50 protein-coding genes and 1 tRNA gene (1 of these 51 cut by a window edge) are annotated in these 57,671 nt (G+C 46.1%); 26 read left to right on the top strand and 25 right to left on the bottom strand.

What is annotated here, in order from left to right; genetic code table 11:
* Nucleotides 1-25: 25 nt before the first annotated feature.
* The 5 genes from AC0KUT_RS11185 to AC0KUT_RS11165 all read left to right on the top strand — a co-directional run bounded on the left by AC0KUT_RS11185 (nucleotide 26) and on the right by AC0KUT_RS11165 (nucleotide 5,053).
* Nucleotides 26-111, top strand: a tRNA-Leu gene (locus AC0KUT_RS11185).
* Nucleotides 112-703: 592 nt separating this feature from the next.
* Nucleotides 704-2,089 (top strand): HD-GYP domain-containing protein, encoded by a 1,386-nt coding sequence (locus tag AC0KUT_RS11180; protein ID WP_488829968.1) that lies wholly within the window; start codon nucleotides 704-706, stop codon nucleotides 2,087-2,089.
* 383 nt (nucleotides 2,090-2,472) lie between these two features.
* The gene (locus tag AC0KUT_RS11175; RefSeq protein WP_488829967.1) at nucleotides 2,473-3,606 is read left to right on the top strand and encodes a methyl-accepting chemotaxis protein; all 1,134 of its coding nucleotides are present in this window, start codon (nucleotides 2,473-2,475) and stop codon (nucleotides 3,604-3,606) included.
* 4 nt (nucleotides 3,607-3,610) lie between these two features.
* Complete coding sequence (locus AC0KUT_RS11170; RefSeq protein ID WP_488829966.1) at nucleotides 3,611-4,414, top strand: nitrate- and nitrite sensing domain-containing protein; 804 nt, start codon at nucleotides 3,611-3,613, stop codon at nucleotides 4,412-4,414.
* A 195-nt stretch (nucleotides 4,415-4,609) separates the two neighbouring features.
* On the top strand, nucleotides 4,610-5,053 hold the full coding sequence (locus tag AC0KUT_RS11165) for a hypothetical protein (RefSeq protein ID WP_488829965.1): 444 nt from the start codon (nucleotides 4,610-4,612) through the stop codon (nucleotides 5,051-5,053).
* 77 nt (nucleotides 5,054-5,130) lie between these two features.
* On the opposite strand, the gene AC0KUT_RS11160 is transcribed toward AC0KUT_RS11165, so the two are convergent.
* The 6 genes from AC0KUT_RS11160 to AC0KUT_RS11135 are packed head-to-tail and all read right to left on the bottom strand — an operon-like array spanning nucleotide 5,131 to nucleotide 12,511.
* Nucleotides 5,131-6,867: a BatD family protein gene (locus AC0KUT_RS11160; RefSeq protein WP_488829964.1), complete on the bottom strand. Its 1,737-nt coding sequence runs from the start codon at nucleotides 6,865-6,867 to the stop codon at nucleotides 5,131-5,133.
* 50 nt (nucleotides 6,868-6,917) lie between these two features.
* Complete coding sequence (locus AC0KUT_RS11155; protein ID WP_488829963.1) at nucleotides 6,918-8,975, bottom strand: vWA domain-containing protein; 2,058 nt, start codon at nucleotides 8,973-8,975, stop codon at nucleotides 6,918-6,920.
* Nucleotides 8,975-9,934, bottom strand: a complete 960-nt coding sequence (locus AC0KUT_RS11150) for a VWA domain-containing protein (protein WP_488829962.1) — start codon at nucleotides 9,932-9,934, stop codon at nucleotides 8,975-8,977. The genes AC0KUT_RS11155 and AC0KUT_RS11150 overlap by 1 nt, the downstream gene beginning before the upstream one ends.
* Nucleotides 9,927-10,502: a DUF4381 domain-containing protein gene (locus AC0KUT_RS11145; protein ID WP_488829961.1), complete on the bottom strand. Its 576-nt coding sequence runs from the start codon at nucleotides 10,500-10,502 to the stop codon at nucleotides 9,927-9,929. Before AC0KUT_RS11145 ends, AC0KUT_RS11150 begins: the two co-directional genes overlap by 8 nt.
* 38 nt (nucleotides 10,503-10,540) lie before the next feature.
* Nucleotides 10,541-11,494 carry a DUF58 domain-containing protein gene (locus AC0KUT_RS11140; protein WP_488829960.1) on the bottom strand — a complete coding sequence of 318 codons (954 nt, stop codon included), beginning with the start codon at nucleotides 11,492-11,494 and terminating at the stop codon, nucleotides 10,541-10,543.
* Nucleotides 11,495-11,551: 57 nt separating this feature from the next.
* Nucleotides 11,552-12,511 (bottom strand): AAA family ATPase, encoded by a 960-nt coding sequence (locus AC0KUT_RS11135; protein ID WP_488829959.1) that lies wholly within the window; start codon nucleotides 12,509-12,511, stop codon nucleotides 11,552-11,554.
* Between the two features lie 230 nt (nucleotides 12,512-12,741).
* Between AC0KUT_RS11135 and AC0KUT_RS11130 the strand changes: the two genes are divergently transcribed.
* The 3 genes from AC0KUT_RS11130 (at nucleotide 12,742) to AC0KUT_RS11120 (ending at nucleotide 18,230) form a co-directional block, all read left to right on the top strand.
* Nucleotides 12,742-17,622, top strand: a complete 4,881-nt coding sequence (locus AC0KUT_RS11130; RefSeq protein ID WP_488829958.1) for an NAD-glutamate dehydrogenase — start codon at nucleotides 12,742-12,744, stop codon at nucleotides 17,620-17,622.
* Nucleotides 17,623-17,660: 38 nt separating this feature from the next.
* Nucleotides 17,661-17,882 carry a DUF2835 domain-containing protein gene (locus tag AC0KUT_RS11125; protein WP_488829957.1) on the top strand — a complete coding sequence of 74 codons (222 nt, stop codon included), beginning with the start codon at nucleotides 17,661-17,663 and terminating at the stop codon, nucleotides 17,880-17,882.
* A gap of 207 nt (nucleotides 17,883-18,089) precedes the next feature.
* A complete protein-coding gene (locus AC0KUT_RS11120) occupies nucleotides 18,090-18,230 on the top strand; it encodes a hypothetical protein (protein WP_488829956.1) in 141 nt (46 codons plus the stop codon).
* A gap of 31 nt (nucleotides 18,231-18,261) precedes the next feature.
* On the opposite strand, the gene AC0KUT_RS11115 is transcribed toward AC0KUT_RS11120, so the two are convergent.
* On the bottom strand, nucleotides 18,262-19,005 hold the full coding sequence (locus AC0KUT_RS11115; protein WP_488829955.1) for a UDP-2,3-diacylglucosamine diphosphatase: 744 nt from the start codon (nucleotides 19,003-19,005) through the stop codon (nucleotides 18,262-18,264).
* 5 nt (nucleotides 19,006-19,010) lie between these two features.
* Complete coding sequence (locus AC0KUT_RS11110; RefSeq protein ID WP_488829954.1) at nucleotides 19,011-19,502, bottom strand: peptidylprolyl isomerase; 492 nt, start codon at nucleotides 19,500-19,502, stop codon at nucleotides 19,011-19,013.
* Between the two features lie 98 nt (nucleotides 19,503-19,600).
* On the opposite strand from AC0KUT_RS11110, the gene tmk reads away from it, so the two are divergent.
* Nucleotides 19,601-20,239 (top strand): dTMP kinase, encoded by a 639-nt coding sequence (gene tmk / locus AC0KUT_RS11105; RefSeq protein WP_488835716.1) that lies wholly within the window; start codon nucleotides 19,601-19,603, stop codon nucleotides 20,237-20,239.
* Nucleotides 20,240-20,290: 51 nt separating this feature from the next.
* Here tmk and AC0KUT_RS11100 read toward each other — a convergent pair whose 3' ends face one another.
* The gene (locus AC0KUT_RS11100; RefSeq protein WP_488829953.1) at nucleotides 20,291-20,929 is read right to left on the bottom strand and encodes a pseudouridine synthase; all 639 of its coding nucleotides are present in this window, start codon (nucleotides 20,927-20,929) and stop codon (nucleotides 20,291-20,293) included.
* 97 nt (nucleotides 20,930-21,026) lie between these two features.
* On the opposite strand from AC0KUT_RS11100, the gene AC0KUT_RS11095 reads away from it, so the two are divergent.
* From AC0KUT_RS11095 to AC0KUT_RS11075, 5 genes are all read left to right on the top strand, one after another.
* Nucleotides 21,027-22,070 (top strand): DNA polymerase III subunit delta', encoded by a 1,044-nt coding sequence (locus AC0KUT_RS11095; RefSeq protein ID WP_488829952.1) that lies wholly within the window; start codon nucleotides 21,027-21,029, stop codon nucleotides 22,068-22,070.
* A gap of 145 nt (nucleotides 22,071-22,215) precedes the next feature.
* Nucleotides 22,216-25,281, top strand: a complete 3,066-nt coding sequence (locus tag AC0KUT_RS11090; RefSeq protein WP_488829951.1) for a TonB-dependent receptor — start codon at nucleotides 22,216-22,218, stop codon at nucleotides 25,279-25,281.
* 348 nt (nucleotides 25,282-25,629) lie between these two features.
* Nucleotides 25,630-25,983: a PilZ domain-containing protein gene (locus tag AC0KUT_RS11085; RefSeq protein ID WP_488829950.1), complete on the top strand. Its 354-nt coding sequence runs from the start codon at nucleotides 25,630-25,632 to the stop codon at nucleotides 25,981-25,983.
* Nucleotides 25,984-26,103: 120 nt separating this feature from the next.
* On the top strand, nucleotides 26,104-26,895 hold the full coding sequence (locus AC0KUT_RS11080) for a TatD family hydrolase (protein ID WP_488829949.1): 792 nt from the start codon (nucleotides 26,104-26,106) through the stop codon (nucleotides 26,893-26,895).
* A gap of 50 nt (nucleotides 26,896-26,945) precedes the next feature.
* Nucleotides 26,946-27,569, top strand: a complete 624-nt coding sequence (locus AC0KUT_RS11075) for a dUTP diphosphatase (protein ID WP_488829948.1) — start codon at nucleotides 26,946-26,948, stop codon at nucleotides 27,567-27,569.
* A 27-nt stretch (nucleotides 27,570-27,596) separates the two neighbouring features.
* Here the strand turns inward: AC0KUT_RS11075 and AC0KUT_RS11070 are convergent, their stop codons facing one another.
* Nucleotides 27,597-27,980: a YkgJ family cysteine cluster protein gene (locus tag AC0KUT_RS11070; RefSeq protein ID WP_488829947.1), complete on the bottom strand. Its 384-nt coding sequence runs from the start codon at nucleotides 27,978-27,980 to the stop codon at nucleotides 27,597-27,599.
* 359 nt (nucleotides 27,981-28,339) lie between these two features.
* Here AC0KUT_RS11070 and AC0KUT_RS11065 point away from each other — a divergent pair, with 359 nt between their 5' ends.
* Nucleotides 28,340-29,323: a malate dehydrogenase gene (locus tag AC0KUT_RS11065; RefSeq protein ID WP_488829946.1), complete on the top strand. Its 984-nt coding sequence runs from the start codon at nucleotides 28,340-28,342 to the stop codon at nucleotides 29,321-29,323.
* A gap of 120 nt (nucleotides 29,324-29,443) precedes the next feature.
* On the opposite strand, the gene AC0KUT_RS11060 is transcribed toward AC0KUT_RS11065, so the two are convergent.
* Both AC0KUT_RS11060 and gloB read right to left on the bottom strand, forming a co-directional pair.
* Complete coding sequence (locus tag AC0KUT_RS11060; RefSeq protein WP_488829945.1) at nucleotides 29,444-30,973, bottom strand: LysM peptidoglycan-binding domain-containing protein; 1,530 nt, start codon at nucleotides 30,971-30,973, stop codon at nucleotides 29,444-29,446.
* A 210-nt stretch (nucleotides 30,974-31,183) separates the two neighbouring features.
* Nucleotides 31,184-32,002: a hydroxyacylglutathione hydrolase gene (gloB, locus tag AC0KUT_RS11055; protein ID WP_488829944.1), complete on the bottom strand. Its 819-nt coding sequence runs from the start codon at nucleotides 32,000-32,002 to the stop codon at nucleotides 31,184-31,186.
* 153 nt (nucleotides 32,003-32,155) lie between these two features.
* Here gloB and AC0KUT_RS11050 point away from each other — a divergent pair, with 153 nt between their 5' ends.
* The 7 genes from AC0KUT_RS11050 to sohB all read left to right on the top strand — a co-directional run bounded on the left by AC0KUT_RS11050 (nucleotide 32,156) and on the right by sohB (nucleotide 38,787).
* On the top strand, nucleotides 32,156-33,016 hold the full coding sequence (locus AC0KUT_RS11050) for a methyltransferase domain-containing protein (protein ID WP_488829943.1): 861 nt from the start codon (nucleotides 32,156-32,158) through the stop codon (nucleotides 33,014-33,016).
* Nucleotides 33,017-33,029: 13 nt separating this feature from the next.
* Entirely contained in the window at nucleotides 33,030-33,470 is a 441-nt protein-coding gene (gene rnhA, locus AC0KUT_RS11045; RefSeq protein WP_488829942.1) for a ribonuclease HI, read from the top strand.
* A gap of 40 nt (nucleotides 33,471-33,510) precedes the next feature.
* On the top strand, nucleotides 33,511-34,224 hold the full coding sequence (dnaQ, locus tag AC0KUT_RS11040) for a DNA polymerase III subunit epsilon (protein ID WP_488829941.1): 714 nt from the start codon (nucleotides 33,511-33,513) through the stop codon (nucleotides 34,222-34,224).
* 189 nt (nucleotides 34,225-34,413) lie between these two features.
* Entirely contained in the window at nucleotides 34,414-36,126 is a 1,713-nt protein-coding gene (locus AC0KUT_RS11035; RefSeq protein ID WP_488829940.1) for a FimL-related protein, read from the top strand.
* Nucleotides 36,126-36,992, top strand: coding sequence for an NAD(+) diphosphatase (gene nudC, locus AC0KUT_RS11030; protein ID WP_488829939.1), 867 nt, complete (start codon nucleotides 36,126-36,128; stop codon nucleotides 36,990-36,992). The genes AC0KUT_RS11035 and nudC overlap by 1 nt, the downstream gene beginning before the upstream one ends.
* A 33-nt stretch (nucleotides 36,993-37,025) precedes the next feature.
* Complete coding sequence (locus tag AC0KUT_RS11025) at nucleotides 37,026-37,679, top strand: cation/multidrug efflux pump (RefSeq protein ID WP_488829938.1); 654 nt, start codon at nucleotides 37,026-37,028, stop codon at nucleotides 37,677-37,679.
* Nucleotides 37,680-37,704: 25 nt separating this feature from the next.
* Entirely contained in the window at nucleotides 37,705-38,787 is a 1,083-nt protein-coding gene (gene sohB, locus AC0KUT_RS11020; RefSeq protein WP_488829937.1) for a protease SohB, read from the top strand.
* Between the two features lie 68 nt (nucleotides 38,788-38,855).
* On the opposite strand, the gene AC0KUT_RS11015 is transcribed toward sohB, so the two are convergent.
* Nucleotides 38,856-39,188 carry a hypothetical protein gene (locus AC0KUT_RS11015; RefSeq protein WP_488829936.1) on the bottom strand — a complete coding sequence of 111 codons (333 nt, stop codon included), beginning with the start codon at nucleotides 39,186-39,188 and terminating at the stop codon, nucleotides 38,856-38,858.
* A 139-nt stretch (nucleotides 39,189-39,327) separates the two neighbouring features.
* A complete protein-coding gene (locus AC0KUT_RS11010) occupies nucleotides 39,328-40,116 on the bottom strand; it encodes a vWA domain-containing protein (RefSeq protein WP_488829935.1) in 789 nt (262 codons plus the stop codon).
* 291 nt (nucleotides 40,117-40,407) lie between these two features.
* Here AC0KUT_RS11010 and msrA point away from each other — a divergent pair, with 291 nt between their 5' ends.
* Nucleotides 40,408-41,040, top strand: coding sequence for a peptide-methionine (S)-S-oxide reductase MsrA (gene msrA, locus AC0KUT_RS11005; RefSeq protein WP_488829934.1), 633 nt, complete (start codon nucleotides 40,408-40,410; stop codon nucleotides 41,038-41,040).
* A 63-nt stretch (nucleotides 41,041-41,103) separates the two neighbouring features.
* Here msrA and AC0KUT_RS11000 read toward each other — a convergent pair whose 3' ends face one another.
* Entirely contained in the window at nucleotides 41,104-41,829 is a 726-nt protein-coding gene (locus AC0KUT_RS11000) for a phosphoadenylyl-sulfate reductase (protein WP_488829933.1), read from the bottom strand.
* A gap of 192 nt (nucleotides 41,830-42,021) precedes the next feature.
* Here AC0KUT_RS11000 and thrH point away from each other — a divergent pair, with 192 nt between their 5' ends.
* A complete protein-coding gene (gene thrH, locus AC0KUT_RS10995; protein WP_488829932.1) occupies nucleotides 42,022-42,639 on the top strand; it encodes a bifunctional phosphoserine phosphatase/homoserine phosphotransferase ThrH in 618 nt (205 codons plus the stop codon).
* A gap of 75 nt (nucleotides 42,640-42,714) precedes the next feature.
* On the opposite strand, the gene AC0KUT_RS10990 is transcribed toward thrH, so the two are convergent.
* The 10 genes from AC0KUT_RS10990 to pabB all read right to left on the bottom strand — a co-directional run bounded on the left by AC0KUT_RS10990 (nucleotide 42,715) and on the right by pabB (nucleotide 56,118).
* A complete protein-coding gene (locus AC0KUT_RS10990) occupies nucleotides 42,715-42,885 on the bottom strand; it encodes a hypothetical protein (RefSeq protein ID WP_488829931.1) in 171 nt (56 codons plus the stop codon).
* A gap of 145 nt (nucleotides 42,886-43,030) precedes the next feature.
* Nucleotides 43,031-44,506 (bottom strand): sensor histidine kinase, encoded by a 1,476-nt coding sequence (locus AC0KUT_RS10985; protein ID WP_488829930.1) that lies wholly within the window; start codon nucleotides 44,504-44,506, stop codon nucleotides 43,031-43,033.
* Nucleotides 44,506-45,273 (bottom strand): winged helix-turn-helix domain-containing protein, encoded by a 768-nt coding sequence (locus AC0KUT_RS10980; RefSeq protein ID WP_488829929.1) that lies wholly within the window; start codon nucleotides 45,271-45,273, stop codon nucleotides 44,506-44,508. Before AC0KUT_RS10980 ends, AC0KUT_RS10985 begins: the two co-directional genes overlap by 1 nt.
* Nucleotides 45,274-45,432: 159 nt before the next feature.
* Nucleotides 45,433-46,260 carry a spondin domain-containing protein gene (locus AC0KUT_RS10975; RefSeq protein WP_488829928.1) on the bottom strand — a complete coding sequence of 276 codons (828 nt, stop codon included), beginning with the start codon at nucleotides 46,258-46,260 and terminating at the stop codon, nucleotides 45,433-45,435.
* Between the two features lie 10 nt (nucleotides 46,261-46,270).
* Nucleotides 46,271-46,969 carry a spondin domain-containing protein gene (locus AC0KUT_RS10970; protein ID WP_488829927.1) on the bottom strand — a complete coding sequence of 233 codons (699 nt, stop codon included), beginning with the start codon at nucleotides 46,967-46,969 and terminating at the stop codon, nucleotides 46,271-46,273.
* A 693-nt stretch (nucleotides 46,970-47,662) separates the two neighbouring features.
* Entirely contained in the window at nucleotides 47,663-49,732 is a 2,070-nt protein-coding gene (locus AC0KUT_RS10965; RefSeq protein WP_488829926.1) for a M13 family metallopeptidase, read from the bottom strand.
* A gap of 45 nt (nucleotides 49,733-49,777) precedes the next feature.
* Nucleotides 49,778-50,530 carry a dienelactone hydrolase family protein gene (locus AC0KUT_RS10960; RefSeq protein ID WP_488829925.1) on the bottom strand — a complete coding sequence of 251 codons (753 nt, stop codon included), beginning with the start codon at nucleotides 50,528-50,530 and terminating at the stop codon, nucleotides 49,778-49,780.
* A gap of 72 nt (nucleotides 50,531-50,602) precedes the next feature.
* Nucleotides 50,603-51,397 carry a mechanosensitive ion channel family protein gene (locus AC0KUT_RS10955; RefSeq protein ID WP_488829924.1) on the bottom strand — a complete coding sequence of 265 codons (795 nt, stop codon included), beginning with the start codon at nucleotides 51,395-51,397 and terminating at the stop codon, nucleotides 50,603-50,605.
* A complete protein-coding gene (locus AC0KUT_RS10950; protein ID WP_488829923.1) occupies nucleotides 51,394-54,624 on the bottom strand; it encodes a hypothetical protein in 3,231 nt (1,076 codons plus the stop codon). The genes AC0KUT_RS10955 and AC0KUT_RS10950 overlap by 4 nt, the downstream gene beginning before the upstream one ends.
* A 72-nt stretch (nucleotides 54,625-54,696) precedes the next feature.
* Nucleotides 54,697-56,118 carry an aminodeoxychorismate synthase component I gene (gene pabB / locus AC0KUT_RS10945; protein ID WP_488829922.1) on the bottom strand — a complete coding sequence of 474 codons (1,422 nt, stop codon included), beginning with the start codon at nucleotides 56,116-56,118 and terminating at the stop codon, nucleotides 54,697-54,699.
* Nucleotides 56,119-56,282: 164 nt separating this feature from the next.
* On the opposite strand from pabB, the gene AC0KUT_RS10940 reads away from it, so the two are divergent.
* Nucleotides 56,283-56,912, top strand: a complete 630-nt coding sequence (locus tag AC0KUT_RS10940; protein WP_488829921.1) for a DUF4230 domain-containing protein — start codon at nucleotides 56,283-56,285, stop codon at nucleotides 56,910-56,912.
* A gap of 59 nt (nucleotides 56,913-56,971) precedes the next feature.
* Nucleotides 56,972-57,671, top strand: partial view of a DUF2339 domain-containing protein gene (locus AC0KUT_RS10935; protein WP_488829920.1) — the 5' portion only. It continues 2,255 nt past the right edge of the window; the window shows 700 of its 2,955 coding nt (coding positions 1-700); the start codon lies at nucleotides 56,972-56,974; its stop codon lies off the right edge, out of view.

The following is a 57,671-nucleotide window of genomic DNA, read 5'->3' as shown; positions in this document are numbered from 1 at the left end:
TTTATATCAAGCCGTAGCACTCTTAGCCCGAGTGGTGAAATCGGTAGACACAACAGATTTAAAATCTGTCGACCACTGGTCGTGCCGGTTCAAGTCCGGCCTCGGGCACCATATGCAAGTTCTGGGAAATCCCAGAATCCCTAAAAACCCGCCCTGAACCATAAATCAGAGCGGGTTTTTTTATGTCTTCTTCTCCTGAATGTTTGCCTCCTTCTTATTTCTTATTATCTCGTTGCAAGGCTCCTTGTGGGTATATCGCAGCTATTCTTGTGTCAACAGTTGATGTTGGGGGTTTTTTAGGGAGCCATCTCATAAAAAGGAATATGTAAAACGGAATGTTATGGTTTATTAAAAAGAGAGATTTTAGGTGCTTTTGCTGCCAAGTGTAAAAACTCAACTACACTTTAAATTGTGTGGTTAGGTCATTGCGTCTTTTAATTTGCTAAGAATAATAATCTGTTTAAGCACTGATTTTGTCTGTATTTACATTGAAATAGCTCCACATGTGCCAATCGATCATGTCTGTAATCCACTCCTTTGGCTTTTATTGGGCCCGATTGTTTGTGGTGATAAGCTCGTGGTGCTTTTGTTGTGATTGCTTCAAAAAAATGAGAGAGGCCTGCGCTAAGAATAATTTGCAGTGCGCCATAGATGCCTGCAACTTAATACATTGTGCTTTAATTCACTAAAGTGTGGACCAGGAATGACTAAAGATTCATTTGATTCAGTCTTTATTGATAATTTTTGTGTAAATCAAGGTGATAAATTTATAACTTCACGGGCCTATATTAACTATTTGGTAGGGAATGGTGCTCGTCATAAAGTTATAGCAACTGTCGATATTTCCGATATTTCGCACAATATACTCTTGTCAAAAAATGCGGAGTTGACTGCTACAGCAGCTGACGATATTGACACTGGGTTATTGTCGCAACCGCTGGAGATGAGTATTCATTTATCTCAGCCATTAGATTCATCCGGGCTGATGCGAGATCTACAATCTTGTATTGAGCAAGACCCATTTTTCTTTTCTCTTTATGATCGCCATGACTCTAATGAGTTATTTGGTGGTTTGTGCTCAGTTTTTGCTGAATTACCGCTGCTACAGCAAAAAATTACGATTATGGCGGATCAACTCCCTGAGCTTTACCGGCGCAGCTTGAGTTGTTGTTTATTAATGCAATTGCTTGCTATGGAGATGCGATTGCCTAAGGAGCAGAAGCAGAATTTATTGTTAGCTGCGTTAAGTCACGATGTGGCAATGCTCGATGTTGATCCCAGTGTGCTAAATAAACGCACAGTACTCCTGGCGAATGAATGGGAGCAGATACAGTCGCATGTGGAAAGAGGTTGTAGGTTACTATCGTTAATTGAGGGAATTAATCAGGAGGTGGTTTTAGCTGTCGCGGAGCATCATGAGCGTTGCGATGGTACCGGTTATCCATTGGGGCAGGTTGAGAGTGAGCTGTCGATTGATGGGCAGTTATTGGCCCTGGTCGATAGTGTTACGGCTATTTATTTTAATCATTTTAATAATCCATCCCACAGTTGGCGCGATACTCTGCCTATTATTAAGCTTAATGAGCAGGGTTATTTTAATCGCAGTTTGGAGCTATTAAATGGATTGATACGGCGCTCCGTATTGCCTTTGCGCTCCATTGTGAATCAGCAGTGGATTCCAGCTTTTGCTGAAGCTTTGTTGGAGCAGAATTTACGTATGAACAGCTGTTTTAGCCAGCTTAAAAAAGCGTTGACCTCAATCGGTTTTAGGCATGGAGATCGACGCCTTCATGCGTTACAAAATCTTATGCTGCATATTGCGACATCCTTTAAGGGGTCTATGTTGTCGGATGAGGGGTTTCGGAAAAAATTAGAAGCCCTATCAACAAGTTCCAGTAATGATTTGTCTAGCTCAATTGAAGATGCAAGTTTACTTCAACAAGAAATGGATTATCATTTGCGTCGTCTTAGCCATATGTTAAATAGTTATTTAGCAGTAGATAATCCGCTTTATCTTGAAGTGAATCTAAAGTTGAAAGCTTGCCTAGAAACAGTCCATGAGTATACAGGGCAAGATTCACCCAACTAAGACCGAAAAAATCAAAATTATTTTTTCAGTTTCCCCTTTCCGTTCATTACCCCTACGAATAAATCTACTTTTTGCGTGACAACTATTCGATTTAGATTGAGTTGTTAGTAGAGCTGTGTGCCTTAAAAACTGAATCTCAAGTCATCTTATTTTTTTGGGTAGTCTTCGGTTGCTGATATGAATGCTGAAGATATGGCATGAATGTTGATCAGTTAGAGATATGTTCTTCTAATATGTCTTTTAGGTTATGTAATTTGGGTTGTCTGGAGTAGATGAAATAGATGTGTGCACTAATTTGTAGCTATAAAAAATATATCCACTAAAAAAGTGCCAAAATTGGGCGCTTGTAGTGTTCTCACATGTTCTCTATAGAGGTGTATTAAATGGTTCGCTTGCTTGGGCAAATGTTAGCTGCAATAAAGTTGTCGGCTTTGCTCTTGGTGATTTTTTTAAGCCTGATCGTTGCCGCAGGCGCTCTTTTGTTCGGATATGGTGGTGTTTGGTTGTTGATCCCGCTGGGTTTGGTTGCAATATTAACCTTGGGCATGGTGGCTGGGGTTAATAATGATATTGAAGGGTTGATATGCTATTTGGAGCTTCATAAAAAGCAGAAGCCTGCCCACTGGAATGATTTGGTTAAAGGGTCTCTGCATAGTTTGGAAAATAACTTTATAGAGGCTTTTAAAGCTCAGGCGCGTATTAATGCGGAATATAAAGACGCAGTAAAAGAAATGAGCCACTCTTCTTCAGAACTTGCACGTAATGCAAGAGATGTATCTAAAGGTGCTGCGCATCAATCCTCCGCCATGACGTCGAGTGCCGCTGCAGTGACAGAAATTAGCCATAGTGTGGAGGATATTAGCAGTCGCATTGTTGCCGCGCGATCTGCTGCCACTAAAGCCTATGATTTAAGTAAGTATGGCAGCCAGGCATTAGTGCTTGCTACTCAGGAAGTTACTCAAGTAGCGCACTTGGCGAAAGATACTGAGCAGCGTATTGCTGAGTTGGATATACAGATGAAAAATGTAAGCGGCATGTCGCAGGTCATTCGCGAAATTGCTGCGCAAACAAATTTGTTGGCATTAAATGCTGCGATTGAGGCTGCGCGCGCGGGAGAGCAGGGGCGCGGTTTTGCGGTGGTTGCTGATGAGGTAAGAAGCTTGTCTATTCGAAGCCAAGGCTCCGCAACAGATATCGCCGATAATGTTGCTCAAGTGCAAGAGAATATGCTCAGCTTATTAGTTAGTATGAAGCAAGTGGTTGAGAAGACGGATAGGTCAATGGAGGAGGTGACAAAAGCAGATGGTTCATTAACAGCAATATTAACAACAACAGAGACGGTATTTGGATTGGTGGATGAGATTGCTGTAGCAACAGGTCAGCAAGCAATTGCTGCGCGTGAAATTTCGCTGCATATAGAATCTGTAGCTGAACTCGCTAATAAAAATAGTTATCGCGCTAGTCAGGCGGTAGAGATAGCTGAACATTTACATCAACTGACTCATAAGGTGGAGTAGTGTCATGGCAACTCCGATTTCCCTGTTAGCAATTGTTTTTGCAATTCCTTTAGGTTTCTTAATTTTTCTTGTTATATCTATTAGGCGTAACAAGAAAATCGCAGAGCGATTATTTGGTGAGGGTGTTATTTATATTAAAGCATTGCGTGGCCTGCTAACTTTTATTCAGCAGCATCGTGGGCTTACTACTGGTTATCTCAATGGCAATCGTGCAAGCAAAGCGGATATAGATTTATTAGACAATAAAATTAAACAGTTGATGTTTGAAATTCCTGTAATTAGTTTGTGGATGCAGGGAAATCCAAAGTGGAATAGTTTGGCCGATCACTGGCGACGTTTGAGTCAGGCTTACCTCCAGGGAGAAGCAGAGAATAACTTTAAACAGCACAATATATTGATTGCTAATTTATTGTACTTGATAGAGGACGTGGCGGATTTCCATCATCTGTCTAAATTAGGTGGTGGCAGTATGGATACGGATTGGCGCTATTTGTTGTCGGTGGCTGAATATATTGGCCAAGCACGCGCGTTGGGGACCGGGGTTGCCGCTAAAGGAGAGTGCTCTAGTGTACTGCGGATTCAACTGAATCATTTACACAATAAGATTAAATCTTGCATTGACTCGTCATGGTCAGATCAATCTCAAGTAGAAATACGCCGATTGTTACAATGCATTGAAACACAGTTAATTGTTAGTACCCCCTCAATTGAGCCGGGGGAGTATTTTAAGTTGGCGACACGCTGTATCGATCATGTTCTCATTCAATTTGACAAACAAATCGATAAACTACAGTTTTTTCGCAACTAGCATCGGGGGAGATCCGAAATCAGTTGACCCTGGGAGCATTTAGGCTATGTTGTAGAGGTGGTGTATGAGGGGCTTTTCTATAGCGTTGATACATGGCTGCTTTCCTTTGTTGGGAGCATAGCTGAACTGCTGCAGAATATTTTGAAGCATTCAGATTTTTAAACTTGAGTAATACGAGCAAAAGGCAGATATTTTATGAAAGCGATAATAACTAAAGCGATTGTCTTATGTGTTTCCGCAGGTATGGTGACTCAGTTGGTGGGCTGCGGGACGATTCTTCATCCCGAGCGAAAAGGTCAAGTAAGTGGGCAAATAGATCCAAAAATTGCGATATTTGATGCAATTGGCCTCTTGTTCTTTTTTATTCCGGGCGTTATAGCCTTTGCGGTAGATTTTAGTAATGGCACTATTTATTTGCCAGGTGGCCGCCATGCTAGTCTCTCGCCTGAAGAGCTGGAAAGGGTAAGTCCTAAGGGTAAAGTTAATCAAGCCGAACTCGCACGTCTAATGCATGAAAGAAATATGATTTCTACGGTTATTAATTTGGATAATATGGCCGCTAAGGCTATCGCATCAGTTACTGAGGTGGAGGCGCAACTAGCCACATACAACCTTAGCTATGCAAGTTTGAGTAAATAATTCTACTAGGGGATACCAAATAAGTTAGAAGTAAGCTCACGAAAATATTAAGTAAGCTTACTTCAGTAGCTATTATGTTAGCTTTTATAAAGAGGCTGCAATTCATTCTGAGTTGTGGCCTTTTTGGTTTTATCGCGACGTAAATTGCTTAGCAATTGTAGAAGCTCGCTGGTGTTGAGCGCTTGAACATTATTGCTGTAAATTGTTTGATCGAGCTGGAGTAGTAGATTGTTAAAGTTACTGTCGCCAATATATGAGCCAAGGCACTGTAGGTTTATTAGCTGAGGATTGTGCCAGTGAATTTGTGCCCAGTTTAAGAGGTCGGTGCGAATTTTTATGGCGTTGTGTTCGGATAAACTATGTTTTAGTTTTTGCCAAGCTTGAGCTTCGGTGTGTGTTTGTTGTGTTTTAAGTTGCTCATTTGTGTGATGAATAACACTCAGTTTTTTTTGTAGTTGCCAGACCTTCCAGCCAAACCAAGCCAAGCCAATAAGGCTTAGTAGATTTGATACGTATAGCCACAAAGGTGCTTCCTTAATGATTTGTGGCGCAGTTGTGGGTAGGCTGTTTAGGTCGGTATTAAGTGGCAGCGGCTCCATAGGCTCGGTTGCATCTATTGCGCCTGTAGCTTGCAAATTGTTGGTTGACATGGCGCCGCTCGCTACTGTGAGAGTTACAGCAGCTAGGCTGGCCACTTCAAACTGTTGCGTGTCAGTATTCCACCACTTCACTTTAACTTCTGGCAATACATATTTGCCTGGTTGCGTTGGTACTATTGCCATAGTTTCTATGCGGCTGCCTGTAATGCTTTTATCCGACTTTTGATCCTCGCTTTGCGCTTGGTCTTTGTAAAAAGTAAGGTGATTTATTTGTGGTGAATCTAACGGTGGAATTTGTGCTGCTGTTAATCCTTCTGCTTTGATCGTAATGCTGCGCGATACTGGCTCACCTACCTTCAAATTGTCTAGGTCCATGTTCCAGTGTTCGCTAAGAGTTAGGCCTTTAGCTGGCAACCAAGGTTCGCCTGCGGCTGAAATAGCAGGGTCAACCTGTACATTAACTTCATCGGTACGGTAGCGAAGCACTTTGCTATTGCCTCGCCCAAAAATATCGCGAGTGCCATTATCTATAGCAGCTTGGTAGAGTAAGCTGGGTATATTTAACTCACCACTTTCTTGCGGATAAATGATAAAGCGTGACTCCAGAACCAAACCCGTTTTACCGCGAATTTGCGTTTGATATTGTTTGTCATCAAGCTTTACGACTATCGCATTTTTAAGTTCTAAAGGTTGTAACTCTGCTCCGTTTAGTGAAACAGTGGAGTAGAGGCGTACAGTGAGAAGCAGTTGTTGTTGCACATGAGTGGTGTCATGACTGATTTCGGTAACGACAGTTATGTCATTGTTGCCTAGGTTTGGATTATTGCTCTTTCCTTCAATAGTTATCTCGATTGCATCGCTCACTGCGCCGTCAATATTAAAGGAGGGGATTAAAGCCTTGCCAATCTTCTTGGGTGCTAGCGAAATATTCCATTGAGTAGATGCTTCCATGCTGCCATTTATTATGCTCATTTGCGTACCGCTTTGAACATTCAGAATGTCAAAGTCCTTTCGTAGAAGCTCATAGTCTGGTGTCGCATTGATCTGTTTGTCATAGCGTAAGTTGAGAACAAAAGTTTCCTCAAGCCCAAGGGTGTCTCTATCTACGCTTGCAGTAAGGTTGTCTGCCATCGAGGGTAGGGCACCAATGAGACAGACAAGAATAATCCAGAATTTAATTAAAGGGGTAATGCGTAGGGTTTTTTCTGTATTCATGTTCAAGCTCTTACCAAATGTATTTAAATATGGGGTATGAAAATAAAAAATTACCAGCGTTTGTCGGCATCGTTTTCTGGCCCCTGCCAATCGCCATTCATTTTTTGTTGGCGTTGTTGATAGTGCTGATAGCGAAATTTATTCTTTAAAAACTCGCTTGGCTCATCAGGCACCCGGCGCAACCACTGCTCAACTGCTTGGCGTTCTTCATCACTCAAGCCATCATCTTGGCTAGGTTGATTCATGATCATTTCTTCAGCTTTTTTCTGTTCTGTTGATTTCTGCTCTTCACTTTTAGATTTTTCGGTTGTGTTTGTTTCGGGCTGGTTAGCTTCGGCTTCTTCTGCCTGTTGTTGCTCTGCCTCTTTGGCTTGGGCTTTTGCTAAATCCTCCTCCGCCTTTTTTTGCTCATCTGGTGTTAACTCTCGCTCTCCTGCTTTTGAATTCTGGTTTTGTGAATCCTGTTCTTGGGGGGCAGTATTTTTGTCACTCGTTTGTGATGGGTCGTTTTGTTGGTCTTTATTGTTGGCGTCGTTTTGAGGCTCCTGATTCTGACCTTTTTCCCCATTTTGCTGTTGATTGTTTTTTTGGTCAGATTGTTGTTGACTCGAACTATCTTCGCTAGTGCTTTGATCCTTTTTGTTTTGCGAGTCGCTCTTGTCGTTCTCGTTGTTCTTGTCTTTAGAATCCTGCTGTTTATCACTCTGCTGTTGCTGTTGTTCTTGCTGCTTTATGAGTTCTTCCACTAATTGGCGATTTTTCTTTGCATCTTCAAAATTTGGGTCACGCTTTAGGCTTTCATCATAGGCTTTTAGAGATTCTTTTAATCTGTTGCCTTTAGCAAGGGCATTGCCGCGGTTAAAATGTGCTTCTGCACTATCCTCTAATGCAAAATTCTTTGCTGCTTCTGCGTAATCGCCATTGCGATATTGAGCTGCTGCTTTCCATGTTGGGTCTTTAAATTGTTCTGCAGCTATTTTGTTTTCACCTGAGCGTAAGTGCGCTTGTGCTTGTTGATTTTCGTTTTGCCATAGATCATTCCAGCTGAATGCATAACTTTTACTGGGACTTAACCCTATCAGTGGTACCAAGAGTAGTGAAAGTAAAACACCACGTCTAAAGCAATAAATGATGATAGGGAGTAGTAAATATATGAGCCAGTAGCCTTGGTCAAACCATTGGTCGAAATTGCGATCTATGGCTTGTGTTTCATTCTCTGAGGCGTTGCTAGCTGCTAGTAAGTAGCTTAAGTCGCGTGCTGTATCGCTTAGGCTTGCATAGCGCCCACGATTGAATTGAGCAAAGCGTTGTAATTCTCCAGAATTTAATTGGGTAGTGACTATGTTGTTGTGGTTGTCGCGGATAAAACCGCCTTTTCCGCTAGGGATGGGAGCCGGTGACTTGCCTCCTACTCCTAGTACTGAAAGTCGATAATTAGGCTCCTGCGAGAGTAAATGACTGATGGTGTCTTGCGCGCCTTGATCTACTCCATCTGTTATTAATAATAAATCGCCCTGCACAATGCCCGCATCTTTTAACAGTTGCAGTGAGCGGCTTACGGCGGCTTCTGTATTGCTACCCTGCAGTGGCATTACATAGGGGCTGGTGATGGGCAAAAGATTATTGATGGTGTCTACATCATCGGTAAGAGGTGTAACGACATGGGCATCACCTGCGTAGACCACCAAAGCTGTTTGGCCATCTTTACGCAGGTGTAAAATGTCAGCAATTTTTAATCGCGCGCGAATTAATCGAGATGGCTTGATGTCTTCGGTGAGCATAGAGGGAGATAGGTCTAATATTATTACCAGTGCCTGTTGGTTCTTTTCTACCTGTACGGGGCGTTTTTCCCAGCTTGGCCCCGCTAGCGCCAAGGTGGCGAGAAGCCAGCCAAATAAGATGATGCTCAGGTGCCATGGTTTAATACGTGCTCCTGTTCCATCTAATAAAAAGGGTAGTAGTTCAGGAGAAATTAATTGTTGCCACTGTTGGCTTTGTGTTTTTTTGCGCCAGAGTAAAATTACTAGGGTTACCGTGGGTATAAGTGCCAAGAGCCAAAGTGGGCGTAAAAAATGAAATTGGCTGGAGATTAATGCCAAGTTGTCCATTATTTTTCCTCCCGTGAAAATCTACTACTTAAATTGAATTGTAATAGGGCTAAAAGCATGCTGAGTATAAGGGCTAGGCCTAATGTCCAATGGTAGAGCATGACGCGTGGGCGAAACATTTCAGGATCGCTCTCGCTTGGCTCTAAGCGGTCGAGCTCTTCGTGAATAAGCGCGAGCTCTTGGGTGGAGCGCGCGCGAAAAAACTCACCACCTGTTTGCTCAGCTAATTTTTTCATGCTGTAGGCATCTACCTCTCGATCATTGGGTCCGAAGGCTATGGTGTAAACTTTAGTGTGTGCTTTGATAGCTAACTCAGCTGCTTTCTCTGGGGATAATTCACCCGCTGTATTTTCGCCATCGGTTAATAAAATAATAACTCTCTTTGAGTCAGGGTATTTGCGTAGGCGTTTTATGCTTAATGCGATGGCGTCGCCTATTGCGGTGGCTTCACCAGCAAAACCGGCCTCTGCTTCGCTTAGCATTTGGTTAACTGTTTTTACATCGAATGTTAGGGGAGTTTGTAAAAAAGCTTGGCTGCCGAAAAGGACCAATCCAAGTCGGTCCGAGGTGCGGCGCTCAACGAAATCTCCGATTACTTTTTTTACTGCGGTTAAGCGTGTTACTCGGTAGTTTCCGTAGGTGACGTCAGGGCTTCTCATGCTGCCAGAAATATCTACTGCGAGTAACAGGTCTCGGCCGCTGGCTGGCATACTTGTGGGTTCGCCTACCCATTGAGGATTGCTAAGTGAAAAAATGCAGCAAAGCCAAATAAGCCAGAGTAGGCTTAATTTGGATATGTTCCCTTTGTAAGTAGTGTGTTGCTCACCACTAAGCTGGCTTGCACTTTGGTAGAAAGGTACACGTAATGCTGCTTCTACTTTTTTAGTGGGTGTCACCCAGTGCATAAATAAGGGTAGCGGCGCAAGTAACAATAACCAAGGCCATTCTAATTCAAACATTTTTGGCCTCCTCTTGTATGACGGCACGTGTTGCGAGGGATTTATTTTTTTGCCATTGATTTTTATGTGTGGCCAACCAGTCGAGGCAGAGTTTATGAAGTCTGTCTGCATCTATGTCGGGGGATTTTTGATAAAGGCCTATAAGTAGCACGCGACCAACACCCTGACTAAAATTATTTGCGTCGCTATTTTGCTGTGGCGACTTGGTGGCACTAGGGTAGATGCTGTCTAGCCAGTTTAGCCATTCCTCTCCTTTGATCGCGGCAGAAAATGTTTTCGACTGTGCGGTTAGTGCCGTACGTTTCAATATGATGTTGACGGCCTGTAAATACTGAGCTGTAGCTGCTGGTGTCGATTGCAGATTGGCATAGGCTTCTTCTAGTTGCGCTTTAGCGGTTTCTCGGTAGCTGTTGCGCTTTTTATGCTTTAAAACACGCAGTGCGATGATCAAAGTGAGAATGAATAAACCCATAAGAGCCCACCAGCCCGGTGCAAGTGGCCACCAGCTGACGCTATTGGGGAGATGTATATCGATAAGTTGATCGAGAGGTGAGGCGTTAGTAGGCATAGAGATCAATTCATTTCATTTAGGTATCAACCTACAGTTTATTTTTTACTGTAGGCTTGACGTAATTGTTGGTGAATATCGTCTTGGGTTGAATAGCTCAAGAGTGCAATACGCAGGCGTTTACAGCTTTGCTGAAGTTTTTCCACGCGCTGATTAAACGCATCACTAAAGGCCGTTTGAAATCTTTTGTCCTGTGTAGGCAGTTGCAGGCGATGTATGCCATTGCTAATGCTTAAAGGAGCATTGTTGCGCAGTTGCCGTTCGAGTGGATCATAAAGATGAATGAGCGTTACATCGGTATGGCGCGCGAGCTCAAATAATTGTTGCTCAGTGGCGTCGTCACTGTCGTGAAAGTCGCTGATAATAAACAGTGCACAGCCGGGTTTTGCAATACGGCGGGTATCTGTCAATATTTGCGTAAGACTTACCGGCTTCTGCTCTGCCTGTGGGCGTATCGGTGCTTGTAGTTTGTGGTTGTAGTCTTGGAGTTGATGCAATAGCTCAAGAACAGCATGTTTGCTGCGTCTCGGGCGTATATCGCGCTGTTCGTAATCCCCGAATACTAAACCACCCAATCGGTCGCCATTGTGTAGAGCAGCCCAGCCGAGCAGGGCTGCAATATGGGCACCTAGGACTGATTTAAAGCAGCGCTGGCTACCAAAAAATAGAGGTGAGCGTTGATCTACGACCATAAAAACTGGGCGTTCGCGCTCTTCTCGAAAAATTTTAGTATGCGGTACTTGTGTGCGTGCGGTTACCCGCCAATCGATAGAGCGAATATCATCGCCCGCTTGATAGAGTCGAACTTCTTCAAAGTCCATGCCGCGACCTCGAAAGCGAGTGCGTTCACTCCCAGCTAACAAACTGCGCGCAGGCTGATGAGCGAAGAGCTTCAAGTCCTGCGCGGCAAAGCGGCAACGGAGTAAATCTGCGAGGCTTGTGTAGGCGCCGCGTGGATTCATGTCTTCTAGTAGAGTATTGATTGAATTCATGGTCAAAACATCACCGCGATTAACTCAAACGAATGAGTGGAGCATAAGAAGATTTTATTAAGCAACGGGTACAGCTGCTAATAATTTATCAATCGCATGCTGGCTGGTGGTGCCTGTTGCTTCTGCTTCAAAGCTTAGAATCAATCGGTGACGCAATACATCGTGAATAATCGCTTGCACGTCATCGGGGCTCACAAAATCCCTGCCTTGAAGCCAAGCATGAGCGCGTGCACAGCGATCTAGTGCAATAGTGGCTCGTGGGCTTGCGCCATATTCGATGAGGCCGGCTAGTTCAGCAGAGTAGTTGCCAGGACGGCGTGTCGCATTGATAAGCTGCACAATATATTCCTCCACGCTTTCTGCCATGTGAATGGCCAATACTTCTTGGCGCGCTTGTTCTAAGCTGGCTTGAGTAATGGGCGCTGGAGGCGTCACAGCAATCGAAGCTGCTTCATTGCGAGCTAATTTAAGAATGCGACGTTCAGCATCAATGCTGGGGTAGTCCACTACCACATGCAGTAAAAAACGATCCAATTGTGCTTCGGGTAGTGGGTAGGTACCTTCTTGCTCTATAGGATTTTGTGTTGCCATCACCATAAATAAATTGGGTAGGGGATAGGTTTTGCTGCCCACACTGACTTGGCGCTCAGCCATGGCTTCAAGCAATGCTGATTGAACCTTAGCGGGTGCGCGGTTAATTTCATCGGCCAATACAAGGTTATGAAATATGGGGCCTGGCTGAAATTCAAAGGTTCCTTCTTGTGGGCGATATATATCCGTACCCGTTACATCGGAAGGCAAAAGGTCCGGTGTAAATTGTATGCGGTGGAAGTTGCCTTCAATGGCCTGCGATAGGGTTTTAATGGCTTTAGTTTTGGCCAAGCCAGGAGCACCTTCGACTAATAAATGACCATCGGCAAGGAGCGCGATCAAAAGGCGCTGTACCAAATGTTCTTGACCAATAATTTGATCGTTGAGCCATGTACTGAGAACCTGAAGTTGTTGATGTGCCTGCATGGATTAAAGACCTTTAACCGGAAGAAAAATTTATTTAAAGAACCTGATTCGAAAAACCCTGTCTATTAACATAGATTCTGGCGCGAGGGAGACCTGCCAGCGCGCTCGATAGACTACGAGATTTGGTGACAGTTCCCTATGATTTCAAGTGTTTATGGAGATTTTTCGGAGGTTTCGGCTTTTTCAGCTAGGCTTAATAGGTGACACTTCTTTTCAGCAGGAGCCTGAGCGTGAATAGTCCCATCATAAACCAGCTAGACCTTCCCGAATTTCTTACAGAATTTGAAGCCTATGGCGCGCAGCGCTTATCGCCAGAGCAATTAGCACCGCTGCTCCTGTTGGCAGAAAAGTTTTTTTTACATTACCCCTTGGAGGAGCTGGCTGGGCGAAAATTGAGCGACCTTTTTGGTAGTCTTTATCAATCTTGGCAGTTTTTGCAAACGTATGATGACGATCAGCCCAAGATAAAGCTCTTTAACCCCAATTTAGCTGAAGACGGATGGGTTTGCCCGCATACCGCACTGATAGTACTGCAGCGCGACATGCCATTTTTGGTGGATTCTATACGTATAGAGTTGAATCGCCGCAATATCACCATTCACGCTATAAAAAGTACACTCTTACAAATACAGCGCAATCAACAGCATGAATTTGTTGCCTTTGTAGCAGCAGGAGAGCCGTTAATTGCCGAAGGTAATAATTCAAAAGAAGCGCTTATTTTTTTAGAAATTAGCATGCATACCGCGCATAAAGATTTAATCGATATTGCAGAGAGCTTGGAGTCTGTCTTACAAGAAGTTAGCTTGGTGGTGGGCGATTATGCTGCGATGAAGGCCAGTGCGTTTGATGCCGCGCAAAATTTACCCGCAAGCAAAGAGTCAATTGCCGCAATAAATGTAGAGGAAACACGTGAGTTTCTGCATTGGTTGGCTGCAGATCATTTCACCTTTTTGGGTGTCGCGGAGTATGAATTCTTTCAAGATGGCGATAAAAAGTATCTGCGTGAATGTCCAGCGGCGCGGCGCGGTGTTTTTGCGGCACGCAATCAACCGGGTGATGAGCTTGCTTTAGAAGATTTCAATGAGGGCATGGCGCGCTTCCATTTGGTTCCACAGATCATTAGCTTTTCTAAATCTGCTATACGGGCACGTGTGCACCGCTATGCTTATGCAGATTATGTTGTGGTTAAGCGTTTTAATGAGGTTGGTGAGGTTTGTGGAGAGTTGCGTTTTCTGGGTTTATATACATCTAATGTTTATTGGTTGAGCCCGCAATCTATACCTTTGATCCGCACTAAAATTGCTAAGGTGATTGCGCGTACAGAATTAAATGACGCCAGCCATGATGGTAAAAACTTCCGGCAAATTTTAGAAACCTTTCCGCGCAATGAGATTTTTTTAAGTAGCAGTTCAGAGCTTTATGACACCCTAATGGGCGTGGCTAAAATAAAAGAGCGGGCCATGGTTCGCTTGTTTATGCGCGCGGATCCCTATGGAAAATTTGTTAGCTTTGTTATTTATGTTCCCCGTGATTACTTTTCAACACGCGTACGCTTAGCGATACAAGCATTAATCGGGTCTGCCATAGGGTCTGATGAGTCTGAATTTACAACGTACTTTTCTGAGTCTATTTTAGCTCGGGTCTATCTTGTTTTTAAGCTGAATGAGCCACTCACAAAGCCTATTGATGTTGAAAGCTTGCAAGCGGGTATTGTTAATATTACTCGGTCTTGGAATGATTACTTACAGGCCGCACTCTTGGAAGCGCATGGTGAAGAACAATCTGCTGATTTATTGCGTGAATATCGCCAAGCCTTTTCGCTTAATTACCAAGAGAATTTCGATGCGCGCACTGCAGTTGCAGATATGCAGCGTATAGCTGAGTTAAATGAGCAGCAGCATATAGCTTTAAATTTATACCAACCTATAACAGCGCAGCAGCATTACTTGCAGTTTAAGATTTTCCATCGTGCTACGACTTTAGCGCTTTCAGATGTGATTCCAGTATTGGAGAATTTGGGTTTTCGTGTGGTTAGTGAAAGCGCTTATGAAATTACTCCTCTAGGTAAAATGGCTACATGGCTGCATGATTTTAAGCTGGAGCACAGGCTAGCGCATAATATTGATCTGCATCTTATCAAAGATAGCTTTATGGAGGCGTTTTCTGCTATTTGGTATGGACATGCAAATAGTGATGCGTTCAACGGTTTGGTGTCGAGCTTGGGTATGACCTGGCGTCAGGTTAGATTGCTGCGTGCTTATGCGGGTTATATGCATCAAACCTTATTTCCTTTTAGTGAGGTTTATATCGCCAATACGCTTGTCAATCAAAATGAATTGGCGCAAATGTTAATCAATTATTTTGAAATTAAATTTGATCCTGACCGGCAGTGTGTGGATACACAGCAGGATCTGGAAGCACTTAAGAATAGAATAGTGTTGCAGTTGGATAAGGTCAGCAACCTAAACGAGGACCGGATCATTCGTCGCTATCTCACGCTGCTGGAAAACACCTTGCGTACAAATTTTTTCCAGGAAGATAAAAATGGGAGTTGTAAACAGTATCTTTCGTTGAAATTTAGCCCTCGGAATATGGCTGAAATTCCTGAGCCTCGCCCATTGTTTGAAATATTTGTATTTTCCGCGCGAGTGGAGGGTGTGCATTTGCGTACGAGCAAGGTGGCGCGCGGAGGCTTGCGCTGGTCAGATCGTCTGCAAGATTATCGCACAGAGGTCTTGGGCTTGGTAAAAGCTCAGCAAGTGAAAAATGCAGTCATAGTGCCAAGTGGTGCAAAAGGTGGTTTTGTCTGCAAGCAGGCACCACAAGGAGGGAGCCGAGAGATTTTACTCGCAGAGGCTATAGCCTGCTATAAAATATTTATTTGTGGATTGTTGGATCTCACGGATAATTTGCGTGATGGAAAACTTATTCCGCCGCCACAATTGGTGCGCTACGATCAAGATGACCCCTATTTAGTGGTGGCTGCAGATAAAGGTACTGCTAGTTTCTCTGATATAGCAAATAGTATTTCAGCGGATTATGGTCACTGGTTGGGCGATGCCTTTGCTTCAGGCGGTAGTCAAGGCTATGACCATAAAGGCATGGGTATTACCGCTCGCGGCGCTTGGATTTCTGTTCAGCGCCTGTTTATGGAGAAGGGCATAAACGTTCAAACAGATGCTGTGTCTGTTATTGGTATAGGCGATATGGCTGGTGATGTGTTCGGTAACGGTGTGTTGTTGTCTGAAACGATTTGTTTGGTGGCAGCATTTAATCATCAGCATATTTTCATCGATCCTAATCCAAATTCGGCGGCGAGCTTTGAGGAGCGCAAGCGTTTATTTGTTACTCCTAAAACAACTTGGGCTGATTATGAGAAGGCGTTTATGAGTGAAGGTGGCGGCATATTTGATCGCGCTGCTAAGTCCATCACTATCTCGCCACAAATGGCGGAGCGTTTTGCCATCGCTGAAGCCAGTCTTACGCCTAATGAGCTAATTAATGCTTTATTAAAAGCGCCCGTTGATTTGATTTGGAATGGTGGCATAGGTACCTATGTAAAAGCATCTACTGAAACTCACGCCGAGGTTGGTGATAAAGCAAATGATAACTTGCGGGTTAATGGCAGTGAATTACGCGCGCAAGTTTTTGGAGAAGGAGGTAATTTGGGTATGACCCAACGCGGCCGCATCGAATATTGCTTAAATGGCGGTAGTTGTAATACGGATTTTATTGATAATGCGGGTGGAGTGGATTGCTCTGATCATGAGGTAAATATCAAAATCTTATTAAATGAAGTTGTTGCAAACGGTGATTTGACTGCAAAACAACGCAATCAGTTATTGGTTGATATGACTGAGAATGTTGCGCAATTGGTATTGCATAATAATTACCGTCAAGTCCAAGCGATTAGTGTTGCTCAATCCGAGTCACTTTTGCGCAGTGCAGAGTATCGCCGCTTTATGAGTTCACTGCAGACTCAGGGTAGGCTGGATCGCAAACTTGAATTTTTGCCTGATGATGAGGCGCTGGTAGAGCGACAATTGCGTGGAAAAGGTTTGACTCGACCTGAGCTGTCGGTATTAATTTCCTACGCCAAGGCCGTCTTAAAAGAAGACTTGGCCAAAGCTCATTTAGAGCGTGATGATTACATAGCGAAATTTGTAGAGTCAGCATTCCCCGTACAAATTGCCCAACAGTTCCCTGAGCCGTTACGCGCCCATAGGCTGCGGGCTGAGATTGTTGCAACTCAGATTGCCAATGATATGGTTAACCTGATGGGGATTAGTTTTGCGCAGCGCCTAAGTGAATCTACGGGCGCCAGCTCAGGCGATATAGCCAAGGCTTATGTGGTGGCGCGCAATATTTATGCTGCAGATGACTTTTTAACGGCATTAGCTACTTTAGATCATCAGTTGCCGGCTGCATTACAATTGCAGCTTATCAATAATTTGATGCGTAAGGTACGTAGGGCAACACGCTGGTTTTTGCGTAATCGTCGCAGCCAACTTAATGCGGCGCTTGAGGTCGAGTTGTTTGCGGAAGGTATGCGCTATATTGAAGGTAATCTTGCGAGCCTATTATTAGGTGATGCGTTACAGGCTTGGCAATCTAAAATAGACAAGTTAGTTAAGGCTGGCGTGCCGGAGGCTTTGGCCTTGGCGGCTGCAACGCCTGTAGATCTTTACTCTGGCTTAAGTGTTATAGAAGCTGCGCGCTTAACAGATAAGCCCTTGGAAGGTATGGCCCAACTTTATTTCTCGTTGGGCGAATATTTAAGTTTGCCTTGGTTTGCGCAACAAATTTCAGATTTAACGGTTGAGAATTTTTGGCAAGCAATGGCTCGTGAAACTCATATTAATGATTTGGAATCACAGCTGCGAAGTCTAAGTATTTCCTTGATCGGCTATGTGAGTGAAACCTGCTCAATAGTGCAAGTAATTGAGCGCTGGAGCGCAAAGCATCAGACGCTAATAAGTCGCTGGAACACCATGGTGAATGAGTTGCAGGCCGGTAATGGCAACGATTTTGCGATGTTTTCGGTGGCATTGCGTGATCTATTGGACTTGGCTCAAGCGAGTCAGCATGGCACTAACCTAGATGCTGACTGAATTTATTAGGCATTTTTTAATATCGAGTGGAACGACAATTGAGATCTCTCATCATTAATCTTGCTATTTCAAGTGAGGAATTTCAGCGGCTTTATGTCGGTAGCGCGCAACATGTTGTTGCGCGCAGCTTGGATGGACGTAGCGTGCGCTTTCCCGCAAATATATTACGTCCATTTGTTTTGCATAACGGTATACGTGGTCAATTCGAAATTGTGTTTGATGAGGATAATCGCTTTCAATCTATATCCCGTAGATCTTAAAGGATGGCGCCATTAAATAGCCTTACAGCTCTGTTGGGCAATTCGGGTGTCCAGAGGGCTGGCATTTGAAAGGAATAGCAGGGCTATAGTGGGCCTAAACCGCTGGCATAACTTTCAAACTGGTGGGCAATCTTTATTTTGGTGGCGGCTTTTGGCCCCTAACAGCGCGCCTATGGCGTTTATGCCAAGCAGGGTTGGAGTGGTGAAGTGGCTAACTCATTGGTATCCGCCGTCGCTATTATTATTCTCGGATTGCTGTATTTGTTGAATTTACCCTTAAGTGTTTGGTGGTCAGTCTTTATTATCATTGGCGGTCTTTACATGTTAACCAATCGCGACCGACATTAAGCATTTATGCAGAAAGCGCTCAAATAGGGCGCTATTGAGTTTCAATAGCCCAGCTTATAAGTTCTAGCGTTGGCCTGCCTGCGTCATCGTTTGCCTCAAGGCACCAAGCGAGATGATGCCAATCCCCTAAGACGATACGCTCTGCCGCTGCGCCTTCAACATGAAGGGGGTGGCGGGCAGGGCGATGGGTGTGGCCGTGAATTAAGCGCTTCACGCCCGCTTCCTTCATGATGCGCTCTACTTCTGCGGGGGTTACGTCCATGATGTCTTCCGCTTTTAAACTGTTCATGCTTTGGCTTTTTTTGCGCAGTTGGGCGGCGAGAGCGCGGCGTGCAGTAAGTGGTTGTGCCAGTATCTGTTGCTGCCATTCTGGGCTGCGCACCATCTGACGAAATTGTTGATATTCCGTATCGCCTGTGCAGAGGCTATCACCGTGAAGCAGCAATGTGGGTTCATCCTGCAGGTTAATCACTGTGCCTTCAGCAATTAGCTCCGCGCCGCAGTCACTGGCAAAGTCTGGCCCCATTAAAAAATCGCGGTTGCCATGCATTAAGAAAATACGCGTGCCGTTTTGGCTGAGGTTTTTTAAGGCTTGCACCACCTCGCGTACCAGAGGTTGATCGTCGTCATCGCCAATCCATGCATCAAAAAAATCACCGAGGATATAGAGTTCATCTGCGTCTTTTGCGTGGTCGTGCAAAAAGCTAAAAAACGCCCGCGTGAGCAGCGGGCGTGATTCATGCAAATGCAAATCTGAAATAAACAGTTTGCGCATCAGGCTTAGGCTACGGTGACTTTTTCAATCAAAACAGCTTCTTTGGGTACATCTTGATGATGGCCTTTGCTGCCCGTTTTCACCGCCTTGATCTTTTCAACGACATCCATGCCCGCCGTTACCTTGCCGAACACACAGTAGCCCCAGCCAGAGTTGCTTTTGCTGCTGTGGTTGAGGAAGTCATTGTCTTTAACATTGATAAAGAACTGCGAGCTGGCGCTGTGTGGATCGTTGGTGCGCGCCATAGCAAGGGTGCCGGTCACGTTTTTCAAGCCGTTGTCGGCTTCGTTTTCAATAGACGCGCGGCCTTCTTTTTGGGTCATGTCTGGGTTCATGCCGCCGCCTTGCACCATGAAGCCGTCAATTACGCGGTGAAAGATGGTGCCATTGTAAAAGCCATCTTCGGCGTACTGCTTGAAGTTGGCGGCAGTTTTTGGCGCCTTGTCAAAATCCAATTCAATGGTGATATCGCCGTGGTTGGTGTGCAGTGTGATCATGAAAGTCTCCTAAGTAAAAAAGCGGGTATGATACGCGTTGATTCGGGGTGATGGAAATAATCACTCAGGTAAAACTCAGCAAAAGGCAGATTGTTTGGATGGATAAGGCGACTCAGCATGGCAAATTCCTCACCCTTGAAGGTACTGAGGGGGTAGGTAAAAGCACTAATTTAACCTTCGTGAAGGATTGGCTGGTCAATAAAGGCATAGAGGTAGTGGTAACCCGCGAGCCCGGCGGCACGCCCTTGGCGGAAGAAATTCGCGGCTTATTGCTCACCAAACGCACTGAAGCGGTGGATGAAACGGCTGAATTGCTGCTGGTGTTCGCCGCTCGCGCCCAGCATCTCGCTCAGGTGATTAAACCTGCTTTAGCGCGCGGCGCCTGGGTGCTGAGCGACAGATTCACCGATGCCACCTTCGCTTACCAAGGTGGCGGGCGCGGGCTGAGCACCACCACAATTAACCAGCTAGAAACCCTCGTACAGGGCGATTTGCGCCCAGATTTAACTCTTATTCTCGATATAGACGTAGCGCTAGGCTTAGCGCGCGCCAGCCAGCGCGGCGAGTTGGATCGCTTTGAAAGTGAGGCTGTCAGTTTTTTTGAGCGAGTGCGCAGCGCCTACCGCGCCCGCGCTGAGCAAGCGCCCGAACGCTATGCGTTGGTGGACGCAGGCCAAACGCTAGCGCAGGTGCAGCATGATATAGATATTCAATTACAGCACTTACTGGATAAATAGATTGTTTTGAACGCTCAATCCAAATACCCAGATGAGTAGATTTTGGCATCGTTAAAACTGCGCTTTGCATTCCACATCAATTGCCACGCCGCTAATGGGGTGATTGAGTTGAATGTGCTGGGCATGCAGCAATAGTCGCGACGCCAGGGCTTGTATCTCTGGTGGTGAGTAGAGTTGATCGCCGAGCATAGGATGGCCGAGGTTGAGCATGTGTACCCGCAATTGGTGGGTGCGGCCGCTGATGGGTTCTAGCCAAACGCGAGTGGAGTTGTTGGCGGGGTAGCGCTCTAGCACCGTGTAGCGGGTGTGGGCGGCTTTTCCCGATTCAAAACACACTTTTTGCAAGGGACGATTTGGCCAATCGCAGATTAGGGGCAGTTTTACTTCGCCTTCATCGTCAGCCATTAAACCTGCCACTACAGCCATGTAGCGCTTGTGAATCGAACGCTCTTCAAACTGCTTGGTAAGGTTGCGCAGGCTGAGATAATTTAGCGGGAACATGACAATGCCTGAGGTGCCTTGATCCAGCCGGTGCACCACGCGCGCATTGGGGTTGAACTTGAGCACGCGATTGATCATGCAGTCTTGCTTCTCCGGCCCTTTGCCCGGTACGGTTAATAGCCCCGCTGGTTTATTGACGATCATGAGGTCGTCATCGAGATGCAAAATATCCAGCGGGGTGTCAATCATGAGCGGTAAGCCTTTTTCAAAATAAGCGGGCGCAGATTATCGCAAATTTGGTAAGCTGCGCCTAAGACTTTGTTTTATCCGCATATTTGGCCAGATCATGAGTGAAACCCCGCAGCACAATTTCCCCCTCCATCCTTACCCTTGGCAGCTCGGCGAATGGCAGCAATTGTTGCAGCTGCAGCAGGCTGGCAAATTGCCTCATGCTCTTATGTTGGCGGGCGCTAAAGGTATAGGTAAGCGCCATTTGGCGGCGGCTCTGGCGCAATTACTTTTGTGTCATTCACCCGTAGAAGGCGCTGTTTGCGGCAAATGCCGTGGCTGTGAATTAAATAAAGCAGAGACCCATCCAGATTTGATTTGGCTTGAGCCGGAAGAAGCAGGCAAGGCTATTAAAGTTGATCAGGTGCGTGAGCTGACGGAATCCTTGAGTAAAACGGCGCAGCAGGGCGGCTATAAAGTTGTAGTAATAGAACCCGCAGAGGCCATGAATGGCAATGCAGCCAACGCATTACTTAAATCCTTAGAAGAGCCAGCAGCGAATACGTTGCTGCTGCTGGTGTGCCATAGCCCCAGCAGTGTGCTGCCTACTATTCGCAGCCGCTGCCAGTTGCGCAAACTGCCGATGCCGCGCTCGGAGCAGGTATTGCGCTGGCTGTTACCGCTGGTGTCGGGCAGCGCCGAAAAAGCAGATGAGCTATTGGTTGCAGCACGCGGTGCGCCCTTGTTAGCGCTGAGCTTGCTGCAGGGTGATGCGCTCGAGCAGCGCGCCGCGCGCATGCAGCAATTGGTACGCCTCTCTCTTGGCCAAATTTCGGCAATTGAGTTGGCCGCGCAGTGGCAAAAAGGCGATGTGCCGGAATTGATGGAGTGGTTTTTGGGGTTGCTGCACAGTATGGCGCGCTGGCGTGTCGGTGTGGAAGATCCACAAATGGCGCAATCTCCAGTCGAGTGGCGCCATCGGCTTGCCAATCTTGATGTGTCTTTGTTGCATCGTTATTTAGAGAAAATTCTACTGTCTAAAAAGCAGCTTTTGGGGGGCGCCAACCCCAATAAGCAGCTGTTATTGGAGGAGATGCTGCTCGACTGGGGTGCTTTGTTGCGCGCTAGCGCCAGTCGTGCACTGACTGCTGGGCAACATTAAAATTGCCAAATTAAATTACCGAATTTCATAAAATTACAAAATAATGTTTACCAATTAATTTAATATTGGTTACCAGATTGTTTGACATGAAGAATGTGATTGGGTAGGGTGAAAACGCTACGACAATAATTCTGAGGAGAATAAGATGGTAAAGTCAATATTCAGTAAGAAGCCTATTGCCGAATTGGTAAGTAAAAATACACATAAAAAATTACGCTTTAGTATGCACTGCGGAGCTGTAGCGGCCTCCTGTATTTTCAGTGCAGGCGCTTGGGCCCAAGCCGATAAGGTTGCCTCGGTAGAAGAGGTTTTGGTAACGGGAACGCGCGCAACAATTCAATCGTCTATCAATGTAAAGCGAACTTCAGATGTCATTGTGGAGGCGCTCTCAGCCAACGATATTGGCGATATCCCTGCGCTCTCTATCGGTGAGGCGATTGAAACCTTGACCAGTGCTGCATCGCACCGAGAGCAGGGCGGTGCAACTGAAATTTCTATTCGCGGTATGGGGCCTTATCTTGGCTCTACGGTAATGAATGGCCGTGAAGCGAGTAATGGCAGCGGCGATCGCTCAGTGAATTTCAGCCAGTTTCCTTCGGAGCTGTTTGGTAAAATTGAAATTTACAAAACGCAGCAAGCCAGCTTGATTGAGGGTGGTGTGTCAGGCCAAATTTCGCTGGATACGGTTAAGCCGCTAGACCTTGGGCGACAGCGTATTCAAATGGATCTAAAGGGTAACTACAATCCTCAGCACAGTGACATCAAGGGTGAAGAGAATGATTTTGGTTATCGCGGAACCGCTAGTTATGTTGACCAATTTGATATGGGTCATGCCGGTAAGCTAGGTGTCTCTGTCGGTGTCCAAACTAACCAAGTCACCAATCCTGAGCAAGAATATCGTACCAGTAGTGGATTTAATGATTGCCGCAATGATCCCAATGTATCCAATGGTGTTTATGGCAGCGGTCGCTGCACCGATGGCGATGGCAGCCTTGATAATCGTGTAGACCCTGCAACGGGTCTAGCAGTGGATGATGCCAATACACCGCTTATATTTACGCCAAATTCGCGCAGCTATCGCCAAAATACTACCGACGATGACCGTCAATCTTTTTTTAGTGCCCTGCAGTGGCAGCCTAACGACCGTGTAGATATTGGGCTTGACGTACAGTTATCTGATCGCAGCTTTACAGAAGGTATTAATGATCTGGTGTTTACTGATACGCGCCGAATTAATGCCGACAGCCTTGTGGCGACTGATTCCGGTTCGGTGTTGGCCTTCAATAACGCCGCCAACATAGATGTGAACAGTCAGTTTACCGAGCGTACAGAAGAGTACAAAGGCGGTGGTTTGAGCCTTGAGTTCCAAGCTACCGATCGCTTGCTGTTATCTACGGATATTTCCTATTCCAATACTGCGCGCCGTGAAACCATTTTGCAGACTCGTTTGCAGTCTGAGCCCAAAGATATTTATGGTGTAGCGCTTCCCGGCGGCACTGACGACCCCTTCACGCAATATTATTTGCCCGGTTCTGGCTCCCAGTCTGGCGCCGATGTCATGCTGATTGAGTTGAATAATTTTGATGTCACCAATCACGATGTGTTTGCCGATAATGCGCGTACCCGTATCGATTTGAATCAAGCGCGCGACAATACCATCACCGCCGTTCGCGGCGACTTTAAATATGATACGGACTGGAAAGCCATCACCAGTATTGAAGGCGGCATACGTTTTTCTAAACTGGAATTTGAAAGCTTCCCGCGTGTGCGCGAAGAGCTAACGTTTGATGATAAGGCGATTCAGCCAGCCAGTATCGCCTGCCGCACAGAGTTTCCTGAGAGTGGATTCCTGTCAGATTTAACGGGTGGAAAACCATTGATTACCAACTTGGCTGACGATGGCAGTGTAATTGCCTCGGGTACCGGTAATGGCTACGCAACCTTTGACCCCATTTGTCTGGCGCAGGAATTAGTGGCTGCCGACAACACCATTAAAATTGCCAAAGACTCGAGTTTTGTAGCGCGCAGTGTGGATACTTTTCCCTCGCCACAACAGTCAGTGCAAAACGTCTATGTGGAAGAGAAAACGACGGCAGCTTATTTGCAAGCTAACTACGCCAGCGAATTTAATAGCCTGCCTATTCGCGGTAACGTTGGTCTGCGTATAGTGCAAACCGATGTGGCTTCTAAGGGCTTGCGTCCAAGTTATACCACGCAGTTAAATGAAGATGACTCTGTCAGCTTGATCGAGGGTGGTACGTTTGATGAGGTTGTTGGCGGCGGCAGCTACACCGAGCTATTACCCAGTGCCAGTATTACCGTGGATCTGCATGAAGACCTGCTGTTGCGCGGTGGTATTTTCCGCGGGCTATCGCGTCCAGACCCTGCTGATTTAGGTTTTGGTCGCAGCATAGGTATCGATGATGACGATACGGCAACCTCAATACAGGAGCTTATTTCCGGCGAGGTTGTGGCCAATGGCAATCCAAACCTACTGCCACTTTTGTCTTGGAACTATGATATAGCCCTAGAGTGGTACCCCAATAAAGATACAATTTTAGCCGCTGGCTATTACTATAAAAATTTCCAAGGCGGTTTTAAAAATACCCAGTCGATTGAGCAATTTAATATTGACGGCACTGACTACAATGAGGCGGTAACCCTAAGCTCTACCGATTCAGATACCAGTAGTTTGCAGGGTATTGAGTTAAGTCTGGCGCACTCCTTTAGTTACTTGCCTGGTGCTTGGAGCGGCTTGGGAACAAAATTGAGTTACAACCACGCCGATTCAGATTTTGAGTTTCAAGACGCAAATTTTGGCGCTTCAACCCTGAGTGACCCTTCCGGTAATATTATTTCGCAAACCGTTGCGCTAGTGCCGCCGGCAAACCTGTTTGGTTTTTCTGAAGATGTAATGTCGGCCCAGTTGTACTATCAAATTGGCGAGCTGGATATTCAGATGATCTACAAATATCGTAGCGAATACTTCCAGCAGTACATCAGCACCCCTGGCAATATTCGTTACGTGGGTGAAGCAGATGTCTACGAAGCGCGTATTACTTACAACATAACGGATAATGTTCAAATTCGTTTTGAAGGCATTAATTTGTTCAATGAGCCTAAAACGCAATACAACCCAACACCTGACAATGTGTCTGAAGTTAATAATTACGGGCCACGCTACTATGCCGGTGTCCGTGTTAAGTTCTAAACAATTGTTCGTGTGAAGTACTAGGTATGCCTCTTTGTCACCCTTTGCTTCGGCAAGGGTGGCTTTTTTACATTTACAAGTGTGCATTACCCTAGGATTTAAGCTCGCCGACTTTCTTTTACTGCAATGGTCAGTTAGTCTGAGGATAGGTTTTTGTGAGCATGCCAGCACACACAGCTCTTCGCTATCAACCCGAAGCTTTTGTTGTGGTATTTCTGCTTTGGCTATACTTCGCTTGAAGCGGTGCTCATTGCCATTGCTCTTTAATGGCGCGAAACCACCAGTATCAGGACATAATTAAGCATTCGCATTTATGCGGGTGAGACTTTTTAAGTAGCAGGATATCCTATGCAACCCATTGGCGGCGGTGCCCGTAACGGCATACTTTCCCTAACAATTAAAGACAAGGCCGTGCTTTACGCTGCCTATATGCCCTTTGTTCAGCATGGTGGCATGTTTATCCCGACCAACAAATCCTATCGTTTAGGCGATGAAGTATTTATGTTGTTATCCCTAATGGATGAGCCTGAAAAGATCCCCGTTGCAGGAAAGGTAGTCTGGGTCACGCCTAAGGGCGCTCAGGGCAACCGTGCGGCGGGTATTGGGGTGCAATTTAGCGATCAAGACAACACTGCCATCAATAAGATCGAGAACTATTTGGCCGGCATGCTTAATTCTGACAAGCCAACCCATACCATGTAAAATTTCGCCGCCAAGCCATTCGTAAAAAGCCAGCTGACCCTGGCTTTTTTGTTTTTTGGGCCGATTAGAATCGCCGTCTAAAGCATCAAGTAATACATTAATGACTAAAGAGATTTCCCCATGCTAGTTGATTCCCATTGCCACCTTGATCGTCTTAACCTTGACCGCTATCCGGGCGGTCTGAGCGAGGCTATAGCTGCCGCCCATGAACGAGGCATACAGCAACTGCTGTGTATCGGTATTAGCTTGGAAAATATTCAAACCGTCATAGATATCGCCCAAGCCCATGAGCGCGTAGTGGCATCTGTAGGCGTGCACCCCTGCGATGTCAAAGAGGGCACTGCAACTGCGGCACAGTTAGTTCAATGGGCACAGCAGCCAAAGGTGGTGGCGCTTGGGGAGACTGGTTTGGATTATCACTACGAGACGGAAAGCAAAGCGTTGCAGCACGAAAGCTTTGCCATGCACCTAGCCGTAGGTAAGCAAATTGGCTTGCCGGTAGTGGTGCACACACGCGAAGCCAAGGCCGATACCTTGGCGCTCATCAAAGAGCACGGCAGCCTTGAGAGCGGCGGTGTGCTGCATTGTTTTACCGAAGACTGGGAAATGGCCAAGGCCGCATTGGATTTGAATTATTACGTTTCTATTTCCGGCATAGTCACCTTTAAAAATGCCGAGCAAATACGCGATGTGGTGCGGCAAATGCCGATTGATCGCCTGCTGGTGGAAACCGATTCGCCTTATCTCGCACCTATACCGTATCGCGGCAAGCCTAATGAGCCTAAATACGTGCGTGAAGTTGCGCAGTTTGTGGCCGATGTGCGCGGTATTGCGCTGGAAGAGTTGGCAGAAAGAACCACCGAGAATTTTTATCGACTGTTCGCCAAAGCGAAGCAGTATTTGCCCAGCTAAGCCGCTGGTTGCATGTCTATCTATCGAATTCATGATTACAGGAAAACACCATGTCCGCACAAACTCAACAAGTTCACATCATGCTTGAACTGCAAGACAAAATGAATGCCAAGGTCACGGCAAACTGGCAACAGCAAGGCTATGAATGGTATCGCGCCATTTGGGTAGAATGCGCTGAATTAATGGATCACTACGGTTGGAAGTGGTGGAAAAAACAATCGCCCGATACCGAGCAAGTAGCGTTAGAATTGATTGATATTTGGCATTTTGGCTTGAGTATTTTGCTGCAATCAGGCAAAACCCAGGACGAGATAACCACCTTAATACAACAAAAGCTTGTTATTGCTACTGACACTCAAGATTTTCGCCTCGATTTGGAAAAATTTGTTGCGGCAACCCTCGGTGATCAACAATTCCACCTAGATCTATTTGGCCGCTTAATGGCGGGTATCGATATGAGTTTTGAGCAACTGTATCGCGGCTATGTAGGTAAAAATGTGCTCAACTTCTTCCGTCAAGATCACGGCTATAAAGACGGCAGCTACCGCAAGCATTGGCACGATGGCCGCGAAGACAATGAGCATTTGGTTGAAGCGGTGTTAAGTCTAGATGCGACAAGGGTTGAATTTAAGGACGAGCTTTATAAGGCATTAAAGCAGCGCTACGCGCAATAGGTTGCTTTCATATCTAACGAAGAATTATTAGACAGCTTCCGGTACTGAAGGGAAGGAGTCGGGGTATTCGGGCAGTGGATTGCTCAACGGTGGCAACCCGTAATGCGCGCGCGCGCGATTGCAGTCGTCATTATCGATGCCCAGCTCTCCGTGCACCGAAAACTCACGGCAAGGACTGGGGCGATTTTCATAGATGGTGCAGCGCACTTCTGAACCCACATCGCCCAGTAATGCATTGCAGCGCGAAGGGTTGGATTCGGTGCCTTTCATGCAGGCTCTATGTGGCGTGACTTGAGAGGTGAGAATGTCTGGCACTATGCCGCCGGCGCTTTGGCATTCACCCCAATAGAAAGAAACTCGAAAAAACGCACAGCAGGCACCGCAGGTTAAACAGGGGGATTGCGCACTCATGTCACTACTCAAAAAGAGGTGTAAAAAAGGTTGCGCAATGTTGCTGATGGCAACTTAAAAAGCAATACACTTGCGGGCTTTCAGCGAAATATATTTTATTATTGAGAGGGCTCTAGAATGGTGCAAGAAGTCAGTCGTCATTGGCTTCGCCCTATAAAGCTGCAAATTCGCCATTTTCATGTCGCTTTTAGATTGTTGTGCTAAAAGGTGCCCTAAATATGGCGTTAAATTTATCGTACAGGCGACGCAAAGGGTGAAATTTCCCCCCAGTTCTCTATAATGCAGGCCAGTTTTAGACTGGCACACAATGCCAAACATTCGTTATCTTCCACTATTACCCGTATAAATGGAGTCTCATCGTGAAAGCACCTGTAAGAGTTACCGTAACTGGCGCCGCTGGTCAAATTAGCTACTCTCTGTTGTTCCGTATCGCCGCTGGCGACATGTTGGGCAAGGATCAACCTGTGATTCTGCAGCTGTTAGAAATCACCCCAGCCCTTAAAGCATTGCAGGGCGTGGCAATGGAATTAGATGACTGTGCTTTCCCACTGTTGGCCGGTATTGTTACCACTGATGATCCAGCGGTGGCCTTTAAGGATACTGATTACGCACTGTTGGTTGGCGCACGTCCACGCGGCCCAGGTATGGAGCGTAAAGACTTGTTGGCTGCCAATGCCGCGATCTTCTCAGTACAAGGTAAGGCGATTGATGATCACGCGTCACGCGATATCAAAGTGTTGGTTGTAGGTAATCCTGCCAATACCAATTCACTGATTGCTCAACGCAATGCCCCTAACATCAACCCGCGTCAATTCACCGCTATGACCCGTTTGGATCACAACCGTGGCTTGACTCAGTTGGCACAAAAAACAGGCACCAGCATCAACGACATCACCAAGTTGACTATTTGGGGTAACCACTCTTCAACACAATACCCTGATTTACACGAGTCTATGGTCGGCGGAAAGGCAGCCATGAGCTTGATCGATCAAGCCTGGTACGAAGCAGATTACATCCCAACCGTACAACAACGCGGCGCTGCAATTATCGCTGCACGTGGAGCTTCTTCTGCAGCATCTGCTGCAAATGCCGCATTGAACCACATGCGCGATTGGGCTTTGGGCACTCCTGAAGGCGATTGGACTAGCATGGGTGTTTACAGCGATGGCAGCTACGGTATCGAAAAAGGTTTGATCTACTCATTCCCATGTGTATGTAAAAATGGTGACTGGGAAATCGTTCAAGGTTTGTCTATCAATGAATTCTCGCGCGCTAAAATGCAAGCAACTGAGACTGAATTGAAAGAAGAGCGCGATGCAGTAAAAGAATTGCTGCCAGCGTAATTGTTTGTAAGCCAGCAGCTTGTTTGCTGGCTATAAAAAGCCTGAATACTAAGTGTGTTTTACACGTCGTATTCAGGCTTTTTTATGGGCTTGCATTAAATAACCGGTTGTAACCAAAGATTAAAGGCGGGGGTAGATTGTCAGCTCTTGTCCTGGATGAATATAACCTTCGTCCTTTACTTCATTCCAGCTCAGGAGTTCTTTTTTTGATACCGAGAAACGATTAGCAATTTTTACCAGCGTATCGCCGTGCTGAATTTGGTAGGTGATTTTGGTTTCTTTCGATGTTGCAACGGGCGTGAGAATCAATAATTTTTGCCCTGGTTTTAGTTTGCTACTGTTACTCATATTGTTCCAAGCCAGTAGCTTGCCCACACTGGTGTGATTTTTACGCGCAATAGTCCAGAGGTTATCGCCAGATTTAACTTGATATTCTTGCTTAGCTTGTGATGTTTGAGTGACGGTTGGCGCGTCATTACGTCCCGCAAAACGAGGAATAAGATTTTCATTGCCGGGAATGTCAAGGCGCTGGCCTATTCGAAGATTGGACGTTTTTAAGTTGTTATTTTTTTGCAGGGCGCGCACGCTGGTTTGAAAGCGCTTGGCAATAGCGCCTAGAGTATCACCTGATTTTACGTGGTAAGTGCTTGATGCTTTGATTTCATTCAGTATGGGCAGGTCTTCTAGTATTAGACTAAATTCACTTGCATCAGCAATGGGGACTAAAAGCTCGTGCGAACCACTGGGATTGGTAAACCACTTACTGTACCCCGCATTAAGCTTACGGAGTTCTTTTGGGTCCATCTGCGCCAATTTGGCAGCGTATTCCAAATCTATAGGGCGATCTACACTGACTACCGTGAAATAGGGGTCATTGGGTATTTCTTTTAATGTCAGTTGATATTTTGCTGGGTCCGCAACAACCTTGGCAAGGGCAAGGAGCTGGGGAACATATTTTCGTGTTTGCTCGGGTAGTGGGAGCGACCAAAAATCGGTGGGCTTGCCCAATTTTTTATTTTTCTTAATGGCGCGACCTACGGTGCCCTCACCAGCGTTATAGGCTGCAATTGCCACTAACCAATCGCCATCAAACATGGCGTGTAAACGGGTGAGGTAGCGAACTGCGGCATCCGTTGAAGCGATAATGTCACGGCGGCCATCGTACCAATTGTTTTGCGTTAATCCGAAGTGACGCCCTGTGAGAGGGATGAATTGCCAAATACCGAGGGCTTTACTGGAGGAGATGGCAAAAGGGTTGTAGGCGCTTTCAACTATGGGCAAGAGCGCCAATTCTAAAGGCAGCCCATTTTCTTGCAGCTGACTCATGACGTAGTGAAGATAGGGCTTGGCTTGCTTGCCAACACGAGTGAGGTACTGTTGATTGTTACTAAACCAGCGCAGCTGCTGCTCAAGTTGCGCATCCTCAACCTGTGGTAGACCGTAACCTTCAACCAGCAGAATCCAAATATTATTTTCTAGGTCGAGATCGGGTGCGAGTGGAATCGCGGGGACTTTTAGACTTGCGCTCTTTGCGGATAATTCGTTTTGGTTGTCTTCGGTAGGGGAAAAGTTGCTACAGGCAGTGAGTGTTAGACCAATTGAGCAGAGTGATGCAATGCACATCAGGCGTGGTGAGATAATTTTTTTCATAGTTAATCGTCTATTTTTAACAACCAAAAGTACTAAAAAGCTGATTGTTTTATGCGGTTTTTAAAGAGAATCAACGGATTCTAGGGGCTGATGCAAGCTGGGTCAACGCTTTAAATGGAATAAGTCGCGCTACTAACTTCTGACAAAATTGCAGTAAAGTCGCGATATTGTGCGGTGATGCACGCTTATCCTCCGCAAAGTCCCTTGTTATTATTGCCAGGTGTCTTTAATTCGTCGTAGTTCGCCAAATACATCTGCCGGCGTTTTCAGCTCTTTTTGTGCATGATGTTGCGCGTAATCTTTGAGCTGGGTTAAGTGACAACGTAAAAAAGGATTGGTGCGATTTTCGATGCCAATAGTGGACGGAATTGTCATTTTCTTTTCTTGGCGTAGTTGTTTGACGTTGCTCAAGCGCGCTTGTAATGCCTGATTGTCAGGTTCTACTTCTAGGGCAAAGCGCAGATTGGCAAGTGTATATTCATGGGCGCAATAAATAAGCGTGGTGTCGGGTAGGGCGGATAAGCGAGTAAGCGAGTCCCACATCAGTTCAGCGCTTCCTTCAAAACGCCTACCACAACCGCCTGCAAAAAGGGCGTCGCCGCAAAAAAGGCGTTGGGGTTGGTCTTCAAGCTTGGTACTCGCAGTTGATTTATCTGCTTTAGGATCAAGCAGATAGGCGATATGGTCCATGGTGTGGCCCGGCACGCCTAACACTTGGAAGCTTACACCATCTAACTGCAATTGATCTCCGGCAATTAAGCGGTGTTCTATTAGTGGGATAGCACTAGAATCAGGCCCATATACTGGTACAGGGTGGTGCGCGAGTAGCTCTGCTATGCCGTCTGTGTGATCGTGGTGGTGGTGGGTAATTAAGATGGCGCCCAAGGTCAATTGCTCTTGTTGTAATACTTTTAGCACCGCTTTTGCGTCGCCAACATCGACAAGATAGACAAGAGGTTGCTGGGCGTTTGGTCGTATAAGCCAAAAGTAGTTAGTATCTAGAGCAGCGATAGGGATGATCTGCAGCACTCGAAAACCTCGTTGAGAAGTGGTTGGTTAACCCTGAAGTTTACGGTAAAAACCTTTGGCGAAGTAATTTTCGGCCTCTGCAGATGAGCACATTTAATATAGGTACGGATGAGATATAGATAAACCACGCAATATTTAGGAATTAAACGTCTTATGCATCGTAAACTTATTAAAACCCCATCGCGCATATTTACCCGTCTTGGGGTTATGTGGAAGAAGCGCTTTGGCGTGGTGCCTATGACAGAAGCCATCGCTGACATGACCGCTTGGTTTAAAACCCCCTTAGGTGAGGCGTTATTAAACGAAGAACAAGCGTTTATAAAAGAGTCAACACAATGCCTATTTGGTTACCATCTTTTGCAGCTGAGTGTTAAGGGCGATTTGGATTTGGTGGAGTCGAGCCGGATTTCCCATAAATTTGCGCTTCATCCTCAATCGGCGAACAATAAGCGTTTATCTGGCATAACGGATTTCAATCATCTGCCGCTATCGGCAGAGAGTATGGATGCGGTCTTGTTGCACCATGTGCTGGATTTTAGTCAAAGTCCTCATCACCTTTTGCGAGAGGTGGCGCGGGTCATCATTCCGCGCGGGCATCTTATTATTGTCGGTTTTAATCCTTGGAGCTTATGGGGCACTTGCGCTGCTGCTGCGCGTTTTTTCACCGCGAAACCGCGTTGGCGCTATCAATACCTACGTATAGGACGCTTGCTGGATTGGTTGACGCTCGTGGATATGGAGCCTGTGGAGATTTATCAAGGCTTCTATCGGCCACCTTTCAGTCACCCTCAACTCATCAAATATTTGCATTGGCTCGAACCCTGGGGTAAAAGACTGCACCTGCCATGGGGAGGCTTCTATATCATAGTGGCACGCAAGGATCATATTGCACTCACACCGATAAAACCTACGTGGAAACAATACCAGCCCCTACCGGGCTTGGCGGTTACGCGTATAGTAGGGCGAGTATTTCCAACAGATAAGCAGCAAGTAATACGCTTTCCTTTTAATTAGTTAGAGCATGTGTGTGAAACAGGTAGAAATATTTACGGATGGCGCCTGCAAAGGTAATCCCGGCCCCGGCGGTTGGGGCGCGCTACTGCGCTTTGAACGTATTGAAAAGTCCCTTTGTGGCGGGGAGCGCGACACCACGAATAACCGTATGGAATTAATGGGCGCTATTGAAGGCTTGGCTGCGCTTACCGAGTCCTGTCGCGTTATTATTACGACAGATTCCCAATACGTGCGCAAAGGAATCACTGAATGGCTGCCGGGTTGGAAGCGCAACGGCTGGCGTACTGCAGCGAAAGCGCCTGTGAAAAATGCAGATTTGTGGCTCCGTTTAGACGAGCAAAACCAGCGTCATCAAGTGACATGGTTATGGGTTAAGGGTCATAGCGGCCATCGTGAAAATGAAATGGCTGATCAACTTGCTAACCGCGGTATAGCGTTAGCCATAAAAAGTTGAAATTTTTAAGCATCGTTTAAAGTGTTGTGAGAGCGAATAAATGCGTCAAATAGTGTTGGATACAGAAACGACTGGCCTCGAGCCGGCTCAGGGCCACAAAATCATCGAAATAGGCTGTGTTGAACTTTTCAATCGCCGCCTCACTGGGCGACATTATCACCAATATATTAAGCCGCAGCGCGAGATAGATGCTGGCGCGTTTGCCGTTCATGGTATTAGCAATGCAATGCTGGAAGATAAGCCTGTTTTTGCACGTATTGCCGATGAATTTTTGGCCTTTGTCGGTGATGCTGAGCTTGTCATCCATAACGCAGCCTTCGACATAGGCTTTTTGGATCATGAGCTCAACACGCTGCGCCCTGGGTTTGGCAGCCTTAAAACTCGTTGCAGTGTTATAGATACCCTATTATTAGCCCGCAGTAAGCACCCAGGCCAAAAGAACAATTTGGATGCGCTCTGCAAGCGTTACGGTGTCGATAACTCCCAGCGGGACTTGCACGGCGCGCTCTTAGATGCCGAGATTCTTGCCGACGTCTACTTGCTTATGACCGGTGGGCAAACGGCATTATCGCTGGGTGGCAATCAATCAAAATCAGAGGGAGGAGCCAATCAGAGTGAAATCCGTCGCTTGCCCAGCACCCGCACGCCGCTCAAAGTCATCGTGGCAAACGAGGGAGAGCAAGAATCCCACGCGGCTAAACTATCGGCAATTGCTAAAGCAAGTGGGGATAACTGTGTGTGGTTGCGCGATTGACAAAAAATGTACAACTGAGATTCCCGTTCCATTCTCATCGCTTGAATTAGCTATATTTTCTGCTTACTGTGAAAAAGTGCCGAACATAGTATAAAGTCAAGAAAACCCCTCGCTAAGCAATGACTTAGGCAGACTGACAGTTCTGCAGCCAGCGAGCCTCTAATCTCAATTAAAGCTAGGATGTGATTTGTGAGTACACCCGAAACCCTCAATCTAACATCGCTCAAAATGGTGCATGATGAACTCATAGTGACTATTGAGCAGTCAGCCGTTCGCCTAGAGCAATTCTCTCAAGACCGAAATAATGGCGAGATACTACAAAACTGTATCGATGGTATTAAACAAATTCGCGGCATCCTCAGCTTAATTCAACTGCGTGGTGTAGATCTTCTAGCGGAAGAGTTAGCTGTCCACATTACCGACATCACCCTTGGCGATGATCAAAAAACCGATGCAAAGCTCGAGCTACTTACATCCACCTTTTTTATCTTGCCGCGCTATTTGGAGTATGTAGCACAAACTTCGCGCAGCATGGCTATGCTCTTGATTCCCCATATCAACGAATTGCGTCGCGCGCGTAAAGTAAGTCAATTGCCAGAAAGTTATTTTTTAGCGCAGGACATTAATTACGCTGCCGTACCTCTTAATAAACAAGCTCCTTCCACACTCGTCAACGATGAACTAGCTGCACAGGTGCGACGTTTTCGTCATATGTACCAAACGGGTTTATTGAATGTTCTAAAGGGTGTGCAAGTTAAGGCGTCATTTTCGATCATGGCTCGGGCGCTGGTGCGCCTAGAGTCTGCGAGTGCCGGGACTAAGCTGGCTAATTTGTGGTCAATAGGTGCTGCACTTTTGGGTCTACTAAGCGAAAAAAGCCTGCAATTGACCAGTAGCCGCAAAATGCTATTGAGCGCAATCGATCGCGAGATAAAACGCTTTCATCTGGAAGGCGCTGCGCTTTTTGAGCGAGAGCCAAACCCGCAATTAATACGGGAGCAGCTTTATTTACTCGCGCTATCTCACTCTACAAATGAAAAGCTCTGCGGTATTTTGATAGCTTACGGCCTCAAACCATTGAATTATTCTGAGGCAGAGCTTGCGCGTGAAATGGAGTTTTTACGCGGCCCAAGTGCCAATACCATCAGCTCAATGGTTGCCGTGTTAACCGATGAAATTCACAGCACCAAAAATATTTTAGAGCGCGCCGCGCAAAGTGGGGCAGAGCTGTTAAGTGAATCGCCAGAGCTGGTGGATACGCTGAAAAAAGTAGCGGATATCCTCTCTGTAGTGGGTTTGGTTACACCCAGCAATAGCTTGAAGCAAGAGATAGAGAAAATTAGCGCATGGCAATCCAGTCAAGCGCCTGTTTCTGCCGATGAGTTATTAGTGGTGGCGGATACCTTGCTTTATGTCGAGAGCACTATCGCAGGCTTGAAAAATGCCAATCTTTCCGATGAGAAAGTTGCGCAAATCAATGCTCTCGCACGCGATGTGGCTATGTCTAACAATCAAATTGCAGAAGCAGAAAAAATTGTTATCGACGAAGCTGAGTCAGGTTTAGCTTTGGTGAAGCGAGCACTGAGTGCATTTGCTGAATCTAATTATGATAAGGCCCATATTCGTAATATTCCTGGAACGCTCGATAGTGTTCGCGGTGGCATGTTTGTATTGGGGTTACCTCGCGCTGCAAATGTTTTGGCTGCGTCTATGCGCTTTGTCGAAGAAGATTTGCTCAGTGGCGATCAGCATCCTGCTGTACAGCACTTGCTGGAAACCTTTGCCGATGCGGTGATCAGCCTAGAATATTATCTTGATAGCTTAAAGCTTGATAAGCAAGCAGATACTAGCGTGTTGCAAATTGCAGAAGAAAGCTTGCAAGCTTTGGGCTATAGCATTTAATGAGTGAGTGGGCTTTTAATGATTTTGATGCGAGCATATCTGCTCCTGCATTACTTCACTCTTCAGGGCGACGTTTTTTTGTTGTCGCGCGAGTTAATTGGGCGTGTGAATTACTTCTGGGGGACGCTCAAGGTGCAATGCAACTTTTTTCCCAGCAGCAATTCTCCTTGTTTGCAGATTTATCCCTAGACTCGGAACATTATTTGGGTGATTTGGATGGAATTCCACTCTGGGTATTGGTCATCAATGATCTCCCCGTTGTGGGAGACTTCCAATGGGTTGGGCTGCGCTCACAGCTCTCTTTAGTACCTGAAAATGCTTTTATACTCGCAGGTCGTGCACTGCAGGTCGCACAGTGGTTTTACGATCACCAATATTGCAGTCGCTGCGGTCAACCTACTATTCAAGATCCTATAGACCGTGCAAAATTGTGTAGTCCTTGCGGTATGGGCTTTTATCCGCGCATATCTCCTTGCATGATAGTGCTGGTGACTCGAGGAGATGAATTGTTGCTGGCCCATCATGGGCGATCCTCGCGCTTGGTGTATAGCACTTTGGCTGGTTTCGTCGAAGCGGGCGAACGACTTGAGGATACAGTGCATCGCGAAGTCATGGAAGAAGTGGGAATTCGTGTTACTAATTTAGAGTTTTTTAAAAGTCAGCCCTGGCCTTTCCCTAATCAATTGATGCTTGGTTTTTTTGCGACTTTCGAAAGCGGCGAAATAAAGGTTGACGGCAAGGAAATTCTGGATGCGAAATGGTTCCGTTATGATCAGTTGCCAGACATTCCGTCAGCGGCTAGTGTAGCGGGACAATTAATTAATCACTTTGTACAAAAGCGTATGGTGATGCAAACTAAAGCCTAGTTAGCGACGGCACTTTAACATTGGGAAGGAAATATGATTTTCACTCTATTGAGTTTGCTTATAGCGCTAATTGCGGTATATCTAGCCTATAAAGCCATTAAAATGCTCTGGTTAAACAGCTGGTTTAATGGCTTTATACGCGGCATTTTTGGTTTGAGTGTGCTGGTGTTGGGGGGCTTTATCGCCCTAACAGCATTTGATACCTACAGTTACAAACAAGTCCTGCAAGAGCAAGTGGTTGGGAGCGTGAGCTTCAATTACATCGAGAAGCAGCATTTTGATGCACTCCTCGTGGATAAAGAAGGAAAGGAAACCCATTTCGATTTACGTGGTGATCAATGGCAAGTAGATGCGCGGATTATTAAATGGCGCGGCTATCTTGCCAGTTTTGGCTTAAAGCCTGCGTATAGGTTGGAGCGTATCAGCGGTCGTTACTACGATATCGATCAAGAGACAAAGGATTCACGTACTGCGCATGCCATCAATGAAAGCTATTATGGTGTCGATTTTTGGCGCTTTTTTAATAGCAACCCTCACTGGCTTCCGATCATAGATGCCGCCTATGGATCTGCAACCTACTTACCCATGCAAGATAAAGCACTATTTCAATTACTCTTGACCAATAGTGGTTTAATTGCACGTCCGTTGAATGAAGCAGCGCGTGAAGCTGTAGAAGTTTTTAATTAATCTAGCGAGTTATGGAGTCTTCCTTTTGGAATTTTTAGCAAGTTACGGGTTGTTTTTGGCAAAGGCTGTTACCTTTGTGGTAGCCATTTTAGTTGTAGTAGGTTTTATTGTGTCCATGGGCGGGCGTAATAAAAAATCAGAAAAAGGGCAGATTGAAGTTACTAAACTCAATGAAAAGCTTGAGCATGTGCGCGATTTATTGCGCGATGCAATGCTGGATGATGAAGAGTTTAAATTGGCTGAAAAAGCAGAGAAGAAGCGCTTAAAGCAAGAAAAAGCAGAAAAGAAAAAGGCCGCTAAACTGGCATCCAAAGTACAGGGTGACAATAAAGAGAGCGAACCTACACCGCCTAAAAAACGGGTATTTGTATTAGATTTTTATGGCGACATAAAAGCCTCTGAAAACGACTGTTTGCGCGAGGAAATAACAGCAGTACTCAGCCTTGCCAAATCAAGTGACGAAATTGTTGTTAAGGTTGAAAGTGGCGGAGGTATGGTTCACAGCTACGGTCTGGCATCTAGTCAGTTAGCCCGCATCACGCAAAAAAATATACCACTTACCGTCTGTGTCGATAAAGTAGCGGCTAGTGGCGGTTATATGATGGCCTGTGTTGCGAATAAAATTGTCGCAGCGCCTTTTGCAATTTTAGGCTCTATAGGAGTAGTAGCGCAGCTACCCAATTTTCATAAGTTGCTAAAAAAGAACAATATTGACTACGAAATGTTCACGGCGGGTGAATATAAGCGCACAGTTACTATGCTCGGTGAAAATACTGAAAAAGGGCGTGCGAAGTTTGTCGAAGACCTGGAAGATACGCATGTGCTTTTCAAAGAATTTGTTTCCGAGCATCGCCCACAAGTAGACATCGCTCAGGTCGCAACAGGAGAGGTTTGGTTTGGTCGACGCGCAAAAGCAGTAAACTTAATTGATGAGATTCAAACCAGCGACGAGTATCTAATTACACAAGCTGAAACGGCAGATGTCTTCGTGGTTGAGTTTACTTATAAGAAGTCTATTCAAGAGCGTTTAGGTTTTGCAGCACAGGGCGCAGTTGATCGTTTGCTTATGACATGGTGGGAGCGCTTGCAAACATCTCGCTGGTTTTAATGGTATAAGTTTGCACAAAAACGGCACATTCAGTGCCGTTTTTTTGGTTTTAAAGCTGAGTTAATTTACTACTTATTTTTTGCTTTAAGCGTTAATAAGCTAGCAGAGTCGTTCGCCCACACGGCAAGTGCCTTTGACGTAAGACTTTTGGGGATTTCTGAATCTGTCTTTGGTGCAGTAGTAGGCAAGAGCGCTTCCTCTCCCCAAATCCACACATTACAGGTAGTATCTTTATCGCAGGCGAGTTTGCTGGCTTCTACCCACTCTTTCGACGTTGTGCTGACAGCACAATTCATTAGTACAAGGTTGTCCGAGCGAGAGGCAATCTTGCAAGTAGCCAGAACACTTGGCGCCACTAAACTTAATGTTAACACGCCGATTGTAATATGGTGTTTGCGCATTGTAGCTCCCTCTTGTTGATGGTAAGGCGGTTAGAGTTAATTGAAGCACTTACTGCATCAATCCTCGTCAAATAATACACATTACTGCTATCTAAAAAAATTCCCGCAGATGCGGGAATTCTTCAACAAGCCAGAAAGATTATACACGTCTACGGGCAAAACCTAAGCCGATTAAACCAATTACCAACAAAGCTAAAGAGCTTGAATCTGGAACAGTTACTGGTGGCTTAACAGAAGCAATAACTTTTGCTTTCAAAATTGGCGCTAAAGCATCGAAGTCGCTTACAGGAACTACCCAGCTTCCGCCCATAGGGTTGGGAATGTTGGTTGAGTTAATTGGAAGCAACGTAGATGGGTTTGGAAACACAATTTTCATCATGTTTGCCAATGCTGTACCGCTATTAACACCAGAACCAATTGCTTCAATAGAGAGTGCATCAATGCCTGCATTGTAAGCAGCAATAGCTGCAGCTTCTGCTTGAGCTTGGTTGTCAGGCGCGCCGTCAGTGGCTAAGTTAATAATCGAACCAGCAAGAGTTGGGTTGGCAAATATAGATGAATTAACCATAAGATTGGTGGTGTAACGTATGGCACCAGCGGTGTCAGTAGTATAGCTTGATTTGGAGTGGGTCATAATAGCATTTTGAATGCTCGGTAAAGTTGCTGCAGTCAACAGTGTTGGCGCTACAACGGTGATGGTGCTGCTGCTGTATGAGGTAATGGTGATTTCAACACTACCGTCGGTATCTAATGCCGAGATAGCATCTTTCAAGCCGGTTCTCAACAGATTGTAATTGGTCGTTGACACACTGCCGGAAGCATCGAGGATAAAACCAAGCTGAGTAAGTTGGCCTGCAAATGCGCTAACTGGATTGAAAATTAGGCAGATCAAAGTAGCTGCTGCCATTATATTTTTTAAGAGTTTCATATTGATTTCCTTTTGATTGTAAATTAACGGTTGCCCTCAACCTTAAAGTAAGGGGCGTCCTTAGGTAAGTGCTTGGAAGCAACTTGCTAACTGTTAATCAAAATTCGAGCCAAGTAAAATTACTCTTTTATATTCAGTAGGTTAGGTCGTTGTGCCACATGATCGATACTCTTTGCAAATCACATAATAAGTAAGGTGTAAAATTCACCGACAATAAAATAATACGAGTTTGATTAAATTTTTTACAGTATTATTAAGCCTTATTTAGGATCAACCTTGAGGGAAAATTTCATGCTCAGCTTCACCAAAATACAAATGCCAAGCGTCAATGAGTGTTTACCTGGGCGTGTTAAGGCGCTTGACGTGGCAAATCAACATGCATTAAAAAATGCTCCACTCAAGCCTCCGTTTCCCGCTAGCTACGATCAAATTGTATTTGGCTTAGGTTGTTTTTGGGGGGCCGAGCGTAAGTTTTGGCAATTACCTGGGGTTTATACAACTGCCGTTGGTTATGCGGCGGGCTTTACGCCCAATCCAACTTATGAAGAAGTTTGTAGCGGCTTAACAGCGCACAATGAAGTTGTTTTGGTTGTGTTTGACCCTGCACAAGTTTCACTGCAAACATTGTTGAAAGTATTCTGGGAGGCGCATGATCCAACACAGGGATTTAGACAAGGGAATGATAGAGGCACTCAATATAGATCAGGGATTTATTATTCAAATCCAGAGCAGCTCAGGGTAATAGAGGCGTCAAAAGCGAGCTTTCAATCTGCATTACAGGAAAAGAATTTTGGTGAAATCACAACAGAGATTTTACCCTTAGGCGAGTTTTACTATGCCGAGACTTACCATCAGCAATATTTGCACAAAAACCCCAATGGTTATTGTGGGCTAGGTGGCACAGGTGTTTGTTTGCAAGATTAATTAGACGTATTTCCCTCCTAAAATACTAAAGGCGCTCATTCGCGCCTCTATTGTGCATTTTGCTTAAGCCTCAGAATTTCCAGCGTGTAATCCACATTCTTTTTTAGTTGCTTCCTCCCACCACCAGCGACCTTCCCGTTCGTGCTGCCCAGGGCCGACAGGGCGGGTGCAGGGCTCGCAGCCAATGGAAATAAAGCCGCGTTCATGCAACTCATTGAAGGGAGTTTCACACATGCGAATATAATCCCAAACTTCTTTTGAGCTCCAGTTTGCCAAGGGATTAAATTTGGTTAATTTTTCACCGGGGCGTGCGAAGAGCGCATCATTTTGAATAACAGGGATTTCAGCGCGAGTAGGGCTTTGGTCCTTGCGTTGCCCCGTTATCCAGGCATCAACTTCTAATAATTTTTTGCGCAAGGGGGTGATTTTGCGAATACCACAGCACTCTTTGTGATCATCTTCATAAAAACTAAACAGGCCTTTTTCTTGGACAAGTGCGCGTACTGCATCTCCATCGGGTGATACGACATCTATCTTGATGCCGTAGTGTTTACGTACTTTTTCAATGAATCTATAGGTCTCAGGATGCAGGCGGCCCGTGTCCAAACAAAAGACTTGTACATCAGGGCGATAGTTGTGGGCCATTTCAATGAGCGCCACATCTTCTGCACCGCTAAAGGAAATGGCAATTTTGTCGAATTGAGCCAGCGCGTACTTGATGATTTTTTGCGGGCTTTCTTGCTGCAACTTTGCTTCTAAGTCAACAATATTGATAAGGGTGTCGGTCATGGCAGGCTCTCTGGTATCTGTTCTAAATAGTGTGTGCAGGATACCAGAGGCTCGCCTTGCCCCCAAGTTGTCGCGCTCAAATCCCTTCATAATGCACCCCCGATATTTGCTTTAACCCCTCAAAAAGGGTAGATTGCCGCCACTATTTTGCGAGCAACATAGCTCGGTTTTATCCTTATATTGGAGGTTGTTGTGGAATTAGCATGTCTTGATTTGGAAGGTGTATTGGTCCCGGAGATCTGGATTGAGTTCGCCAAGGCGACGGGCATTGAAGAGCTTAAGGCGACGACCCGCGACATCCCTGATTACGATGTTTTGATGAAGCAGCGCTTGCGTATTTTGGAGCAGCACAAGCTGGGCTTAAAAGAAATTCAAGATGTGATCGCCACGCTTAAACCACTTGAGGGTGCGATAGAATTTGTAGATTGGTTGCGCGAACGCTTCCAAGTCATTATTTTGTCAGATACTTTTTATGAGTTTTCGCAACCGTTAATGCGTCAACTTGGATTCCCTACACTCTTATGCCATAGATTGAATATCGATGAGCGCGGTATGGTTGCTGGTTACACCCTCCGTCAGCGCGATCCAAAGCGTCAATCAGTATTAGCACTTAAAACACTTTACTATCGTGTTATTGCTGCTGGTGATTCTTATAATGACACCACCATGCTCGGTGAGGCGGATCAAGGTATTTTGTTTCATGCACCGAAAAATGTAATCGAGCAATTCCCGCAGTTCCCTGCTGTACATACTTTTGAAGACCTGAAAAAGGAATTCATAAAGGCCAGTAATCGCGAATTAAGCTTGTAAGTATTGCAGTAGCCTATAAAAAAAGCAGAAGCAATTCTGCTTTTTTTATATCTGCGGTTCCATCTTGAAACAGCTTTACCAAAGTTGTCGCAGTGTATAACTGGATGCGGCGGAATTACTAGGCTCAGCCATACTGTGCATATTTTGAGTATTAATGAGCACAAAGCTCTTCATTGTGAGCACAATCAATGCTCCGACAAGTGTTGGTAGGAGTAATGTCTGAATGCGGTTGCTGATACTTTTCATTGGGTTTTCCTCTAACAATTGCTTGCTTGGAAGGTGAGTTGCCTGAATTATTGTTATTTTAAATATCTATTTTCTTTTTCTTTTTCTTTTTCTTTTTCTTTTTCATCCCTCTTGAAATACTTACTCCCTTGCAAAGCTCTACTTTTTAAGCCGCTTTGCTTGTTCGCACTAAAGCTAAGGGAAATTGAAAACGTGTCCCCTGCTCAGGCTGTGATTGAACATGTATTGCACTACCATGCAATTCTAAAATTCGTTTAACAATAGCAAGCCCAAGGCCGGTACTCTGCTGATGATATTCAGTAGGCTTTTGTGCAGAATAATACCGCTCAAATATATGGGGCAGGTCGGCTGCAGCTAAACCTATGCCATTGTCTTCGATACCTATTTCCACTTTGTCATTATTTTCAGTTAGGCTTAAATCTATTCTACCGCCGTTGGGAGTATAACGTAGGGCATTATCAATAAGATTCTCCAAAACGCGTTCAATGAGTGCTATGTCAGCATTCACTAAAAAAAGCTGCGATGTTTTTGGCATGCTGAGGCTAATATTTTTTTGCTGAGCGTTCAAAGAATATTTTTGTACCACATCCTGCAATAACTCTGCGAGAGAAAAATTTTCAAGCTCGGGATTAATTCGCCCTGCATCGAGTTTACTTAATTCAAAGAGTTCTTTCACCAGCTGGGTGAGGCGACGGCAGTGCTTGAAGGCAATATCAATAAACCCTTGGCGCTCTTCGGTAGTCAGCTGGGGGCGCATCAGCATTTCTAAATAGCCCTGCATGGAGGACAATGGCGTGCGTAAATCGTGAGATACATTGGAAATTAATTCACGCCTCAAACGGTCTGTTTCCTGCAGTTTCTCAAGCTGCTCATGAATGCGCTGGCGCATAGCCTTAAACGTAGCGCTTAAATAGGCAATTTCATCCCCGCGATTTATCAATACGGCAGACTTGAATTCTTGTTGTTGAAACTCATTCATCTCCTGCGCTAAACGTCGCAGGGGTTTGGTGAGCACGACAAAAATTAAAGTTGCGGTAAAAATTCCAAACAGCATTATTGCAGCAAGGCCCGCGAGACTTTGTTTAAGAATATAACTGCCACGGAGGGACTCACTTAAACTTTGATAGTTTTGGCCTCCGAGAATAACATAAAGATACCCAGCCAATTGCTCTCCATCCATTACAGGAGACACAGAAAAAACACGCTCGCTATGTTCTGAGCGCGGGTCATCGCCGCTAATGGGGTAGGGCTGATTTGCGCCAAGCCAAGTTTCAATCGGTGCAATTGAAATATTTTGACGAACAATGGTTTCTTTCGGCAAGGTATGACTGAGAATTTTTCCGTGAGCATCGAGTAAATAAACTTCAACAATAGGGTTTACTGTCATTACCAAGTTTGCCAATTCGGTCATGGCCACTTCATTCACTTGCCCCGCCTGAATAAGCGGCGCACGCTGGGCTATATACATAGCCAGGCTTTGATTGAGGTTTTGCGTCACCTCTTGGTAGTAGCGATTATTACTCCAGTTTGTGAGCGACAAAAAAGCGACGCCTAGCATTAAAAATAATACGACAAACGCTAAGGCTAAACGAGTGCATAGGCTGCTGATGAGTCTTGGCATTAATGAGATATCTCGCAGAATTTATAGCCTACGCCCCACACCGTCAAGAGTAAGTCTGGGTTAGCGGGGTCGCGCTCAATTTTTGCACGCAGGCGATTGATGTGGCTATTAACAGTGTGTTCATAGCCTTCGTGGCCATAGCCCCAAACCTTATCAAGTAATTCACTGCGATTAAATACCCGCCCAGGGTTTGAGGCGAAAAACCACAGTAAATCAAATTCGCGCGCAGTAAGCTCAAGCGCAATTTCGGCGCGAATGACACTGCGTTGTAGTTTATTAATATTGAGTGATTGAACTTGAATGTGAGTGGCTTCAGGTGTTGTTGTTATTTGATTGTGGCGCTCACTGCGACGTAGGAGTGCGCGTACGCGTGCCGCTAATTCGAGGGAGCTAAAAGGTTTGGTGAGGTAATCATCGGCACCTAATTCTAAACCCAATACACGGTCTAATTCTGTTGAGCGTGCAGTGAGCATCATCACCGGGAATTCCACACCCTTGCTGCGCATCGCGCGGCAAATGTCTAAGCCATCCATACCTGGCAAGCGTAAATCTAAAATCATGAGGTCCCAATGTTCATTTAAAGCGCGTTGTAGAGCAACGTCGCCGCGATCTATATGCACAATATGTGCGTGAAAATCTTGCAGGTGCAATTTAATTAAATTCGCTAAATCTACTTCGTCTTCAACCACTAAAAAGCGCCGAGGTTTGGTAGGCGCGAGAGTAGGTTGGCGTGTGTTGGTGCGAATATCGATTGGTGTGCCCGTCATGCTAAACCCCAAATGTATGTCAATGCGTCAGATGGATCTGAACATCATTTTTTTTATCAACTCAGAACATAAGCCAACTAGATGCACAACACAGGCATTTGTTTCAAATTAAAACGCGCGACGGCAAATTATGTCGTCGCGCGTGAACGGGTCGAGCTATTAAGGCGCCATACGGGTAATAGTTACGCGTGTTACAGGGTTATCCCACTTATGCATATTCGTTAATGCAGAATCAGATTTTCCGTCATCCTGAGTGACTATGCCTGTATGCATGGTCACTTGATTGGCAACATCATTGCGGGCGACATTAAAGCCTTCGCCGTTTGCGGCGGGGCCGGGGATAGTCGCCATAGTTTCGCTATTCAACTCAGTACCCGCGTCATAGCTAAGCGTATCCAAGGTCATGCTTTCGCCCTCCATAAGTTTGCCGAGGTTGATCGCATTGATGCCAGTAAACGCATCATTGGTATTGACCAACATGGACAGCAAGCTAAGACTTAGGTGATTCATCATATCGGGTGCTACAGCGGCACTTAACATCAGAGTGCTAGTAGCACCAGGCATGGTGATGCCTTCGGCTTTCACACTGCTCAACACCATCGCATCTGCCGCCGCAGCCGCTAAGTACTCAGAGACATCGCCAGATTCAGCAATTTTTTCTAACCCTATGCTGGCAGGCATGCCCACGTGAAATGCTGAGAACTCAGGTTTATGCAGCGTCAATGCCAGCGGTGAAAGCGGTTGACCGGCGGTGAGATTAGTTAGGGTGATAGAGTATTTAACATCCATCATGGCTGCCATACTTGAACCAACACTGGATGCTGGCATAAGGCTCGATGCAGCTATGGAGCTAGGCATAGAGCTTGCCATACTGCTCATCATGGCTGAACTTGATGACATGGTTTTAGGCTTTGAATCACTGCCGCCACAGGCGCTCAGTAAAGTGCTGGCTAGCATTACACCGCTCAGCAAATAAATAGTTTTCATAGGGCTCTCCTTACTTTACGGTGAGAGTGACGCGAGCCACAGGGTTCAACCAGCGTTGGCTTGATGCATTAATATCACTCATACCACCGGTCATCATCTGGTCGCCCAAAACACCGCGATGAATATGCACAAAACCTTCAGCCATTGCGGCAACGCCAGTACCACCGGTACCAATCAACGTTTCTAAAGGTGGTGGAACGGGCATACCTGCAACACCGGGGGCACCGCCACCGCGAATTTCATTATTAGCTTCAGTTCCCGCATCATAGGCATTAAGCATGTAGGTGTAGATGCCAGGCGCGGTAGGCAGAGTGAGGCTGTTTAAGGCAACAAAACCATCGTTTGTCGGCAACAACATAGCGGCGATAGAAAGCTGAGTATTCGCTGCACCTGGGTCGCCTAACTCTGCGGTGGTTTTCATTCCTGGTGCCAATAAGCCAGCAGCTGGGTTGGCAACACTCTTAGCCCCTGCATTCATCATGTCGACATCTAAACCACTAATATCGCCACCTTCGGCCATAGCTTGTAAGTTGCTAGAAGCCGCCATGCCCGCGCTAAAAAGCTTAACGCTACTCGGGTGCGCAGACACCAACAGCGGAGTGTAGTAGGTGCCTTGCGTAAGATTCTGAATTTCAACGGTATAGCTCGCAGCCAAAAGGTTAGGGCTAATTGCAAGGGCGATTAAGCTGGTAATAAGGGATTTTTTCACGGTAAAGCTCCTGTTAAGTTGTAATTGACAGGAGCAGAGTGCGCTCTTCGTGCAGACCATTCATCACGAAAGTATCACGAGAAAATCATTTTTTAGATAAACGGGAAAGGGGGTGTTCTGGGGCGACAGTTTGTTTATGGGTTTGGGGTCAAGTTATATCAATTGGTTCATAAGTATGTCATTAGAATTCAATAGATAATCGTTTTTGCTTAAAATTCTGGAATATCATAAATACACACTGTGTAGTAATTCTCCAAAACAGTGATTACCTGCTCTAAAAGTCTACCTCCTATCATATTTGATTTTATTTGAAAGTTCATGCTCGAAAATGTATCGAGCATGACGCGTTCATCCTCATATTTTACACATATATATGCGTCACCTTGAATGCCGCTTTCAATTCCAGTGAAATTTCTCGTGAGCAACTCAAGTAGGCTAGGGTAAATATTGTAATAGCTTTCATCGGTAACTATCTCTCCGTGAATCACTTAGTTTCTCCAAGACTTGATATGGTATTATTAGGGTGACTCTCAAAAATCAGTAAGGTATCTGACAATATATCCCTGTAGATTTCATGCCTCGCCAGTTATATTACGTAACTGCACAGATCACTTTAATTATTTTCCCCTAAAATCACACCACTGAATTATTTTTTTAAACTTTAGAGCAAGCTCTTCGCTTCCATCTTGCAATCTACCAAATCTTCACCCGAACCATCTCGTCGCGGTACATGCCATCACCTGGTTTTACGTTGTAGGTTTTGTAGAACGCCGGCATGTTCGACAATGGGCCAAGTACGCGATACATGCCCGGAGAGTGGGGGCCGTTAATAACTTGGAGGCGCAGGGCTTCGTCGCGGTATTTAATGCGCCAGACTTGCGCCCAGCCCATAAAAAAGCGCTGCTCTGCGCTAAAGCCTTCTATTACTTTACCCGGCTTGCCTTTAAGCGAAATGTTGTAGGCTTTGTGCGCTAAGGTTACACCGCCAAGGTCGGCAATGTTTTCGCCTAAACCTAGCGCGCCTTGGAGATGCAAGTCATCGATAGGCGTGTAAGCATTGAATTGATCGACCATTAACTGCGCCCGATTTTTAAACTGTACCGCATCTTGTTCAGTCCACCAGTCGCGCAGATTTCCGTCACTATCGGAGTGGCGGCCCTGGTCGTCAAAGCCGTGGGTAAATTCATGACCGATCACTGCGCCTATACCACCGTAGTTAACCGCATCTTCCGCCGCGACATTAAAGAACGGGGGCTGCAATATGGCTGCTGGGAATACGATTTCGTTCATGCTTGGGCTGTAGTAGGCGTTAACCATTTGCGGTGTCATGCCCCATTCGGTGCGATCTATGGGTTTGCCTAAACGGTCTATAGCGCGCTGGTGTTCGCATTCAGCACTGCGTTGTATATTGCCGAGCAAGTCTGTTGCAGATATTTTTAAGCAATTGTAGTCGCGCCATTTATCGGGGTAGCCAATTTTGGTGTTGAACTTTGCCAGTTTTATTTTGGCTTGTTGTTTAGTGGCTGGGCTCATCCACTCTAATTCATCAATGGATTGGCTAAAGGCGCTACGCAGGTTTTCTATCATCTTATCCATGCGTATTTTTGCATCCGGCTTAAAGTATTTCGCCACATACAATTTTCCCACCATAAAACCTAAGTTGGAATCCGTGATAGTCGCAGCTCGTTTGTCGCGAGTGCGTTGCTCTTTTACGCCGTTTAAGGTTTTGCCATAGAATTCAAAGTTGGCATCGGCAAAGTCATGGCTAAGGTTGCTGGCATTGCTATTCAGTAAATGGAATTTTAAATACAGTTGCCAATCCGCAAGTGGAATGTTCGTTTGTAATTTTGCAACAGCAGTAACATAGGTAGGTTGATTGACGACTAACTCTTTGATGGTACCTAGCCCAGCGGCGCTGACAACGAGCTGCCAATCTACACCCGGTGCCAGTTTGTTTAACTCCACCAAGGTCATTTTGTGGTAGCGCGCATTGCGATCGCGATTTTGAATTTTAGTGCGGTGAATAGCGGCAATTTTCTTTTCTAATGCGACTATATGAGCTGCGGCTTGTTCAGGCTTTGCAATATTGGCTTTGGTCAAGAGTGTAGCAATATAGGCTTGATATTTTTTTAAGAGCTCAAGCGAGCGGGCATCATCTTTTAAATAATAGTCGCGATCAGGAAGACCTAAGCCGGATTGCCAAACCCCCGTTATATATTCATCAGATTTTTTTTCGTCCTGATCAATATATAACTCCACGGGAACTCCAACGCCGTACACCTGCCACTCGCCCCATATGCGGGTCAAGTCTTGATAGGTTTTTAGGTTATCGATACGGCTCATAAACGGTTGCAGCGGTTTGATGCCCAGAGCTTCTATCTGCGCCTCATCTAAAAATGACTGATATAAGTCAGCTATCTTTTGTTCGTCCGAATCTTGTGGATGTTGATTCGCTGCCAGCTCTTTGATGAGATCGAGTACTTGGGTGCGTGAGTTTTCGGCGAGGGCATCAAAGCTACCCCAGCGCGCTTTGTCAGCAGGAATTTCCGTGGTATCTAACCAGGTACCATTTACATAACGGAAAAAATCCTGCTGCGGCGCCACACTGGTGTCCATATTTGCAAGCTCAATACCTGAACCCAATTGGGCTGTCGCTGTAACGGCAGCGGTATCCATTGCTGCGCGATCAGTGGTGCAGTTGGTCAGGCCTAATCCGAGCGCAAGGCTCAGTGCAATACTGCATGCAACTTTTGTGTTTATCATCAGTGTGGTTCTCTATGTGGTTACCCACTATGTTGAATTTGCAAATTAATAGAGTGCTCGCTTGAACATTCCGAGTGCGGTTTGATACCCCCACAACTGCAACTCTGCGTCGTAGCGGTCACCTTCATCACGCATAAATGCGTGTACGCCGTTGACTTCATGCCAGGTAAAGTTGACATTGCAGGCAACTAAGTTGGCGTAGACTTTTGCGCGGCCTTCTGGCGGAATGTGTGGGTCCTGCTTGCCCCAAATCATTTGCAGTTCGCCTTTGATGTCGCCAGTGCGCGTCAGGCTTTCATTGCCCGTATTGGAGGGCACTATGCCTGAGTGAATGTCGGTCGCATAAAAACAACTGGTTGCGGTGATGCGTGGATGAAGCGCGGCGCGGTAGGCGAGCCCGCCGCCTAAACAAAAGCCCATTGCGCCGATTTTACCGGAGTAATAGGGTAGTGTTTGCGCATAGTCGATCATGGCTTGGGTGTCACTGTCGTGGGCTTCTAAGGTTTTAGCGACCTTGTCTGCATTGCCTTTGTCGCGGCCTGCATCGTCGTAACCCAGCACTGTACCTATGGGATTTAGTTCGTGAAATACTTCGGGCACTATAACGATGAAACCGTGGCCGGCCATAATTTGTGCGCTGCGACGAATTGGTGATGTTTGCTGAAATATTTCAGAGTAGAGAATAATGGCCGGGTATTTTTTTGCTGCGGTAGCCGTTTCATTTTTGGGGTGATAAACATAGCAGCGCATAGTGCCTGTAGGTGTTGCTAAATCGGCGGTGTGATTTTGAATTAACATATCTTTCCTCTGCGAAGGTTTAATAGGGGTTTCTGTGAATTTTTTTAGCGTGATAAAGCCACAGGTATTTTTTTACTTGTGCCAAAGTGGCCCTTCTACTTTATGAAGCGCGAAGGCTAGGTGTACACGCTCAGTCACCTCGGATTCAAAACGCTTTTCGTAAGACACATCGAGCACATAGGCTTTTAGCAGTACGCGGGTGTAAAACATCTGTTCGGCAATTTGGTCTTTAAATAATACGACAACCGGTTTTTCTAGAAACACACAGCGACTCGATATGGCCGCTTCACGCACGAGCTTTTCGACTAAACGCAAATCGCTGGTGGGGCTGACAAAAAGTTCCACCTCAACCTGCATGTCGAGCGCGCCGGCATTAGCTGAGGTGACGGGGCTGTTCATGAATTGGCTGTTGGGCACTGTGACTATGGAATCGTCCAAGGTACGAATGCGGGTGGAGCGAACGCCTATGGTGAGTACATCGCCATAAATATCGCCAAACTTAACGCGATCGCCAACGCGAAAGGAGCGGTCGAACATAACGATTAAGCCTGAAAGTAGCGAAGCGGCGACATCTTTTGCACCTATTGCAAAGGCAAGGCCTATAGAGCCGCCGATGGCGAGCGCTGCCTCTTTGGAGCGGAACAGTAAAAATATGGCGAGGGCAATTGAGCCTATCACCAGAATAAAATTCACCATGGTGGTGATTTGTTCAATACGCAGCCGGTAATCGGGGAAGGCGCGCGACAAACGCATCGATAATATTTTGCATGACTTCGCCGCGATAAAAGCGATAATTAAAATGCTGAGTGAAAACGCCATGCGCGAAAAATCAAAGGCGGAGAAAATATTTGCTGAATCCATATTCATAGTTCATCTCCGCAAAAGAGGAATTGACGTTTAACTAAGTAATTTTCCACGGCGCGAGTCCAGAAGCTTTCCACGTGCCAACCTGCGCGCTCACCATCATCGTAGGAAAACACTATGCCGTGAGGGGCTAGCTCTTCTAGGCGGCGCAGCACGGTTGTATCCAGCAGGTTCATAACCTGCGTTAAGCCGCGCAGAGTTAAGCCGTTGTGTTCTATTAGTGCAGCTAAAATCATCAGCGTGGTATCAGGTAAATTTTCCAGTACCCGCTGTTCGGGGATATCAAATAATTTAACCTCCGTTTTGCTTTCACTCCATATCAGTGACGCCTTCCAGTAATAGAGTGCTTGGCGAGGATTGCCGCGGGTGTAGTCCCACAAAATTCTAAAATAAAGATTGCGGCTTTTTTCTGCCAGTAGCTCGGGGGGCTCTACACTTTTGGTGTTTTTCGTTTTTATTTGCAGCTGACTAAAGTCTGGGCTGGTTTCATGAAGTTTATCGTGGCGGGTTAAAATAAGTGTTTTGAGTTGAGCTTCACTAATGCCGCCCACTTCAAGAAAATCGGAGAAACAGTTGGCACCTACAACGCCTTGTTTGGCGATAGCCCAAGCATAGGTTGTTATGGTGGCAACCCACATGTGTTGCATAGAGCAGCGCAGCATTAAATCCAGTGCTTGAGAGAAGGTATCAAACCCGCCGACCTTGCGCAGCAGGCAATTTTCAATATTTTCAAAGGCAATAACTGCAGGTGGTAAGGCATTAATGCGTTCAATGAGTACTTCGCGATCTATAGGTTCGGCTTCACCAAATAGCTCTTGGTTTAGGCGGAAGCACACTTCTTCCATGCTGGTGTCCCCCGTGTGTACACGCGCATGGTGATAATCTAATTGATGGGTGCGCACAAACTGCGCGATGAGCTCGGACTTGCCAATACCTCTATCGCCACAAATAAGAATGCGAGTGGAGGTTTTGTTGTCCTGCCATTCTTGATAGGCCGTACTCAAGGCTTTTTCGGCTTCGGCGCGACTCACATACCAAGATGGCTCGGCCGGTACGCGAAAGTCAAAGGCACGCCAGTAATTATCAGGAAAACGGGCAGAGTTTAAGCGCGATGCATAGCGGCGGTGCTGGCGCTCTAAGATGGCGCGGCTGAGCATGGCCTGAAAGCTGCGCGTCATTTCTAACTCAGCGAGGCGTTCGCTCAGTATTCGCCATGCAAGTCGGTACACACCCAAACCGCCGCCTAATACCAATACTATAGGTTCCCAAATTTTATCGCGCGATGCATCACTTAGGGCATTCCAACGGTAGGAGGTGTTGGCTTTGTCATTCACTAAGCGCCAGGTGTGACGATTGCGCCAAACACTGATGAAGAGCGCAATAAACGTCACAAAACCCAATAGGTTCACAAGGTAGTAACGAATGAGGTTAGAGCCTAAGAAGCCAAGCAAAACGATAGAGGCAAGACCAGCGACCAACCAATAGTAGAGATAAAGTTTAGGAATTGACTCGAATACCGCTTCGAGTGCGGCGACATCTTTTGCATATTTTTCATCGCGCGCATGGCGTTGGCTAAGGAGTGGGCTGAGGTAGTTCACCAACCCAATCAGCAAAAAGAAAATGATCACATGATTGAGCAGGGGAGCGAGATGTTGCGCACTGGTGAAACCAAGGCTGATAGAAAATTCAATGGCGATTCGGCCTAGGAACAAAAGAACAAAAAAGATGTAGAGGTCTTGTAATAACTCAAAGACAGCTAGGGTTGTACGCTTTTTTTGCTTACTGCGAATTTGACGCATCAGCCAATTTTTTACGGATTGCAGCAGCATGTGGCGTTTTGCAAAGAGCCAACCAATACCACCCAGCAAGATGAGTAGCTTCAAGATATGGGTGAAGGTGTTAAAGCGAAATTGTTTGCGCGTAAGCTTGTCAGCATTTATTTGTATGAATTGATTTTTCCAGAGCCAAAAGCGCAGGCTGGAGGTAATAGTGGATAACTCCACCAGCACGGGCTCGGAATTGTTTAGCACAAAGGCATAGTCTTGAATAACGCGTGCAATGAGCTGGCTGCGCAACTCCAAAAGGCTATTGCGGTAGTTGAATTGCCAATTAATGATGCTCAGCATAAGTTGCGCTTTGTCGCGCTCATAGTTGTCGCTGGCAACCTGCAGGCTGATCCGCTGCTGTTGAATTTCCTGAACCAATGCGCGCAGCTCGTCAGAATCTGTATCGCGCACCTGAACACTAGGCACATCAACTTCGCCGGCGATGCTGCGCAACGATATGTTTTTAAAGTAATTCGCTTCGAATGCCTCTTGGCTTTGCACCACATTGTTGGATGCTTGTAACCGTTGGCGTAAATTAAAGCGCGCGCTCGAGAAGTTTTGCGTGCCTGGAGCAAAATGCTCATCCTCAATGGATTCGGTAATATCCGCTGCGCTGGCTTGCCAGGTTTTTACGGTTTGACTGAAATCCTGTTGTACTTCACCCAGCTGCTTGCGCGCTTCATTCATGCGTGAAAACTGGCCCTCAATCATTAGGCGAATAGACAGTAATTTACGCTCGCGCCCATCGTCACTTTGACTTAAGGCCTGCTCAATGACTTGCGTATTTTCCCGCTGTGCTTGAGCGGCAGTTGCAGCGGCGGCAATATTTTCTTGCGCTTGTATTTCACTTTCTTTAACAATTTGGCGCGCTTCAGCCTCCGTCAAAAACTGTTGGCGCTGCTGCGGTGAAAAATGTAACCACTGCAAACTCAGCTGTAACAACTCGATCTTGGCGGCACTTGCGCTGTCTTCGCCTTCAGTTGGCTCTTCTAAGGCTTTTTGTAAGCGCTCCTCGTAAGTTTTGCGTGCGCTATTTAAGTTGGCATCAGCAGCCAGCCATTTTTTGCTTAATACTTGTTCTAGCTCTGCGGTGCCCACTAAACGTTTTTCGTAAAGCTGCTTGAGTACATCAATTTTATGGCGCAGATCAGCCAATTCATTCTTTTTGTTGGGCGGAGTTTTTATGTCTGCTGAATCTGAGTTTGCAGCCGCTATAGGTGCTGTTTCTGTTGCGGCTTTTGTTTCTGCATAGGCGCCTGAAACAATGACCCCGGACATTAACGCACTTGCCATCGACAGCCATAAAGTGGCTGCGGTTAATGCAAGGCGATGGTGAAGCTTGGTGCTTAGGCTGCGCAAAGTGTTTCTCTCCGTGAGGTTTTCGCCCATAAAGCCTGACGTCATGGCTGGCGAAACTGTAGCTATAAAAGTGTGGCTATATAGGTGACGCCATCTTCTGAGGTAATAAGTATCAGGCTAATTGCCTGCAAACTGTTGCTCCAATGTACTCATAAGCAGTTGTACCTTGGCAATACTTTCTTGATATTCAGTCTCGGCATCTGAATCTGCCACTATGCCACCGCCGCCCCAGCAATGTATTTGCTTGCCATCGCAAACGAGGGTGCGTATGGCAATACTGGTGTCCATTTGTCCGTCACAGCTTATGTAGCCTAGGCTGCCGCAGTAAAGCGAGCGGCGCGTGGGCTCCAATTCTTCGATTATTTCCATGGCGCGAATTTTAGGTGCGCCCGTAATGCTGCCGCCAGGAAAGCTAGCGCGCAATACATCGACAGCGCTCGCATCGGGTTTAAGCTGCCCACGCACGGTACTCACAAGGTGGTGCACGTTGGCGAAGGTTTGTAATTCGCACAGTTTGGGCACCTGCACCCTGTCGCAATGCTTGCTCAAATCGTTGCGCAGTAAATCCACAATCATCACGTTTTCAGCGTGATTCTTCGGGCTATTTTTTAGCCATTGCGCATTAGCTTCATCTTCTGTCTGAGTAGTACCGCGCGCAACGGTGCCTTTAATGGGTTTGGTTTCCACCTTGTTGCCACGCACTTCCAGCAGGCGCTCGGGCGAAAGGCTTAATACCGCGCCGCGCTCAAGTTGCATAAAACCGGAGAAGGGTGAGGGCAGAGCCTTGCGTAAACTTAGGTAGGCGGCAAGAGGGTCGCCGCTGTAGTTCGCGCTAAAGCGCTGGGCGTAGTTCACTTGATAACAGTCGCCCGCCTTGATGTATTCCTGAATTCGAAAAAACGCCTGTCGGTATTCTGACGCTTTAAGTTTGCGTTCGAACTCATTGATACTAAAGGGAATTTCTTCACTCTTGATAGATTGCTTTAGGTCGTGAAACACAGGGGTTTTCACTGCGGCGCGACAAATTTCCGTAATTTCTAAAAAGTTATAAGCCTTCCCCAGTGCGGGATTTTGTACCAGCCAGGCTTTTTGTTCGTGGTGATCTTGGATAAGTGCCCAAGGGTAAATACCTATATATAGGTCAGGTAGGTCTATGTCTGCGCGAGCAATCTCAGGTAGCTTTTCAAGTCGACGCCCTAGGTCGTAACCAAAGTAACCCAAAGCCCCGCCATTAAAAGGCAGTGCGGGCTTATCCATTGGTACCGTTGTGGCGAGCTTTGGGAGCTGCGCCTGAATCAAGCTGAAAGGGTCTTCACTGCTATTAACAGCGGTGCCATCAGCATATTCAATAAGGGTGTTATGACCGCGAGTTTGCAGCAGGCATTGAGGTGCTGCGCTGATAATGTCGAAGCGCCCATAGCGACTGCCGTGATGGCATGAGTCCAGCCAGATTGCGTGAGGCAAATGACGCAGGGCCGCAAACCAAGTGGCCGAATCTGGTTGATAATTAAGCGGTATTAAAAGCGGGTCGGCAGGCATGGTGTCTCATGGGTAAGGCATTGATGCAGTTGGTACATTCTACCCGAAGCGTGCGCCTAGAGCTAAATAGACATTGCTGCTATGGCCGTTTATGCTGCTGCACTCGCTGCGTCGTTTTTGTCGCGTCACTGTCAGCTAATCCTGTTTCATAAAAAGGAACCCCCATGGATGTACTTACCTTTATTCTTGCCATGCTTGTGGGCGGCTTAGTCGCGTGGCAGTTTGTGCGGGCCTATTACCTCAAAAAGTTACAAAAGCCCCAACGGGATCTCGTAACTGAATCGCATGTGTTGCTCGAGCGTATCGAAAAGGTATTTAAGGTGGTGTTAGCGGAAGGCTATTTCACCGAGATTTACGACCACAAGTCTAAAAAAGCATTCTTTGGCATTTTTCGCACCAACAGCAAAGCGCTGGTAGTCGCCAAAGCAAAGGTCGCCGTGGGTTTTGATTTTTCTAAAATGCAGTTTCGCCGCAACCCCGAAACACGCACGCTGGTTATAGAGCAGTTTGCCGAGCCGGAGATTATCGCCATAGATACGGACTACACGTTTTACGATATTAATCAGGGCCTGCTCAATAAATTCGATAACGACGATTACACCTCCATACTCTTCGAGGCAAAGAACCTCATGCGCGCCAAAGCCTATGAGAGCGATTTACCACAAATTGCCCAACAACAAATTCAAGTGATGATGCAGCAACTTTGTGCCTCAAGCGGATGGCAGCTTGAGCAGCCAACCCTGTTAGAGCCCATTAACGTACTTGGGCTAGAGGACGTAAAAGCGTCTAAATAAAATATTAAGCCACTCGCAGCCCGCTGCATTCATCGCTATTTTAATAAGAAGGAACACGCATGTTGCCACTCGTTATTTTTACGCTGCTGGGGTTGATCATAGGGGCGACTGCAATTTACGGCGATAGCGGCTGGCTAATAGGTGCCGCACTTGGGTTTTTAATCACCAAAGTCGTGCAGATGGCAAGCAAAGTTTCCGCACTTGAGCGTGATATAAAAGTGCTCTATCAATTACAGCAATCGACTAAAAAAGAAACTGCAGCAAAAGCTGAACCGACGGCGGTCATACAACCCCAAACAAGAGTAAGTTCGGACGGTACGAGCACAGACGACAATGCGCCAACGCCCTTATCGGAATCTGCAGTAGGCGCACCAATAGCAGCGGCAATAGATGAATCCTTCGAGCTACCCGATATAGATACTGTTGATATAGATAGGGTCGATATAGATAGGGTCGATATAGATAGGGTCGATATAGATAGGGTCGATATAGACACAAGTGCGCAAACTGCCGCTCCAGCGTCAATCGCGCAGGCTAATAAAAACACATCAAATAATTCTTCTTGGGGGGAAGCCCAAGCTCAGCAAGCTGCGCCCAAAGAAAGTTATCCTATTGATAAAGCCATAGATTTTGTGCGCCGCTTTTTTACCGAAGGCAATCCTATAGTGCGCGTAGGCATGGTGGTGATGTTTTTTGGTTTGAGCTTTTTGGTGAAATACGCCGCGAGCGAAGGTATGTTTCCCATTGAGTTGCGCATGG

It is taken from the genome of Cellvibrio sp. 25HG11W-0 (assembly GCF_057815475.1).
Note: the sequence above shows the minus strand (reverse complement) of the source record. Positions and strands in the feature narration are given on the sequence as shown.

Excerpts from the sequence above, each read along its gene's own strand:
- AC0KUT_RS11180 (WP_488829968.1), top strand. The coding sequence starts at position 704 with ATGACTAAAGATTCATTTGATTCAGTCTTTATTGATAATTTTTGTGTA.
- AC0KUT_RS11175 (WP_488829967.1), top strand. The coding sequence starts at position 2,473 with ATGGTTCGCTTGCTTGGGCAAATGTTAGCTGCAATAAAGTTGTCGGCT.
- AC0KUT_RS11170 (WP_488829966.1), top strand. The coding sequence starts at position 3,611 with ATGGCAACTCCGATTTCCCTGTTAGCAATTGTTTTTGCAATTCCTTTA.
- AC0KUT_RS11165 (WP_488829965.1), top strand. The coding sequence starts at position 4,610 with ATGAAAGCGATAATAACTAAAGCGATTGTCTTATGTGTTTCCGCAGGT.
- AC0KUT_RS11160 (WP_488829964.1), bottom strand. The coding sequence starts at position 6,867 with ATGAATACAGAAAAAACCCTACGCATTACCCCTTTAATTAAATTCTGG.
- AC0KUT_RS11155 (WP_488829963.1), bottom strand. The coding sequence starts at position 8,975 with ATGGACAACTTGGCATTAATCTCCAGCCAATTTCATTTTTTACGCCCA.
- AC0KUT_RS11150 (WP_488829962.1), bottom strand. The coding sequence starts at position 9,934 with ATGTTTGAATTAGAATGGCCTTGGTTATTGTTACTTGCGCCGCTACCC.
- AC0KUT_RS11145 (WP_488829961.1), bottom strand. The coding sequence starts at position 10,502 with ATGCCTACTAACGCCTCACCTCTCGATCAACTTATCGATATACATCTC.
- AC0KUT_RS11140 (WP_488829960.1), bottom strand. The coding sequence starts at position 11,494 with ATGAATTCAATCAATACTCTACTAGAAGACATGAATCCACGCGGCGCC.
- AC0KUT_RS11135 (WP_488829959.1), bottom strand. The coding sequence starts at position 12,511 with ATGCAGGCACATCAACAACTTCAGGTTCTCAGTACATGGCTCAACGAT.
- AC0KUT_RS11115 (WP_488829955.1), bottom strand. The coding sequence starts at position 19,005 with ATGCGCAAACTGTTTATTTCAGATTTGCATTTGCATGAATCACGCCCG.
- AC0KUT_RS11110 (WP_488829954.1), bottom strand. The coding sequence starts at position 19,502 with ATGATCACACTGCACACCAACCACGGCGATATCACCATTGAATTGGAT.
- tmk (WP_488835716.1), top strand. The coding sequence starts at position 19,601 with ATGGATAAGGCGACTCAGCATGGCAAATTCCTCACCCTTGAAGGTACT.
- AC0KUT_RS11100 (WP_488829953.1), bottom strand. The coding sequence starts at position 20,929 with ATGATTGACACCCCGCTGGATATTTTGCATCTCGATGACGACCTCATG.
- AC0KUT_RS11095 (WP_488829952.1), top strand. The coding sequence starts at position 21,027 with ATGAGTGAAACCCCGCAGCACAATTTCCCCCTCCATCCTTACCCTTGG.
- AC0KUT_RS11090 (WP_488829951.1), top strand. The coding sequence starts at position 22,216 with ATGGTAAAGTCAATATTCAGTAAGAAGCCTATTGCCGAATTGGTAAGT.
- AC0KUT_RS11085 (WP_488829950.1), top strand. The coding sequence starts at position 25,630 with ATGCAACCCATTGGCGGCGGTGCCCGTAACGGCATACTTTCCCTAACA.
- AC0KUT_RS11080 (WP_488829949.1), top strand. The coding sequence starts at position 26,104 with ATGCTAGTTGATTCCCATTGCCACCTTGATCGTCTTAACCTTGACCGC.
- AC0KUT_RS11075 (WP_488829948.1), top strand. The coding sequence starts at position 26,946 with ATGTCCGCACAAACTCAACAAGTTCACATCATGCTTGAACTGCAAGAC.
- AC0KUT_RS11070 (WP_488829947.1), bottom strand. The coding sequence starts at position 27,980 with ATGAGTGCGCAATCCCCCTGTTTAACCTGCGGTGCCTGCTGTGCGTTT.
- AC0KUT_RS11060 (WP_488829945.1), bottom strand. The coding sequence starts at position 30,973 with ATGAAAAAAATTATCTCACCACGCCTGATGTGCATTGCATCACTCTGC.
- AC0KUT_RS11050 (WP_488829943.1), top strand. The coding sequence starts at position 32,156 with ATGCATCGTAAACTTATTAAAACCCCATCGCGCATATTTACCCGTCTT.
- dnaQ (WP_488829941.1), top strand. The coding sequence starts at position 33,511 with ATGCGTCAAATAGTGTTGGATACAGAAACGACTGGCCTCGAGCCGGCT.
- nudC (WP_488829939.1), top strand. The coding sequence starts at position 36,126 with ATGAGTGAGTGGGCTTTTAATGATTTTGATGCGAGCATATCTGCTCCT.
- AC0KUT_RS11025 (WP_488829938.1), top strand. The coding sequence starts at position 37,026 with ATGATTTTCACTCTATTGAGTTTGCTTATAGCGCTAATTGCGGTATAT.
- AC0KUT_RS11015 (WP_488829936.1), bottom strand. The coding sequence starts at position 39,188 with ATGCGCAAACACCATATTACAATCGGCGTGTTAACATTAAGTTTAGTG.
- AC0KUT_RS11010 (WP_488829935.1), bottom strand. The coding sequence starts at position 40,116 with ATGAAACTCTTAAAAAATATAATGGCAGCAGCTACTTTGATCTGCCTA.
- msrA (WP_488829934.1), top strand. The coding sequence starts at position 40,408 with ATGCTCAGCTTCACCAAAATACAAATGCCAAGCGTCAATGAGTGTTTA.
- AC0KUT_RS11000 (WP_488829933.1), bottom strand. The coding sequence starts at position 41,829 with ATGACCGACACCCTTATCAATATTGTTGACTTAGAAGCAAAGTTGCAG.
- AC0KUT_RS10990 (WP_488829931.1), bottom strand. The coding sequence starts at position 42,885 with ATGAAAAGTATCAGCAACCGCATTCAGACATTACTCCTACCAACACTT.
- AC0KUT_RS10985 (WP_488829930.1), bottom strand. The coding sequence starts at position 44,506 with ATGCCAAGACTCATCAGCAGCCTATGCACTCGTTTAGCCTTAGCGTTT.
- AC0KUT_RS10980 (WP_488829929.1), bottom strand. The coding sequence starts at position 45,273 with ATGACGGGCACACCAATCGATATTCGCACCAACACACGCCAACCTACT.
- AC0KUT_RS10975 (WP_488829928.1), bottom strand. The coding sequence starts at position 46,260 with ATGAAAACTATTTATTTGCTGAGCGGTGTAATGCTAGCCAGCACTTTA.
- AC0KUT_RS10965 (WP_488829926.1), bottom strand. The coding sequence starts at position 49,732 with ATGATAAACACAAAAGTTGCATGCAGTATTGCACTGAGCCTTGCGCTC.
- AC0KUT_RS10960 (WP_488829925.1), bottom strand. The coding sequence starts at position 50,530 with ATGTTAATTCAAAATCACACCGCCGATTTAGCAACACCTACAGGCACT.
- AC0KUT_RS10955 (WP_488829924.1), bottom strand. The coding sequence starts at position 51,397 with ATGAATATGGATTCAGCAAATATTTTCTCCGCCTTTGATTTTTCGCGC.
- AC0KUT_RS10950 (WP_488829923.1), bottom strand. The coding sequence starts at position 54,624 with ATGACGTCAGGCTTTATGGGCGAAAACCTCACGGAGAGAAACACTTTG.
- pabB (WP_488829922.1), bottom strand. The coding sequence starts at position 56,118 with ATGCCTGCCGACCCGCTTTTAATACCGCTTAATTATCAACCAGATTCG.
- AC0KUT_RS10940 (WP_488829921.1), top strand. The coding sequence starts at position 56,283 with ATGGATGTACTTACCTTTATTCTTGCCATGCTTGTGGGCGGCTTAGTC.